The sequence below is a fragment of the Pseudomonas sp. GG8 genome (genome assembly GCF_052976945.1).
Genome location: NZ_JBRIIP010000001.1, coordinates 1304169 through 1359886 on the forward strand (window position 1 = coordinate 1304169; position 55718 = coordinate 1359886).

The window sequence follows — 55718 nt, forward strand, 5'->3', positions numbered from 1 at the left end:
GCTGACGACTTTACGTGCGCTGGAAGCCTCTGGCTGGGCACGAGATGTATTTGGCAGCAAGTTTCTGCAGGTCTATCTTGCCGTCAAACACGCCGAGTATCGGCAGTTCATGGGTGAAGTAGGTGAACAGGATTGGCGCTGGTATTTACATCAGGCTTAGGCAGGCAATGTAGCCAACAGGCATGGTGAAGGAAGGTTCTGGCCTGCCATGGTTTGTTTTCCTACAGGAAAAGAAACCATCCTGAACCCTTCGCTCGCATCCTTTTCACAAAAAATTGATGCTTGATTGATTAATATTTTTCACGTCGGAGGTGGCCAGTGATCAGGTTTGTTTCGGCGTATTTTTTATTTTGATCAAGCAGGCCTCATTCTGAACGTCAAAGCTGTACGCCCTGAGCTTGTCACCCTGATTGCCAGCTGTTTTTTGCTGTTCGGGTTCAACGTAACCCTGTGGCTGCACCTTTTTGCAATCACGGCTGCGGACTGGGAAGGCATCGCCATGCGCGTTGCCTTCGGCGTCATGGTGCTCTGCATTTTTAATATTGTATTGACGTTTTTGGCGTTCAAACGTGTATTAAAGCCCGTCTTGATATTCTTGTTTTTGGTCAGTTCCAGCGTGGCTTATTTCATGAGCCAGTACGGCGTCATGATCGACACTGGGATGCTGCGGAATTTTGCTGAAACCAATGCCACTGAAGTGCGTGACTTGCTCTCGGTGAAGATGGCTGTGTATATCGTATTGTTGGGTATCGTGCCTTCTTTGATACTCTGGAAAACCACGATCAACTACCGTCGCTGGCACCATGATCTGATCAGTAAAGCCTTGGTCACCGTGGCCTGCACCGGGCTAATCGGTGTGGTCGCGATGGCGAACTATCAGGGCTTGTCTTCCTTGTTTCGCAATCATCACGAACTGCGCTTGATGGTGGTGCCGAGCAATTATATCGGTGCATCGGTGGGGTACTTGCGTGAGCAGGTCGTTTCGGCACAACGCCCGTTCGTGAAAATTGGCGAAGATGCCAAACGGTCAACCGGCTGGGACCTGCACACCCGAAAATCATTGACAGTACTGGTGGTGGGGGAGAGTGCGCGAGCCGAGAATTTCGGGATCCTTGGCTACAACCGCGATACAACACCGCAGCTTCAGAAAGAGAAGGGTGTGATCGCTTTCAGCGACGTACATTCTTGCGGGACCGAGACAGCTGTGTCGGTGCCCTGCATGTTTTCCAACATGGCGCGCAAGGACTACAGCGCCAGCAAGGCCAAGAATCAAGAGGGCGTTCTTGATGTGCTCAAGCATGCAGGGCTGAACGTTGTCTGGCGCGACAACCAGTCAGGCTGCAAAGGTACCTGTGATCGAGTCACCGTCCAGGACGTGAGCAAGCTCCAGGACCCGGTGCTGTGTGCCAATAACGAATGCCGCGACGAAATCCTTCTGCAGGGGCTGCAGCATTTTATTGATAACCTGGATCAGGACACGGTCCTGGTGCTCCATCAAATGGGCAGTCACGGTCCCGAGTATTTCAAACGCTACCCTAAGGCGTTTGAAAAATTCACGCCGGTATGCGAAAGCAACGCCCTGAATAATTGCAGTCGTGAAAGCATCGTTAACGGTTACGACAACACCTTGTTGTACACCGACCATGTCTTGGCCAGCTTGATCGATACCCTGCGCAGCAATCAGGGCAAGGTGGATACCGCCATGCTGTATATGTCCGATCACGGCGAGTCATTGGGCGAGTACAACTTGTACCTGCACGGCACGCCCTATCTGCTGGCGCCGGACCAACAGAAACATGTGCCGATGGTGGCCTGGTTTTCTGAGGCGTATCAACACGCGTTTTCGCTCAATGCGAACTGTGTGCAGCAACAGCGAAATGCGCCCTTGAGTCAAGACAACCTGTTTCACTCCATGCTCGGCTTGTTGCAGGTCGACAGCACCGTCTACGACCCCAGCCTCGATATGTTCGCGGGCTGTCGTGGGGTGATGACAGACGGTGTGCTGGCCAGTCAGTAGCGTTGTAATGGATACCTTTGGTTTTGGCTTTTGGCCGTTTATCTGCTGATCATTTATAAAGAGTCTGCTGGCCATGTCTGCGCAACCACCCCCACCCATTGATCGTGAATTTTCCAGGCGGCGCGAGCATGAACTCGCTCGGCACTCTCTGAAAAAACATCCTCTTGGGTTTTCAGGACAACTTGGCCATTGGCGTGATGAGCAATTGGCCAGGCACGCCTTGAAGGTGGCTGGCGACCCTGGGTTGGTTCTGGCTCTGCCCACGGGTGCAGGCCGTTTCTGGCCGGTACTGACCGAACATACCAATCGGGTGGTCCTGGCAGCGGACCCCTCCTTGGAAATGCTTGCCGTTGCCGAGGCCAGTTTTCCAGCTGAAAAGCTTAAACGGATCAAGACCTTTCAGACATCGCCGCTCTCTATCGACCTGTCAGCCAATGCGGTGGACTGCATTTTCTGTATGCGTCTGTTTCATCATGTCGCTGATAGTGATCAGCGCTCGGCAATCCTGCGTGAATTCCACAGGGTGACCCGTGACACCGTCATTGTGTCCTTGTGGGTGGATGGCAACATTAAGGCCTGGCGGCGCAAGCGTTTAGAGCGCGGTCGCGCGAGCGCTGAACCGATAGCCTCGAAGATGAATCGCTTTGTCGTAAGCCGGGCCGCTATAGAAGCTGAATTCGAACAGGCTGGTTTCCAGATCCTCGGCCATCATGATGTTCTGCCCGGCTATGCGATGTGGCGGGTTTATGTGTTGCGTAAATCATAAGTTTCAACCCGGTCATCGGTCGGGTTTTCATCGCAGGATTGCAGGAAGTTATTCAAGACTTGCAGTGCAGATGCGCGGTAACCGGTGAGGGCGATATATACTGCGCGCCATTCTTCAAGGGAGAGCCGTGTGGCCATTGATATTCACTGGATTCGCGACGACGCCAGCCTCGCCCAACATTGCCGCGAATGGCAGTCACTGCCCTTTGTCGCCCTCGATACCGAATTCATGCGGGTCGATACTTTTTACCCGATTGCCGCGTTGCTGCAGATCGGTGATGGTGCTCGCGCCTACCTGATCGATCCGTTGCTGATCAACGACTGGCGGCCAATGTGCGCGCTGCTCGAAAACCCCTCCGTGATAAAAGTGGTCCACGCCTGCAGTGAAGACCTGGAAGTACTCCTGCGTCTGACCGGCAGTCTGCCTGCGCCGCTGTTCGACACGCAGTTGGCTGCTGCGTACTTGAATCTCGGGTTTTCCATGGGGTATTCACGCCTGGTTCAGGAAGTGCTGGGGATCGACTTGCCCAAGGGCGAAACCCGTTCCGACTGGTTGCAGCGTCCGTTGTCCGAGACTCAGATCAGCTACGCTGCGGAAGATGCAGTGCATCTGGCTGAGGTCTACAGCATCCTGCAGCCCAAGCTGTCCGAAGAGAAACACGCCTGGTTGCTTGATGACGGTGCGGAGTTGGTCGCCAATCTGCGCCGCGAAACCGATCCCGACGAGCTTTACCGCGAAGCCAAGCTGGCGTGGAAGTTGTCCCGCTCGCAGCTGGCGGTGTTGCGCGAGTTGTGTGCCTGGCGCGAACGTGAGGCGCGGGCCCGCAACTTGCCGCGCAATCGGGTTATCCGCGAGCACTCACTGTGGCCCTTGGCCAAAACGCAGCCGGACAACCTTTCTGCGCTGGCAAAAATTGAAGATATGCATCCCAAAACCGTGCGACAGGACGGTGAGTTTCTGATCGACCTGATCAAGAAATCCGCCAGCCTGCCTCCTGATCAGTGGCCTCAAGCGTTGCCTGAGCCATTGCCTATCGAAGCTGCAGCGGTTCTGAAGACGTTGCGTGTTATCGGCCAGCAACAAGCTGAGAGGCTGAACATGGCCCCTGAACTGATGCTGCGCAAAAAGACCCTGGAAGCGTTGCTGAAAAGTGGCTATCCCAATGGTCCCTATCAATTGCCTGATTCGCTGCGTGGCTGGCGCCGCGAACTGATGGGCCAAGCGCTGCTCGACAGCCTTGCCTCTGCTGGAGAACAGCCTTGAAACGTATTTGCTCCATTTATAGAAGCCCGCGTAAAAACGAGATGTACCTGTACGTGCTCAAAAGCGATGCGCTCAAAAAGGTGCCCGCAGACTTGCTGATCGCTTTCGGGCCGCCGACCCATACGTTCGATCTGGTGCTTAGCCCCGAGCGCAAGCTGTCCCGCGAGGACATCAATCAAGTGCTTGAGAATCTCGACAAGCAGGGCTATCACCTGCAAATGCCGCCAGCAGAAGACGAGTACATCGAGCACCTTCCCGAAGAGCTGCTGCGCCGTAACGATCCTCTGTAAAGAGCCCTCGTCCGACACGTCGGCGCAGTGGACTGCTTCTTGAGTGCGACTGATATCGATGGGGGCTGCCCCCGTCGATAGACGCATGTTTTGTTTTTAAAGGTTTTGAGCCATGCGCGTTCTGATTGCTGAACACGATTACCCCCTTTACACCCAATTGCTGGGCCAGATTGCACCCGACCTGGAAGTCATGAGCACCGGCGATTCGGCCGAGCTGTCTCGAATGGCCGCAGACTGCCCGGTCTGGCTGGGGCAACCGGACCTGCTGGCCACCCTGTTGCGCCAGGGGCATACCCCGCAGTGGCTGCAATCGACGTGGGCCGGGATCACCCCATTACTGGCTGAAGGTCTGCCCCGGGAATACCGGTTGACCCGTGCCGTGGGCGTCTTCGGCCAGGTCATGGCCGAGTTTGTGCTGACTTACATGCTGGGCCATGAGCGTGAAGTGCTGGCGCGGCTGGTTAGCCAGGTCGAGCGCAAATGGGATAACCGATTGAGCCAGAGCCTGGCCGGGCGCAAGGCGTTGATTGTCGGTGCTGGCGATATCGGCCAGAGCGTGGCGCAGTTCCTGCTGCCGTTCGGCGTAGAGCTGTATGGCATTGCCTCTGCACCGCGTACCCAGGCACCGTTCGTTGAAGTGGGCGCTCTGACGGATCTGGATCGCCTGGTCGGCGAAGTGGATTACGTCATCAACCTGCTGCCAAACACCCCGGAAACCCACGACCTGTTCGACGCGAAACTGTTCGCAAAATTCAAGCCGACGGGCGTGTTTATCAACGTCGGGCGGGGTGTGGCGGTGGTTGATGCGGACTTGGTCGAAGCGTTGAAGGAAGGACACTTGGCGGGCGCGGTGATCGATGTCTGTCGTCAGGAGCCATTGCCGCAACGTCATCCATTCTGGACGGCCTGGGGCCTGTTATTGACAGGACATAGCTCGGCGCCTACTTCGCCTGCGGCGATGGTCCAGCTGTTTGTCGATAACGTGCGGGCATTTCAGGCGGGAGAAGCGTTGCGCGGAGAAGTGGACTTTTCCAGAGGTTATTAGGGCGCTGCGCAATTGTGTGGGAGCGAATCTATTCGCTCTCACACAGCCTGCACGCATATGTGCAATCGGTTTACAGGCTGAAATCGCCTTCGGCTGTCAGTTCCGACAGCGGACGACGCGGGCTTGGTGTTTCCCGGGCTTGCAGGTATTCCGCCAGGGTCGATTTGTCGCCGAGTTTGCCAATCGCAACCGCTGCGTGCAGGGCATAACCCTCAGGGATTTTCAATTCTTTGCGGGTCAGTTCCTGATCGAAGCCGGCCATACCATGCGTGTGCCAGCCGCTCAGGCTGGCTTGCAGGGCGAGGTGGCCCCAGGCTGAACCGGTGTCGAAGGTGTGCCACAGGGCTGGGGTTTCTTCCGTGGCGCCGGGCGCAGTAAAGGTGGTTTTCGAGATCACAATCACCAGTGCCGATGCATGCTGTGCCCAACCGCGGTTGAATTCATTGAGCAAGCCGAGGAAGCGCTCCCAGTTAGGTGTGTCACGGCGAGCATACAAGAAGCGCCACGGCTGCGAGTTATAGGCCGACGGCGCCCAGCGTGCGGCTTCAAAAAAGCTCAGCAGGGTTTCCTCGGGAATGGCCTCGCCGGTAAAGGCGCGTGGCGACCAACGATCGGTAAATTGTGGGTCGATCGGGTAATCGGCGATGCGGGGATTAATGCTCATGAATATCCTGGCTAAATGACAAAGGAATAGACAACTCAGCAGAGCGTTCATCAGGCCTTGCCGGGCGTGGCGAGATGGGCCGTGGACGGCAGGCATCGTCGAAATCAGGCTGATAAAAGTACTTTGCCGGTCGACATCTGACAAGTCCGGCCTTACCGACAGTCGCCAACGCTTGGCCCGCGTCTCTTGTGCCACTAGACTGGCGGCCTTTCATTCTTTGATGCTGATTGCCCAAACCCATGGCCGCTAAAGTCGAACCTTTCTGGATACGCAAAACCCTCGAGCAACTCGATCAAGACGAGTGGGAGTCGCTGTGTGATGGCTGCGGTCTGTGCTGTCTGCAAAAACTCGAAGATGAAGAGGACAACAGCGTCTATTACACGCGCATCGCCTGCAAGTTGCTGGACCTGAAAACCTGCCAATGCACCGATTACAGCAACCGTCGTGCGTCAGTGCCGGACTGCATTCAATTGACGCCAGGCCAGGCCGATGAATTCAAATGGCTACCACCGACCTGCGGCTACCGCTTGGTCAGTGAAGGCAAGGATCTGCCGCTCTGGCACCATTTGGTGTGCGGTGATCGCGACGCGGTCCACCATGAGCGTATCTCTCAGTCCGGGCGCATGCTCAGCGAGAACAGCGTGTCCGAAGACGATTGGGAAGAACACCTGATTTTCCGTGCAGGCTGACGTCGTCATGTTCAACAAGGAGTCGTAAGCCTGTGCGTTATCCACTGCCGTTGTCCTTGCTGTTGTTGCTGACTTTGCTGATGAGCACGCCGTTGCTGGCGGCGAAGAATGTTGATCTGGATTACTACGTCAAACTACTGCCCCAGAGCGATCAGGCTGAAGTGCGCCTGACCCTGTCGAAGGGAGAGGCGGTGCGCAGTCTTGATTTCGATTTGGGTAACAAGGGTGACTACAGTGCTTTCAAGGCTGACGGCGAGTGGCGGCCCAATGCCGGGCAAACGGTGGGTAGTCAACGCGGGGTTTGGCGGCCGGCCATTGGCAAGGCAAGCCTGACTTATCGCGTGCGCATCAGCCATGCACACACGCCTGCAAGCCTGGCTTCAAGCAAGGTCGTGAGTTTCGACACACGGATGACCCCAGCCTGGGCGTTGATGCGCGGCGAGGATCTGGTGCCTCCGGCCCGACTTGATCAGCAGGACGGTACCCAGCTGGTCTCACGCCTTGAGTTCGAACTGCCTAGCGGCTGGGTCAGTGTGGAAACCGCTTGGCCACGCATTGGCAAAAATCGCTTTCGGATCGACAATATTTCGCGGCTGTTTGATCGCCCCACAGGATGGATGTTGGCCGGTACCCTTGGCAGCCGTCGCACCCGCTTGGGCGAAACCGATGTCACGGTGACCGCCCCGCAGGGCCAAGGCATGCGCCGAATGGACGTATTGACGATGCTGACATTCGTGTGGCCGCAGCTGCAAGCGGTGTTTCCGCGTAATCCGCTCAAGCTGTTAGTGGTGGGAGCTGCTGACCCGATGTGGCGCGGGGCGACGGCGGGTAATAACTCCATTTACCTCAACAGCGCCCGGCCGGTGGTCAGCGAAAGCGGGACCAGCCCGTTGGTGCGCGAATTGGTTCATGTGTTTAGCCGAATCAATGGCAACCCGCGCAGCGAATGGATCGGCGATGGCTTGGCCGAGTATTACGCCATTGAGTTGATGCGCCGAGCCGGGGGCATGAGCGAAGAGCGGTATCAAACCGTACAAGCGAATATGACCAAGGTCAGCCGCAAGGTGACGACCCTGCGCGGTGAGCGGATCAGCGCGGCGGCTGTTGCTCGGGCCGTGTTGCTATTGCAGGAACTGGACCGCGAAATTCGCCAGCAGACCCGCAACGAGAAGTCGCTGGATAACGTCAGTCAGGGCTTGATGCGCCTCGATACCGTGAGTACCAAAGAATTCATCCAGCTCAGTGAAAGCGTGATCGGTGGGCCATCCACGGTGTTGGCGAGCGGGTTGTTGCAGTAGACGCATTGCGCGCTCTTCGCACATAAACTCGCTCCACCAGAGCAGGCGCTCCGAGGGAGCGAATTCATTCGCGAAAGCGGCAAGTCCGGCGCAGCAAGGGTTGAATCAGACCCCGGCTTTCGAACGCTTCAACGAATCATTGCCGGTCACCGCCGCCGCTTCAGTCGCAACCTCAGCATTGGTTTTCAGCTGGCTCAGCTTTGCGCCGACGCGTTCGATACGTGAACGGGCCTTGTTCATGTCGCTGCGGCTCTGTTCGATCAGGCTTTTTGCCGCGCAGTGCCCGGTGATCCCGCGCGCCAGCACCGCGCCGCCAACGGCCAACTGGACCAGACCCAAAAAGCCGCCACGGCGCAGACCTTTACCCATCATCAGTACGCCACCCGCCAAAGAGGCCGCGCGCTCCCAGCCTTGCACGTTTTGCTGGGGCTGAGTCTCGAAAGGAGCGGAGTCAATGCGTTCGCTGCCTGGGATATCGCTCATGATCGTTCTCCATGATGAGATGAGGTGAGTTCATTAAAGCTGACTGCCCCCGGACACAACTGTTCAATCGGGAGGGGCGTCATCGGTCGCCGGGTGGATTCAGAACTTGGGGCCGGACCGGGTGTTGTTGCCTTTGGCCATGCGGTCATACAGCACGACATTGACGGTGGCAGCCAGGTTCATGCAGCCTGTGGTGGGGATGTACACGACGTCTTCGCACCAGTCACGGATGCTTTTATCCAGCGTCCCGTCTTCAGGGCCGAAGATGTAGATAGCGCGATCCGGGTGCGTGTATTCAGGCAGCGAGCGGGCACCCTCGACCAGTTCCACGGCGACCGGCACGCAGCCTAGAGGCAGGATTTTCTTCAGATCGTCGATGCCGATCAGCGGAATGTCTTGATGGACTTTTTTGGTGTCGGTGATGAAATCACGGGCACGCTCATAGCGTTTGCCGGTGTAGAACACCGAAGCCACGCCGTAGCAACCAGCCGCACGCATCACCGAACCGACGTTTTCCGGGGATTTTGGGTTATACAAACCAATGCAGCTGTACCGTTTATTCGCCACGTGCCGGTGCTCTTGAAGGAAAGCTGGCGATTATACGGCATAGATGATCGTTCCCACGCAGAGGGTAGGGCACGATCATCGTTTACAGGCTACTCGTCTTTCTTCATCAACCCCGCCAAGGCGGCGAAGGGGTTGTGGGTGGCTTTGGCAATCTTCGGACTGCTGGTCGAGCCTTCGGAGAAATACTGCTGATCGGTGTACCGCGAGTGTTCATTGTCGTGGCAGTACAGGCACAGCAGCTCCCAGTTGGAGCCATCCTGGGGGTTGTTGTCGTGGTTGTGATCGCGGTGGTGCACGGTCAATTCGCTCAGGCGCTTGCCTGCGAATTCACGAGCACAACGTCCGCAAACATGGGGGTACATCTTTAACGCTTTGTCGCGATAACCCATCTCACGGTCGCGCTGGTTATCGGCCAGAATGCGGTCCAGCTTGGCGGTGTGGGAGGGTGGGTTGGCCGAACTCATGGGTTTCACCTGTTTTACTGATCGGTAATGGATGCAAGTCTAGCGCTTTGCTGCGTGATCAGCCTTTGAGTTTTTCCGCGATCCAGATAGTGTGCCGGGTGCCCTTGTTACCGTGGGCGAACACCTGCACCTCTTCAGCCTTGAAACCGGCTTTACGCAGCTTGTCGGAAAACTTCTGGTCGGCGCTGGCCGACCAGACCGCCAGGATGCCTTTAGGCCTTAGCGCCTGGGCGCAGGCGCTAAGGCCGCCAGACGAATAGAGCCAGCTGTTGGACTTCTGCGTCAGCCCTTCAGGGCCGTTATCAACGTCGAGCATGATTGCGTCGAAGCCCTGGGGCTCGCTTTTGAGTACCTGAGCGACATCCTGAACGACAATTTTGGCCCGTGGATCGAGCAATGGATTGCCCGACTTTTCGCCCAGCGGCCCACGATTCCACTCGACCACGCCAGGCACCAGCTCGGCGACCACGACTTCAGCGTTTTTGCCCAGGTGCTTGAGCGCAGAGGCCAAGGTGAAACCCATGCCCAATCCGCCAATCAATACCCGTGGAAGCACACGATGGGTGACTTTTTTACAGGGGATTTCGGCGAGCGCGTCTTCGGAGCCGTGCATGCGCGTGTTCATCAACTGGCCGCCATCGCCGCCCTGAATTTTTATCACGAAATCTTCACCGTACTCGAACAGGCACAGGGCACCGCCGTTATCGGGAATCGGAGTGGTGTCGAGCAGAACGAAACGTTTCATTGAGAACTCATTGAAAGACAGCTTTTTGAGAGGGCAACTTTGTCGCGCAAGGAGTAGCCTGAGCCTGACGAAAATTGCTTGGCATCGGAGGCCATTGATGAAGCGCTCTATTCTAACGGCGATTGTCCTGGCGACGCTCTCGGTAACTGCCGTTTGTGCAGACAATCTGCAACCTGTTCCCACGACACCGGCCCCCGGTTCGCCGGGTACAGCAACGCCGACGCCCTATCCGCAGGTGATGCCGCCCAGCATCCCCCGAGCAGGTGGGAACGACGGCAATGCGCCGTTGCTGCCAAAAATAGAAATGCCGCGCCCGCCCAAGGACCAGCCGCTGCCGGGTCTTGAGCAAAACGGCAAGCACCCGGAAGACTCGTCGCAAAAAGACAGCACTCAAAAAAGTTTGTAGCGATCAGACCTGCTGCGCAAGCAGTTGTCCGTCGACCATGCGCAGGCGTTTGGACAATGCGACGGCAATCGCGCGAATGATTTTTGCGGCAATTTTGGGTGCGTCGTTGAGCATTTTATCCAGCGAGTCCTTGCCCATATTCAGCAAGCAGCAAGGGGTGGCCGCGAAGCAACTGGCTGAGCGGCGCTCACCGTCAAGCACCGCCATTTCGCCGAACGCGCGACCTTTACGCAGGTTGGCGATCTCGATCGATTGCCCATCACTGTTGAGTTTGCGCACCGAGACCCTGCCGGAATGGATGATGCACATGAAACTGCCAGCATCGCCTTCCTTAAATATATCCTGACCTTGCTCGATGGTGCTGATACTGAAATAGCCCGCTGCCGCCTGAAAGTCGGCAGGTAGCAAGGTATTGAACAGACCGCAGTCCATCAGCATGTCGCGGATTTCATTGTTCAGGGAGGTGGGTTCTGACATGGCTCGACAGTCTTTTTTTTGGTTGGAGAAGGGGGGCGATGGAAAGGGCCTGCGACGCAGACCCACTTCTAAGACCCATCAAACGCTGGGAGTTCCCTCGGTCAAGTGCAGTACTTTTAAAACAAACGCGTATTCCAGCGCCACGTCGCGAAGCCCTTGATAACGACCGCTCATACCTCCGTGTCCTGCACCCAGTTCGGTCCTGAGCAGCAACAGGTTGTCGTCGGTCTTGTTGGCGCGCAATTTTGCCACCCACTTGGCCGCTTCCCAATATTGCACGCGGGTGTCGTTGTAACCGGCAATCACCAGGGTCGCCGGGTAAGGTTGGGCGCTGACATTTTCATACGGCGCGTAACCCTTGATGCGCTCATACACGTCTGCTTGCTCCGGGTTACCCCATTCGTCGTATTCCGTGACGGTCAGCGGCAAGTCTGGATCGAGCATGGTGTTCAGCACATCGACAAACGGTACTTCGGCAATCGCCACCTTGAACAACTCCGGGCGCTGATTAAGCACTGCGCCGATCAACAAACCACCCGCGCTGCCGCCACTGATGATTAATTGCCCGGCTGTGGTCAGGCCGTTGTCGATCAAATGTTCGGCGCAGGCAATGAAGTCGCCGAAGGTGTTTTGCTTGTGTTCTTGCTTGCCGTCGCGATACCAGGCTTCGCCCAATTCGCCGCCACCGCGCACGTGGGCAATGGCGAACGCGATGCCGCGATCAAGCAGGCTCAAGCGCGCATGGGAGAACCACGGATCCAGGCTTTCGCCATAAGCGCCGTATCCATAGAGGTACAGGGGCGTCGAGCTGCCCTGAAGTTCTCGCTTGACCACCAGGCTGATCGGCACCTGCGTGCCATCGGCCGCAGTTGCCCACAGGCGTTGGCTGACGTAGGCGTCGGGGTCGAACGGGCCTAACACCGGGGTTTCCTTGAGCACCACCTGCTCACCCGTGGCCAGCGTCAATTGGCGCACCTGCGACGGGCGATTGAGCGATTGATAACGCAGGCGAATCGTTTCGCTCTTGAACTCCAGCGTGTCCTGCACATACAGGCTGTACGCGGCATCGGGCAATTGCACGCGATAAGACGGAAGACCTTGGGGATGCACTTCAATGATCGGCAGACCGCCTTCGCGCAAACTCAGGCTCATGCCTTTGGCATTGAGGCTCAACCCTTCAAGCATCACCGTGTCGCGATGAGCGATCAGGGTTTGCCAGTCTTCACGGGAGGGTGCGCCGCTGGCTTTTTCAGCCGCCTGATACAGGGCGAAGTTGATACCGCTTTGGTTGCTGCGGATCAGCCAGCTCCATGCACCATCGATTTGGCCGTGGTCCGGGAAGTACTCATGACCTTCGACGCGCGGCGCCAGGCAGATAAACGCCTGATCGGGCTTTTCCGCGTCCAGCACCCAGGCCTCGCTGGTGGTTTTGCTGCTGAGTAACAGTACCAACTGCCGCTCGGAACTGGTGCGGTAGCAATTGAGGAAAAAGCGCCCGTCCGGTTCGTTGAAAACCAGGTCCGCCGAGTCCTTGCCCAGGTGATGGCGATAGAGTTTGTGCGGGCGATGGGTATCATCCAGTTCGCCAAAGAACAGTGTCTGGCTGTCGTTGGCCCAGGTCATGCTGCCATCGCAATCCTCGAAGGGAAGATGGGTGACCTGGCCGCTGCTCAGTTCTTTGACGTAGAGCTGATAGACCTCTTCGCCGTTGGTGTCGAGGCTGTAGGCCAGGCGCTGATGGTCGGGGCTGATGCTGAACGCGCCCATCGAGAAAAAACCGCCAGCGGCCAGCACGTTGGGGTCAAGTAACAATTGTTGTTGCTGTTCATCAATAAACAGAGAGTCGTCCGTCGGACGCGGGCAGCGGTAGTGCCGTGCGTATTCGTCGCCCTCGGTGGTGCGCGTGTAATACAAAAACGGTCCCCATGGAGAGGGCAGCGACAGATCGGTTTCGAGAATGCGGCCCTTGATCTCCTGGAACAGGGTTTCGCGCAGGGCATCCTGGTCGGCCAATTGCGCGTGCAGGTAATCGTTCTCGGCTTTGAGGTAGTCCAGAACCTCTTCGGCGTCGCGGTTGTGCAACCACGCATAAGGGTCGGAACCCGTGTCTTTACGAGCGATCGGCGCGGTGGGGCGGGTGGCGGATGAAGGCATGCGGGGCTCTCTATAAAAATAATCGGGCCGTGAAAGACCTTGATTCAGCCGAGGATTGCCGCTGGGTGGCAACCGATTACTGACACCAGGGAGGCCGGGTCAGCGAAAAGCCGTTATCATAAGCGCCTCTTTGCCTGGCTTACCACGAACGTCATGACCGAGAACGATTATCTAACTGCTTGGGGCCTTTACGCTTTTGCTGCGCTGGGCTGCCTGTGGGTGTGGTTCAAGCTGACTGGGTGGATGTGGCGCTGGCTGCGCGAGCCGCTGCGGGTCCTGGGTGCGGTTTTGCTGTTCAGTCCGACCATCATCGACCCGGTGAAGGAAAAATTCGCCCCGGCAGTCGCAATCACCGCGCTGGATCTGGCCTTCAAGGTTGGCAACAACGTCTGGCGAGCGGTGTCGGATCTGGCCATGTACGCCATGATTGCCTTTGGCCTTTACCTTCTTTTTGTGCTGGTGCGCTGGCCGCTGGAAAAGCGCCGCACAGCCCGTCAGCCTCAGGCCGGGACCGAGCCGTCAACGCCTGCGCAGAGCGACGATGACGAACCCTTTGCTCCGGTTGACGGTGATCGTTATGGACGTAAACCCGCAGCGGCTCCCGGCAGCAGCGCCAGCAGCCGTATACGGGTTGAACCGCGCCTGTAGAACTTCCGCTTCGTTGGCAAATGCGCCTCGCCTTGAGGCCGGCGCGACCTGTATTGCTGAACGTATTGAAGCGAGAGTTTAAGCATGTGTGAATTACTGGGCATGAGCGCCAACGTACCGACCGATATCGTGTTCAGCTTCACCGGGCTGATACAACGGGGTGGACGTACAGGTCCGCATCGGGATGGCTGGGGCATCGCCTTTTACGAAGGCCGTGGCCTGCGCCTGTTCCAGGACCCGGCCGCGAGCAGTGAGTCGGAAGTCGCGCTGTTGGTGCAGCGCTACCCCATCAAAAGCGAAGTGGTCATTGGTCATATCCGTCAGGCCAATGTCGGCAAGGTCTGCTTGTCCAACACCCATCCCTTTGTCCGTGAATTGTGGGGCCGTAACTGGTGCTTCGCCCATAACGGTCAGTTGGCGCAATTCAATCCACGCGCAACGTTCTACCGGCCGGTAGGTGATACCGACAGCGAGTCGGCCTTCTGTGATCTGCTCAACCGGGTCCGTGAAGCCTTTCCCGAGCCGGTCGAGATCGAGCAGCTGCTGCCTTCGTTGGTCGAAGCGTGTGCCGAGTATCGCAGTAAAGGCGTATTCAATTGCCTGCTGAGTGATGGCGACTGGCTGTTCTGTTTCTGTTCGAGCAAGCTGGCGCACATCACTCGGCGTGCGCCGTTCGGCCCGGCTCGCCTGAAAGATGTCGATGTGATCGTCGATTTTCAGGCAGAAACCACCCCCAATGACGTGGTGACGGTGATTGCCACCGAGCCGTTGACCGAAAACGAGACCTGGACGCGTTACGAGCCAGGGGAATGGAGCCTTTGGCGCCGCGGCGAGTGCGTAATCCAGGGCCGAACCTGAAAGAGAGGGACCTATGCTGCGAAGCTATCTGCGATTGGTATTGTTCACGGTGGGTCTGTTGCTCGGTGTGCAAATTCCGGGATTCATCAGCGATTACAGCAAGCGCGTGGAAGCGCACTTGATCGAGGCGCAGCAAAGCCTCAAAGGCTACTCCGACACTGCCGAACGCTTCTTCAAGGGCGATTTACAGGCGTTGGTCGCGCATTACCGTAGCAGTGAAGACCCGGTGTTTCGCAGTGATGCCGACAGCCTCAACCTATTGCTGACCCGCAATCAGTTGCTCGACCGCGAGTGGCAGGCCTTGCAGGGCCCTTGGTATGCCAAGGCCTGGCATGTGGTCTCTGCCGCCAATCCGGACATTCGTCGGGAAACCTTCAATGCCTACACGTACCAAGTCCTGCTGGTCCCGGAGGTCATCGCCTGGGGTATCGTCTGCGCCTTGCTGCTGGCGCTGGTGGTGGAGAGCTTCTTCCTGCTGATCGGCTGGGTGATCAATGGCGGACGACGCAAGCCGTTACTGAATCGGGATCTGCGCTAAACCCTTCTGCGTCATCGGCTTGTCAGGCAGCGAAGGCCTGCCTGACAAGCTCCATCACTTTTTCTTATCCCTGCACCTTGGTTTTATTCGTTGGACGCCCTGTCCGATTACACTCAAAAATGTGCTCTACAGAGGCCAGTTCCTCAAAACTTCAACGCACACAGGACATTCCCTATGGGCCGCCTGTTATTGAATTGCGATATGGGTGAGAGCTACGGCGCGTGGACCATGGGTCTCGACGCTGAAGTGATGCCGTTTATTGATTGCGCCAATATCGCCTGCGGCTTCCATGCCGGAGACCCTGGGATCATGCGAAAAACGGTGAGCCTGGCCTTGGCCCATGACGTCATGATCGGTGCCCACCCGGCGTACCCGGATCTGGTGGGCTTTGGTCGGCGCTCAATGGTCTGTACCCCGGCTGAAATCCAGGACTTGCTGCACTATCAGATCGGTGCGCTGGACGGCATTTGCCGGGTACAAGGTGGCCGCGTTCGCTACGTCAAACCTCATGGTGCGATGTACAACGACATGATGGCCAGCCCCGAGCAGTTGCGTGCCGTGATCCAGGCCATCGCCCGCTACGACGCGCAATTACCGCTGATGCTGATGGCCACTCGCGACAACAGTGCTGCGCAAGCGCTGGGTGATGAATTCGGCGTGCAGTTGTGGTTCGAAGCCTTTGCCGACCGCGCCTACGACAGCGCCGGGCGCCTGGTGTCACGGCAACTACCGGGCGCCGTGCACCATGACCCTGAAGTCATCATCGGCCAGGCCCTCACGCTGTCCCGTGGTGACCCCTTGCGTGCCAGCGATGGCAGCGAACTGCACTTGAAGGCCGATACCCTGTGTGTGCATGGCGATAACGTCAGTTCGGTGAGTGCCGTACAGCGCATCCGCGGGGCGTTGGGTGAGCAATCAGCGTCATGACGTTGCGCATAGAAGTGGTGGCCATCGATTGTTTGATGGTGCGTCTGTTCGATGCCATCGACGAAGCGAATATGCCGTGGATGCTGGCTGCCAGTGCACGTTTGCGTGAACGCTTCGCCAGCCACTTGATTGATCTGGTGCCGTCCTACACCACCTTGATGGTCCATTACGACCTGACCCGGTTGAGTCCGGATCAGGCTCGGGAATTGATTCATCAGGCGCTGGCCGATCTGGCGCCTGATCCGCAGGCCATCGGCAAACGCCATGTGTTACCGGTCTGGTATGACCTGAGCGTCGGCCCGGAACTGACGTTGTTGGCCAGGCGCAGCGGTTTGAGCATCAGCGAGGTCATTGCGCATCACAGTGAGCGCGACTATCAGGTGTTTGCCCTGGGGTTCGCGCCTGGGTTCGCGTTTATGGGGCTGGTCGAAGAAATCCTTGCCGCGCCACGCCTGAACACACCGCGTAAGCGTGTGGCTGCCGGTAGCGTGGGCATCGCCGAGCGTCAGACCGCCGCTTACCCCGTGGTGTCGCCGGGTGGCTGGAACCTGATCGGCCGTACTCCCAGCAAATTGTTCGACCGCCAACGCGAGGGTTACAGCTTGATGCAACCGGGTGACCGAGTGCGCTTTACCCCCGTCGATCATGCCGAATTCGTGCGCCTGGGCGGCGATGACACGCCGTTGGAGGTGCAGGCATGAGCGCCTTATTGATCGAAGCCAGCACCCCGTTGTGCCTGCTGCAGGATGCCGGACGCTTTGGTGTTCGTCATTTGGGCGTGACCCAAGGCGGGGCGGCGGATTGGGTCTCGATGTCCTGGGCGAACAACCTGCTGGGCAATCAGCTGGACGCGGCGGTGATCGAGGTGACGCTGGGCGGCTTGACCCTGCTCGCCGAACAGGATTGCTGCCTGGCGCTGGCGGGTGCCGATCTCGGCGCGTTGCTGGGCAGTCGGCCGCTGGCACCCTGGCGCAGTTTTTTCATGCGCAAGGGTGAGCGTTTACGCTTTACCCAACCGATCCTGGGTGCGCGGGCTTATCTCGCGGCTCCCGGAGGCTTCGATGCGCCATCGGTGCTCGGCAGTTGCGCTACGGTCGTGCGTGAAGAACTGGGCGGGCTGGATGGAATGGGCAAAGCACTGGCCAAAGGGGATCACCTGTCTTACGCCGGTTCGGCGTTCGTCCTGCATGCTCTGCCGGATCATTTGACCCCCGATCTCAACCTGAACAGTTCATTGGACGTTGTGCTCGGCGCACAAATTGGCCAGTTCAGCGGCTTGAGCCTGTTCGATGCCTTCAACAGCGAGTGGATCCTCGACAGCCGTGCCGACAGGATGGGCATTCGTTTATTGGGACCGGAACTGGTTTATCAGGGCGCGCCGCTGATCTCCGAAGGCATCCCGCTGGGCGCGATTCAGGTGCCGCCGGACGGGCAACCGATTGTGCTGCTCAATGACCGGCAAACCATTGGCGGGTACCCAAGACTTGGGGCGTTGACCCCGTTGGCATTGGCCCGACTGGCCCAATGCCTGCCGGGCGCACCTGTCAGTCTCAAGCCGATTGTGCAGACAGCAGCGCATCAGCAGCATATGGAGTATGTGCAGCGTTTTCAGGGTTGAGGGTGAAACTAATGGCCTCTTCGCGAAGAGGCCATGGATCAGGCAGCTATTTCGCCAAAAACCGCATCCCTTCTTCCAGCCCACGCAAGGTTAGCGGAAACATCTGATCGTCAATCAGATCGCGCACGATGTTGGTCGAGGCGGTGTAGTTCCAGGTGTCTTTGGGGTAGGGGTTGATCCAGATGAGCTTCTTGTATTTTTCCTTGAAGCGCTGCATCCACCGATAACCCGGCTCTTCGTTCCAGTGCTCTACGCTGCCACCCGCCTGGGTGATTTCGTAGGGCGCCATGGCCGCGTCGCCGATAAAGATCACTTTGTAATCGGCACCGTATTTGTTCAGCAAGTCCTGGGTGGCAGTGCGCTCCGCGCCACGGCGCAGGTTGTTCTTCCACACCGATTCATAAATGAAGTTGTGGAAGTAGAAATACTCCAGGTGTTTGAACTCGGTCTTGCACGCCGAGAACAACTCTTCGCAGGTTTTGACGTGAGCATCCATCGAGCCACCGATGTCGAACAGCAGCAACAACTTGATGGTGTTGCGCCGTTCCGGGCGCATCTGAATGTTCAGCAGGCCCGCATCACGGGCGGTGTGGTCGATTGTGCCGTCGATGTCGAGCTCTTCAGCGGCGCCTTGACGGGCGAATTTACGCAAACGGCGCAGCGCAATCTTGATGTTGCGCGTGCCCAACTCGACCTGATCGTCGAGGTTCCGGTACTCGCGCTGGTCCCAGACCTTGACCGCTTTGCCTTGACGCTTGCCGGCATCACCTACGCGGATACCTTCCGGGTTGAAACCGCCTGAGCCAAATGGGCTGGTGCCGCCAGTGCCAATCCACTTGTTGCCGCCCGCGTGGCGTTCTTTTTGCTCTTCGAGGCGTTTCTTGAATTCTTCGATCAGCTTGTCCAAGCCACCCAGGGTCTGGATCTGCGCGCGTTCTTCGTCGGTCAAGGAGCGTTCGAACTCCTTGCGCAGCCAGTCTTCAGGGATCAGTGCCTGGAGATGATCATCGAGCTTTTCCAAGCCGTTGAAGTAGGCGCCGAACGCCCGGTCGAACTTGTCGAAGTGGCGTTCATCCTTGACCAGAATAGTGCGGGCGAGAAAGTAGAACTCGTCCATGTCAGCGAAGGTCACCCGCTGTTTCAGCGCATTGATCAGATCGAGCAGCTCGCGCACAGACACCGGCACCTTGGCTGCACGCATTTCATTGAACAGGTTGAGCAGCATGGCGATCGCCCTTATTCGTGCTTAGCGGTTGCCGCGACGGCTCATGAACGCCAAGCGCTCAAGCAATTGCACGTCCTGCTCGTTCTTGACCAGGGCTCCGGCCAGCGGCGGGATGGCCTTGGTGGGATCGCGTTCGCGCAGCACCGCTTCGCCGATGTTGTCGGCCATCAGCAGTTTCAGCCAGTCGACCAGTTCCGATGTGGACGGTTTTTTCTTCAGTCCGGGGACTTTACGCACGTCGAAGAACACATCGAGGGCTTCGCTGACCAGATCCTTTTTGATGTTCGGGTAATGCACATCGACAATCTTTTGCAGGGTGACGCGGTCCGGGAAGGCGATGTAGTGAAAGAAGCAACGACGCAGGAAGGCGTCAGGCAGTTCTTTTTCGTTGTTCGATGTAATGATGATGATCGGGCGTACTTTCGCTTTGATCGTTTCATCTATCTCGTAAACATAGAACTCCATCTTGTCGAGTTCTTGCAACAGGTCGTTAGGGAACTCGATGTCGGCCTTGTCGATCTCATCGATCAGCAGGATGACCCGCTCTTCGGCCTCGAAGGCTTCCCATAGCTTGCCCTTCTTCAGGTAGTTACGTACGTCGTGGACTTTATCCACACCCAACTGCGAATCACGCAAACGGCTGACGGCGTCGTACTCGTACAGGCCCTGATGCGCTTTGGTGGTGGATTTGATGTGCCAGGTAATCAACCGGGCGCCGAAGGATTCGGCCAGTTGTTCGGCCAACATGGTTTTGCCGGTGCCAGGCTCGCCTTTGACCAGCAGTGGCCGCTCCAGAGTGATAGCAGCGTTGACCGCGAGCTTCAGGTCGTCAGTGGCGACGTATGCGCTGGTGCCTTCGAACTTCATCTAAAAATCCTCGAACGGTATCGCCTGAAACGGCGCAAAAAAAGGTACTTAATGTGCCGACTATACCGCGCAGGCCGGGCGACTGTGAACGCAGAGGCGCCATTCAGTCTCTGAATGGCGCGTCACGATTTGACTGGGTCAAGATTAGATCAGCCATTGTTTAAGTCCTGTCCCCGTTGAAAAAGCACTAATCCACCTTGGCTACTGTGTTTTGCTGTTGTCATAGCGGGTGTTGAACGCCTGAATGAAGGCGTTGCGCAGGATCTGCAGGAATGCCTGAAAGCCGCTGATGTCTTGTTGGTGCACGCTGCCACTGAGTTCTACGCGGGTGGCGAATTGGTTTTTGCTTTGGTTCTTCAAGACGGTTTCGCTGGTGCCGACCACTGCCTCCCAGATCGAGCGGAAGAAGCTTTTGTTCTGGTTCTCGACATCCTGCTGCCAGTTGAACACCTCGACATCGCGCAGCAGCGGTTTGATATAACCGCTGAGCTTGCCCTTGTTGGCCTGGGCTTCGATCACCACGTCACCGCTGCCGGCATTGAAGTCGAATTTGCCGTAGGCCGAAGCGAAGTCGTTGAGGCTTTTAAGTTCTATCCCGATCGAACGGAGGCGGAAGTCGAAGTCTTCAAAGTTACTGAATGGATCGAATGTGGCCGAGGTTTCCAGCGGTGCGTTCCCGGGTAACAGGGCTTTGCCCTCAAATCGGGCTTCGTGCATGCCTTTTTCGTCGGCGATATTGGTCAGGTTGAACAGGCTGGCGTTCACGTGATCGGCTTCGATCTTCACGTTCGGCGTCGAGTTGAAATTATTGAAGGTGATGCGCCCGTCATCTATACGTACTTCGTTGAGAGTGATAGGCAACAGCTTGTTCAATTGGGCGCGCCAGTCGGTGCCTTGACCGGTCTGCGAAGCCTGTTTGTTGGTGCCGCCGTCGACGAAGTTCAGCTCGGGTTTGATGAAGACCACCTGGGCCACCACGGCACGGTCATACCATAACGAATGCCAGCTCACCGCCAGGTCGATGACCGGCGCATTGACGAATGGCACGGGCACCTTGCCTTGCACCTTGACGATACTCAGCCCATTGATTCGATACGCTCCACGCCACAGGGCCAGATCGACGTCGGTGACCTGGCCACGGTAGTCGCCCATATTGGCGAGCTTGTCGTTCAAATAGTGACGCACCAGATAGGGCAGGGCGATGTCTGCGGCAATCAGCACGACCACGATTCCCGCAACGGTCCAAAGTGGCCAGCTATAGCGACGTTTCATGTTGAGGGTGTCCTGTTCAGTAGAGCTGTTGACTGTCTGGCACGGCATCCGTTCGCTACGACTGGACGCACCCCTGCTGGCGGCATACGCTTTGATTTTTTCAAGCACGTGCAAAGGATACCGCCATGAGCCGCATCTACGCTGACAATGCCCATTCCATCGGTAATACGCCATTGGTGCAGATCAACCGTATCGCACCGCGCGGGGTCACTATCCTGGCCAAGATTGAAGGGCGCAACCCCGGATATTCGGTGAAATGCCGAATCGGCGCCAGCATGATCTGGGACGCTGAAAGCAGCGGTAAGCTCAAGCCGGGCATGACCATCGTCGAGCCGACTTCAGGCAATACCGGGATCGGTTTGGCTTTTGTGGCGGCGGCCCGGGGTTACAAGCTGGTGTTGACCATGCCTGCGTCGATGAGCATCGAACGGCGCAAGGTGCTTAAGGCATTGGGCGCCGAGTTGGTGCTGACCGAACCTGCCAAGGGTATGAAAGGCGCCATCGAAAAAGCCGAAGAACTGGTCGCCAGCAATCCGGCCCTCCATTTCATGCCCTCACAGTTCGATAACCCGGCCAACCCGGCGATCCATGAGAAGACCACGGGTCCGGAGATCTGGAACGATACCGACGGTGCCATTGATGTGCTAGTGGCGGGTGTGGGTACCGGTGGCACGATTACCGGGATTTCGCGTTATATCAAACACACGGCGGGCAAGCCGATTCTGTCGGTGGCGGTCGAGCCCATAGGTTCGCCGATCATCACCCAGACGCTGGCTGGTGAAGAAATCAAACCTGCTCCGCACAAGATTCAGGGGATCGGTGCCGGTTTCATACCCAGGAATCTCGACTTGTCGATCATTGATCGGGTCGAACTGGTCAGCGATGAAGAGTCCAAGGCCATGGCGTTGCGCCTGATGCGCGAAGAGGGGATTTTGTGTGGTATTTCATGCGGTGCAGCGATGGCCGCAGCGGTACGCATGGCCGAAACCCCGGAAATGCAGGGTAAAACCATTGTCGTGATCCTGCCCGACTCCGGTGAGCGTTACCTGTCGAGCATGTTGTTCAGTGATCTGTTTACTGATCAGGAAAATCAGCAGTAGCCCATTTTGGTCTTAGGTCGCTTTGTACCCGGCCCGTGAAGGCTTATGATGGCCGGCTTCCAACCCGCTGTGCGCGCATTTTGCAAAGACGGAATGCGTGAGCGGTTGTTCCCCGAACAGCCGCTTTCAGTATCAGATAATTAAAACAGTGCCGCGGCGTGCAATTAGTTGTCCATTTTCAAGGAGAGTTTCATGACCTTTTCTTTCGCCGCCAAAGCCTCGATTTTGATGCTTTTCGTAGGAAGCACGTTGTATGTGCATCTGCGGGGTAAAGCGCGACTGCCATTGCTCCGCCAGTTCGTCAACCATTCCGCGTTGTTTGCCCCCTATAACGCCTTGATGTATCTGTTCTCCGGCGTGCCTTCGAAGCCTTATCTGGACCGCACCAAATTTCCTGAGATGGACGTGCTCAAGGACAACTGGCAAGTCATTCGCGAAGAAGCCATGCACTTGTTCGACGAGGGATATATCCGCGCTGCCGAGAAGGACAACGACGCCGGTTTCGGTTCGTTCTTCAAAAAAGGCTGGAAGCGCTTCTACCTCAAGTGGTACGACACCGCTTTGCCGTCGGCTGTGCTGTTGTGCCCCAAGACCGTCGAACTGGTGAATAGCATTCCCAACGTGAAGGGCGCGATGTTCGCGCTCTTGCCAGGTGATAGCCACCTCAATCCCCATCGCGACCCGTTTGCCGGCTCGCTGCGTTATCACTTGGGGCTGTCGACGCCAAACTCGGATGATTGCCGCATTTACGTCGATGGACAGGCGTATGCCTGGCGCGATGGCGAAGATGTGATGTTCGATGAAACCTACGTGCATTGGGTCAAGAACCAGACCGAAACCACCCGTGTGATTCTGTTCTGTGATGTCGAACGCCCTCTGCGCTCTCGGCTCATGACCCGCATCAATCGTTGGGTCAGCAGAGTCTTGGGGCATGCCACGGCGCCGCAGAACACAGATGATGAACGTGTCGGCGGGATTAACCAGGCGTATGCCTACAGCAAGCGTTTTAGCAATGGCATGAGCTCCAGCGTCAAACAGTTCAAGCGTCGTCACCCCAAGGCCTACCGTGTCATGCGTCCGGTATTGGCGGTGATCGTTCTGACCTTGCTCGGCTATTGGCTGTTCGGCTGATACAACGTCGGACGGGTGTTTGTGTTTCGCACGCCTGACGCAGGTTAATGCTCACCTGCTGAAGCCTTCGCCATTGCGACAGGCTTCAGCACCAGCCACAGCGCTACCGCAATCAATACGCCGCCATACAGATGAGCCCACGACAGCGGTTCATCGAGAAACAGTGCGCCCCACAGTACGCCGAAGGGCGGGATCATGAAGGTCACGGTCATCGAACTGAGCGGGCCAATGTCGCTAAGCAGCCGAAAGAACAGGATGTAGGCGAACGCGGTGCACACCAGTCCCAGTCCGAGTAACGACAGCCACACGCTGCTCCCGCCCCAACTGGCGGGTGGATGGCTGATGACGCTGTAGCCGAATAGCGGCAGCAATAACAGCGTGGCGCCGAGCATGCTGCCGACGGTGGCGAGCCTTGGGTCGAGCCCACCTTGCTGATCGAGCCAGCGGTGAGCGAGGAAGCCGGCGAAGCCGTAGCTTGTCGTTGCCAGCAAACAGGCCAGAGCGCCGGTCAGCAGCTCCCGATTGAAAGCCACGGGCCCCGCACGGGTCAGGATGCCGACACCGAACAAGCCGAGAAACACCCCCGCGATTTTCACCGGGGACAGTTTTTGGCTGAAGAACAACCCACCAATCAATACGCCCATCAGCGGCGTCGTTGCGTTGAAAATCGATGAATAACCGGCGGGTAATACTTGAGCGGCTAATGAATACAAGGTCGCGGGCAGCCCGGAGTTGATCATCCCCAGCAGTAGGCAGATTTTGAATTTGCCGCGAAAATCCCAATCAATCCGCATCAGCCAGAGGATCACCAGCAAGCCGCCAGCGGCAATGGATACGCGAAAAAACGCCGTCGGTACGGTGCCGAGCACGGGTGCGATGATCCGCATGAACAGGAAGCTGGCGCCCCAGATGGCGGCGAGTGCTAATAAACGCAGGGTGTCGGCGGGTCTCAAATCCAGCTCCAGGCCGGTGGTCGGGGCGAGAGTGTCGCTGGGGCGGCGGGCTGAGCGCAACCGAGAGCGGAAAAATACGCTTCTCCTATGCCTGTCCACTGGCTAAGCTCGGGCTTCCGAATTCCTGACGAGATCTGTTTATGCCGCAGCAATGGCCAGCCGCCGATATCGCCCAAATGATTCTTGACGGTTTTGATGATTATCGAGAGCATTTTCGGCAGATTGCCGATGGTGCTCAGGCGCGCTTCGAACAAGCGTTATGGCAGGAAGCTCAGCGAGCATCGGCAGCGCGGATCAACCTATACGAAGAGAAAGTCAGCGAAGTGACCGAGCGTTTGCACGGTACGTTCGACGCCCAGGGCCTGTTGGATGTGAGCTGCTGGCCGCTGGTCAAAAACGCGTATATCAACCTGATCGATGTACGGTTTGACGATGAGCTGGCGGAAACCTGGTTCAACTCGATTTTCTGTGGCCTGTTCAGTCATGACCTGATCAGCGACGGCTGCATGTTCGTCCACACCACGCGTCCGTCTTTGCGCCGCCACGACAAGGCGGCTCAAACCCGCGTTTATCGGCCCCAGGGCGAGCTGTCGAGCATGCTCAAGCAGATTTTTGCCGAGTATAAGTTCGATGTGCCGTTTGCCGATTTGCCGGGTGATCTGCAACGGCTTGAAGGGCAATTGCGGGAAAACCTGCCCGATTGGGTGTGCAAGGACCCGGCGCTCAGCGTGGAGCTGTTCTCGTCGATTCTGTACCGCAACAAAGGGGCGTATCTGGTCGGGCGCATTTTTACCCAAGACGAGCAATGGCCGCTGGTAATACCCCTGCTGCACCGTGAAGGCCGAGGTATCCAGATTGATGCGCTGATTACCGATGAAGCTGATGTGTCGATCATCTTCTCGTTCACACGCTCGTACTTCATGGTCGACGTGCCGGTGCCCGCAGAGTTTATCGGCTTTCTCAAGCGTATTTTGCCTGGCAAGCACATCGCCGAGCTGTACACCTCGATCGGGTTTTACAAACATGGCAAGTCCGAGTTCTACCGCGCCCTGATCAACCATCTGGCCACTACCGACGACCGCTTTATCATGGCGCCCGGTGTGCGCGGCATGGTCATGAGCGTGTTTACCCTGCCGGGTTTCAATACGGTGTTCAAGATCATCAAGGACCGCTTCGCGCCGTCGAAAAACGTCGACCGTGCCACGGTAATCGAAAAATACCGTCTGGTAAAAAGTGTCGACCGGGTAGGGCGCATGGCCGATACCCAGGAGTTCGCCGATTTCCGTTTTCCGTTGAGCAAGTTTGATCCTGAGTGCCTCGCCGAACTGCTGGATGTGGCGGCGTCGACCGTTGAAGTCGAAGGCGACACCGTCCTGATCCGTCACTGCTGGACCGAGCGGCGTATGACGCCGTTGAACCTCTATCTGGAAAACGCCAACGAAGCCCAGGTGCGCGAAGCACTGGACGATTATGGGTTGGCGATCAAGCAGTTGGCTGCGTCGAATATTTTCCCCGGCGATATGCTGCTGAAGAACTTTGGCGTGACCCGTCACGGCCGGGTGGTGTTCTACGATTACGACGAAATTTGTTACCTCACCGAAGCCAATTTCCGCCACATCCCGGCGCCCCGTACGCCCGAAGATGAAATGTCCTCGGAGCCTTGGTATTCCATTGCTCCGCTGGATATTTTCCCTGAGGAGTTTCCACCGTTTCTGTTTGCCGACATGGGCCAGCGTCGGCTGTTCAATGAGCTCCACGGTGAGTTGTATGACGCTGATTACTGGAAAAGCCTGCAAGACGCGATTCGGGCGGGCAAGGTCATTGATGTCTTTCCCTACCGGCGCAAAGGGCGCATGGATGAGACGCTGGCCTGAGTTTTCAGCGCGGCAGTGCGCTGACTGCGTCGACATGAGCCGTCAGCGCCCGTCGCATGAAGATTGATGGCTAGTCAGCAGGGCACTGACGCCAGTCATCCCGTGTTTATATCTTTCCCCGAATCAACGCCCTCAACGCGAAACGGTTGGGATGGCAGGCTTCGGCAATGCTACGGGGCAACGGCAGGGGTTCGTTGTCCAGCCAGGCCGCGAGCAATTCGCCTGACAGTGGCGCGGTGATCAGCCCACGAGAGCCGTGACCACTGTTGATGTACAGGCCGTCGAGCCAAGGGCAAACGGTATCCGGCACTTGTCGGGCGTCTTTGCCCAGCGCCGCGTAAGCTTCCAGAAAACGCTGCTTATCCGCCAGCGGGCCGACGATGGGCAGGTAGTCCGGGCTGGTGCAACGGAATGCGGCTCGCCCTTGCAGGTACTCAGGTTCCAACGCGTCTGCGCCCAGCCGCTTGAGCAAGTCTTCGGAGATTTCTTGCAAGAGTTCGAGATTGCTCTGGTGCTCGGCAGCGGTCGGCGTCAGGTCATCGCTTTTGAAGTCGAAGCTCGCCCCTAACGTGTGTTCGCCCAGCCGGGCGGGCGCCACATAACCTTCGGCGCAGACCACGGTGCTCAAGGCTTCGCTTGCCGGGGTCTGGGCAAGCCGGGTGATCTGCCCACGAATACGCTTGAGGGGTAATTCAGCGCTGGCCGGGAAGCGCTTGACCTCTGCAGCGCCGGCCAATATCACCACCGGAGCCTCGTCGAGCAATCGCTCTCCATCCCAGGCCTGCCACTGTTCGCCGCTACGACGCAGTTCCAGTACGTCATGATGTGCCAACAGCTGAATATTGGGGTGCGTGGCCTGAAACTGGCACAGCGCGGGCGGATGTACCCAGCCTCCCTCGGGGAAAAACAAACCACCGCAAGACAGTGCAATACCGGCTCGGGCTTCGGCGGTTGGCTGATCCAGTACGTGTAAGAGTTCGGGGGGGAACGCGTGCGCCAACTGCGTCTGGCGCTCGGCTTCCTTGTCATTGAAGGCCAGTTGCAACACGCCGCAGCCGTCCCAGTCGGTGCCCCGTTGCAGGTATTCCAGGTGGCGGCGGGTGTAACCAAAGCCGCTCAAAATCAGCTGCGACAACGCCGTGCCGTGGGCAGAAAGCTTCAAGTACAGCACCCCTTGCGGGTTGCCCGAAGCTTCCTGCGCCAGATCGCCGTGGCGTTCCATCAGGCTGACCTGCCAACCCCGCGCAGCGAGGCTGGCAGCTGTTGCGCAACCGGCCAGGCCAGCGCCGATTACCAACGCTTTGCGCTGAGTGGTGATCGGTGCCGGGCGGGCAAACCAGGGCTTGACGACTGCAGGCCTGGGCACGTCTTCCGGCCAACCGACAAACGCCCCGCGCAGCACCTCCCATTTATGCCCGATACCCGGCGTGCGGCGCATTTTGAAGCCTGCGGCGTTCAGCGCGCGACGTACCCATCCGGTACTGGTGAAGGTGCTGATGGTCGAACCCGGCGCCGCTAGCCGTGCCAGTTCGGCGAACAGTTCGGGCGTCCACATTTCCGGATTTTTTGCTGGAGCAAAACCGTCGAGGAACCACGCATCAATCTGCCCATCCAGCTGCGGCAACATGTCTAAAGCGTCGCCGATCAACAGGGTCAAGGTCACGCGACCGCCGTCGAACACCAAGCGCTGAAAACCGTCATGCACGGCGATGTACTGATCGAGCAGTTGCCCGGCACAGGTGGCCAGCTCCGGCCACAAGGCGAGGGCACGTTGCAGGTCGCAGCGGCTCAGTGGAAACTTCTCGACGCTAACGAAATGCAGGCGAGCGCCGGCAACAGCATGCTCGGCAAACAGCTGCCAGGCGCAAAGAAAATTCAAACCGGTGCCGAAGCCGGTTTCCCCGATAACCAGGCGCTCGCCTGCCGCCAGCGCTGCAAACCGGTTTGTCAGATCGTTCTGTTTCAGAAAGACATGGCGTGTTTCGTCTAGACCGGATTGGGTGGAGAAATAGACATCCGAAAATTCCCGCGAATGAGGATTTCCCTGTTCGTCCCAGTCGATCTGGGCGTGGGATGTGAAGGTCATGGTCGGCTCGGCGGCAGCAGGAGCGCGGGATATTAACGCAATCAGCGAACCGGTGAGGGCGCAAAGGGGTAGAAGCGGGTCCCTGAAGCCTGTTCAATTGACCCATCGCAACGAATGGCTGTCTTACCCAGCATTGATTGATGCGATCCGTTAGTCTTGACGATCTTGAAGGGGAGCTGTGCATGTTCGAATCCGCCGAAATCGGTCACGCCATTGACAAAGAAACTTACGACGCCGAGGTGCCGGCGCTGCGTGAGGCGTTGCTCGACGCGCAATTCGAACTCAAGCAGCAGGCGCGTTTTCCGGTGATTGTATTGATCAACGGCGTCGAAGGCGCGGGCAAGGGCGAGACGATTAAGCTGCTCAATGAATGGATGGACCCACGGCTGATCGAGGTGCGTACGTTCGATCAGCAGACTGACGAAGAACTGGCCCGACCACCCGCGTGGCGCTATTGGCGGCATTTGCCGGCGAAGGGGCGTATGGGGATTTTCTTTGGCAATTGGTACAGCCAGATGATTCAGGGGCGGGTGCATGGCCACTTCAAGGATGCCGTGCTCGATCAGGCAATCAATGGGGCTGAACGTCTGGAGAGAATGCTCTGTGATGAGGGCGCACTGATTTTCAAGTTCTGGTTTCACCTGTCCAAGAAGCAGATGAAGGCTCGGCTCAAGTTGCTTGTGGATGACCCTTTGCACAGCTGGCGCATTAGTCCGCTGGACTGGCAACAATCGAAAACCTACGACAAATTTGTTCGCTACGGTGAGCGTGTGCTGCGTCGTACCAGCCATGATTATGCCCCTTGGCATGTCATCGAAGGCGTGGATCCGCATTATCGCAGCCTGACCGTCGGGCGCCTGTTGCTCGAAGGGCTACAGGCCGCCTTGGCCAATAAAAGACCCGCTCAAGGTCCGCTGACCATTGGCCCACTGCCGACCAATATTGATGACCTCAGCCTGCTGAACAGTCTCGACATGACTCAGCATCTGGAAAAAGAAGATTACGAAGAACAATTGATTACCGAGCAGGCGCGCCTGGCGGGCAACGTGCGTGATAAACGTATGAAGCGGCACTCGCTGGTAGCGGTATTCGAAGGCAATGATGCCGCAGGCAAAGGCGGCGCCATCCGGCGGGTCGCGGCGGCGCTGGACCCGCGTCAGTACAATATTGTGCCGATTGCCGCGCCCACCGAGGACGAGCGTGCACAGCCTTATCTCTGGCGCTTCTGGCGGCACATGCCGCCACGTGGCAAATTTACCGTGTTCGATAGGTCATGGTATGGCCGGGTGCTGGTAGAGCGCGTTGAGGGTTTTTGCAGCTCGGCAGATTGGCTCCGGGCGTACAGCGAGATCAACGATTTCGAAGAACAGCTGACCGATGCCGGCACTGTGGTAGTCAAGTTCTGGCTGGCCATTGATGAGCTGACTCAACTGGAGCGTTTTGAGGCGCGGGAACAGATTCCGTTCAAACGCTTCAAAATCACCGAGGACGACTGGCGCAACCGTCAGAGATGGCCGGACTATCGCGCGGCTGTGGGCGACATGGTTGATCGTACCAGTACTGAAATCGCGCCGTGGACCCTGGTTGAGGCCAATGACAAACGCTGGGCGCGGGTGAAGGTGTTACGCACGATCAATAACGCGCTGGAAGCCGCTTTTGAAAAGGACACAAAGTCTAAGTAACCACCATGATTTTCCATACAGCCAGTGAATGATCATCGCGGACAAGGATTATCTGGCCCTATGCTCAATGCCTTCTCATCAACAATAAGAGTGGAGGTGTGTCATGCGTGAAGTGGTGATTGTCGATAGCGTGCGGACGGGATTGGCCAAGTCGTTTCGCGGCAAGTTCAACCAGACCCGTCCCGATGACATGGCAGCCCATTGCGTCAACGCACTGTTGACGCGCAATGGCCTGGCCCCGGCGTTGGTCGAGGACTGCATCGTCGGTGCCGGCTCCAACGAAGGCGCGCAGGGCTACAACATCGGGCGCAATGTGGCGGTGCTGTCCAAGCTGGGTATCCAGGTCCCTGGCATGACCCTCAACCGCTACTGCTCATCGGGCTTGCAGGCCATTGCAATCGCAGCCAACCAGATCGCCTCCGGTTGCAGCGAGATCATTGTTGCCGGTGGTGTCGAATCGATCAGCCTGACGATGAAAAGCATCAACACCGACAACCTGATCAATCCATTGCTTAAGGAACAGGTGCCGGGGATTTACTTTCCCATGGGTCAGACTGCCGAAATCGTCGCGCGCCGCTACCATGTCAGCCGCGAGCAGCAAGATCTCTACGCCTTGCAAAGTCAGCACCGCACCGCAGCCGCCCAAGCTGCTGGGCTGTTCGACGATGAAATCGTGCCGATGGCCGTGACCTACCGCGTCGAGGACAAAAATACCGGTGCGATTAGCCTGGTTGAAGGCATCGTTGATCGTGACGACTGCAATCGTCCGGACACCACGCTGGAAAGCCTGGCGGGCCTGAAGCCGGTGTTCGCAGAAGACGGTTCGGTAACCGCTGGCAACTCGTCGCAGTTGTCCGACGGGGCTTCGATGACGTTGGTGATGAGCCTGGAAAAAGCCCTGGAACTGGGCCTCGAACCGCGTGCGTTTTTCCGTGGTTTCACGGTGGCGGGTTGCGAGCCGGACGAGATGGGGATTGGCCCGGTGTTCTCGGTGCCCAAATTGCTCAAGGCTAAAGGCTTGCAAGTGGCCGACATCGACCTTTGGGAACTCAATGAAGCCTTTGCGTCGCAGTGTCTGTATGCGCGTGATCGTCTGGGAATCGACAACGCCAAATACAACCTCAGCGGCGGTTCGATCTCCATCGGCCACCCGTTCGGCATGACCGGCTCGCGCCAGGTCGGCCATTTGGTCCGTGAACTGCAACGGCGCAATCTGCGCTACGGCATCGTGACCATGTGTGTCGGAGGTGGGATGGGGGCGACTGGGTTGTTTGAAACGTTCAAATAGAGCGCTGGCGGATAGATCGTCTTCGCGAGTGAATGTGCACCCACAGGGTATTTGCGACCTTTGTGGGTGCATCATCTCTGATGGAACGCCTAAAGCCTGTGCCGCAGGACATGGGCCGTCATCAGCGCCACACTAGCCAGCCAGCCAGAGTCTTGAAGTGCGCGACGCACAAGCAGTGTTTGCTTGTGCGTCTCGGGCCTTGTGCCGTAGGCGTGGACTCAGTGGTGGCGAGGCTTGAGAATCGCTGGCTTCTCGTCTGGCGCCTGCAGGAGCAGGTACAGCGCGGTCAGTGCTTCCGGGATCTGCACAATCATGTCATCCATCAGATTGGCGTCCTGAGCGATGTCGGCAAATTCTGGTTGTTCGTCGAACAGACCCGAACCGACCATGATCGGCAGGAGCATTTCGCTGACTTCGTCTTCGGCGCTTTCGAACCATGCGTTTTCGCGCAGGAACACGCCTTCCATGAAGCCGATGCACCAGCCGCGGAGGTCGGAGTCATCCGGCTCGTCACCGAGGTCCAGATCACACGGCAATTCGAACTCTTCGTCGGATGCCAGTTGGCGGGCGATGTGCGCCTGCAGCTGGATCAGCGTGGCTTCGATTTCTTCGCGCTGGGCATCACTGGTGTAATGCGGCGGCTCAGAGAACAGCGTATCGATCCACTCACGCTCAGGGACCGTTTCGGCACAGATCGACAGCGCGGTCAGGTAGCCGTGGGCGGCCACATAGTCCAGCGCTTCGTCATGCAGCTCATCGGCATCGAGGAAGGCTTGCAGGCGGTGTAGTTGCTCAGCGAAGGACATTGACGGGCTACCTTGGGAATAAACAATGCTGAATTCTAGGCTGTGTAAGGCCTGCGCGCCAGTACAGAGGCGCTTAGAAGCTGTTATGTCTTTTATATCGACCGCCGGTATCGCCTTTGTGCTTTGCCTGGAACCCCTCGGGTATAATGCCGCGCTTTGCGATGCCAATAGCGATTGCGACAGGCTGTAGCAGGGTCGCTTCTGCAATATTTTGGGGTTTTTATGCTCGAACAGGCTCAACGCGTACTTAAAGACATCTTTGGTTACGACAGCTTTCGTGGTCGCCAAGGTGCCATTATTGAGCGTGTTGCCAATGGCGGCGATGCCTTGGTGTTGATGCCCACCGGTGGCGGCAAGTCCTTGTGCTTCCAGGTCCCGGGCCTGCTGCGCGAAGGCTTGGCAGTGGTAGTTTCACCGCTGATTGCCTTGATGGACGATCAGGTTGCGACCCTGGAAGAACTGGGTGTGTCGGCGGCCGCGTTGAACTCCACACTGAGCGCAGAGCAACAGCGGGATCTGGCAAACCGAATTCGGTTGGGCGAGATCAAGATGCTCTATCTGGCGCCCGAGCGCCTGGTTCAGCCACGGATGCTGGCCTTCCTGCAGAACCTGAAAATCGCCCTGTTTGCCATCGACGAAGCGCACTGCGTGTCACAGTGGGGGCATGATTTCCGTCCTGAATACTTGAAACTGGGGCAACTTGCCGAGTTGTTCCCCGATGTGCCGCGTATCGCCCTGACCGCCACGGCCGATAAACGCACCCGTGAAGAGATCGTCGAGCGCCTGCATCTACAGAACGCCGAGCGCTTCCTCTCCAGTTTCGACCGCCCCAACATCTTTTATCGCATCGTGCCCAAGGAGCAGCCGCGCAAACAGCTGCTGGCATTCCTTTCCGAGCGGCGCAGCGATGCAGGCATTGTTTATTGTCTGTCCCGCAAAAAGGTCGATGAAGTCGCCGCTTTTCTGTGTGACAACGGCTATCCGGCTTTGCCATACCACGCCGGGCTGCCTAACGAGACACGTGCCTTCAACCAGAAGCGCTTCCTCAATGAGGAAGGCCTGATCATGGTCGCGACCATCGCTTTCGGTATGGGCATCGACAAACCCAACGTGCGGTTCGTCGCCCATATGGACTTGCCCAAGTCGTTGGAGGCGTACTACCAGGAGACGGGGCGCTCCGGCCGTGATGGCCTGCCCGCCGATGCCTGGATGGCCTACGGGCTGCAAGACGTATTGATGCTCAAGCAGATGCTGCAAAACTCCGAAGGCGACGAGCGACACAAGCGCCTTGAGCAACACAAACTCGACGCCATGTTGTCGCTTTGTGAAGAGACCCGCTGCCGTCGACAGACGCTGCTGGCCTACTTCGACGAAGACATGCCTAACCCGTGCGGTCATTGCGACAACTGTGTCGACGGCGTGCAGACCTGGGACGCCACCGAGCCTGCGCGTCAGGCACTGTCGGCGATTTATCGCACCGGCCAGCGTTATGGCGTCGGCCATCTGGTGGATGTGCTGCTGGGTCGCGACAACGATAAAGTGAAGAGCTTTGGCCACCAACATCTGGCGGTTTTCGGCGTCGGCAAGGCGCGTACCGAAGGCGAGTGGCGCTCGCTGTTCCGCCAGTTGGTGGCGCGCGGCCTGGCTGATATCGACTTGGAAGGCTACGGCGGCCTGCGGTTGAGTGATACCTGCCGGCCCCTCTTGCGCGGCGAAGTCACGCTTGAGCTACGTCGTGATTTGAAACCGCAAACGACCCCGAAAAGCGGTTCGGGCAGCCCGGCCAGTCAATTGGTCCGTGGCGAAGAGCGCGAACAGTGGGAGGCCTTGCGCGCCCTGCGGCGCAAATTGGCCGAAGAGCATGGGGTGCCGCCTTATGTCATTTTTCCCGACTCGACCCTGCTCGAGATGTTGCGCAGCAAGCCCGGATCGTTGCCGGAAATGGCCCAGGTCAGTGGCGTCGGTGCGCGCAAGCTGGAGCGTTATGGTGAGGCGTTCCTCGAGGTTCTCGGCGGTACAGCCGAGGCGCCAAGGGTTGTGGCTGACGTGCGTCACGAATTGATCAGCCTGGCCCGCGCCGGGATGACGCCGGCGCAGATCGCCGGTCAGTTGCAGTGCACCGAAAAGAATGTCTACACGATGCTCGCGGAGGCCATCGGCAAGCAGCAATTATCACTGGAGCAAGCGCTGGATTTGCCTGAAGACGTGCTCAGTGAAATTCAGGATGCGTTCCTTGATGGCGAAGGAGAGTTGCCCGCGGTTGCAGCCGTTGCCGCACAATTCGCCGGTCGCGTGCCAGACGGCGTGCTGTATTGCGTGCGCGCGGCGCTGCAGTCCGAGTTCGAGGTCTGATTTTCCTGAGGTTTTATACCCCCCTGCGACGATTGGTTACAGTGGGTGACACTTGCCTCGGTGCGGGCATCATGGTTAGCTGACTAATAATTAGTACAAGCCTTTAATCATGAGTTTCCTATGCCTTTAACTGATCAACACCGCTTCGGCATGCAATTGGCGCAGATGTCACGTGGCTGGCGAGCCGAGTTGGACCGGCGCCTCGCTGACCTGGGCCTGTCGCAGGCGCGCTGGCTGGTGCTGTTGCACCTTGCGCGCTTCGAAGAAGCACCGACGCAACGTGAGTTGGCGCAGAGTGTTGGCGTCGAAGGGCCGACCCTTGCGCGTTTGCTCGACAGTCTGGAAGCTCAGGGGCTGGTTCTGCGTCAGGCGGTGGTTGAAGATCGGCGGGCTAAAAAAATCGTTCTATGTGCAACGGCGCGGCCGCTGATCGACAAAATCGAGACAATCGCCACCGCGCTGCGTCATGAACTTTTCGTCGGCATCGACGAGGACGAGCTGAGAATCTGCATGCGGGTACACGCACGGATCCTGGCGAACCTGGAAAAATCCTGAACACCCGGTATTCAGTGGCTCAAGCGCTTTTACCCCTTTAAGCATTGGTGAAAGCGTGCGAGCATCAGGCCCGATTTGCCCCCATACTTGCGCTATCTGCGTGTGACAGCGAATGTGCTGAGAAGCCTGCTTTGGTTTTTATAAGGATTTTCATGCTGAAGAGTTCTCAGGCCGCGTTAACGCGCGCCGATCGCCCGTTGCGGCAGGTCGTTCGTCAATGGTGTGTGGCTGCGGCCGCAACATCACTGTTTTATTCGGCACTGGCCCCAGCGTTGGGGCTTGGAGAGATCACCCTGCATTCGGCGTTGAATCAGCCGTTCAATGCCGATATCGAATTGGTAGAAACCGCAGGCCTGAGCGCGGATGACATTGTGGCGAGTCTTGCTTCGCCGGAAGCCTTCAGCCGGGCTGGCATCGAACGTCTGTTCTTTTTTAACGATCTGCACTTTACTCCCATCGTCCATGGCAATCATGGCGTGGTGCATGTGGAGTCGAGAAGGGCAGTCACTGAGCCTTACCTTAACTTTCTGGTGCGTCTGGTTCGCCCTAATGGCGACGTGCTGCATGCTTATACGGTGTTGCTCGATCCGCCTGACTCGGCGATAGGTGCAGCCGCGTCGCGCTCCAGGCGGGCCGATCCTTCTTTACAGAGCGGTGGTGAATCACGTATGCCTGTCGCGCCGCCGCAAGCGGTGCAGGGTAATCGCTACACAGTTGCCAGCGGCGATAACCTCGGAACGATTGCCAGGCGTCTGCAAGGGCCGGGCAGCAAAACTTCCGCCAGTGAGCTGGCCCGAGGTATCGAGGCGCTCAATCCCCAGGCGTTTCCCAACGGTAACAGCACTCGGTTGAACGTCGGACAGAGCCTGCTGCTGCCAGACAGTGCGGTCCTGCCGCGTTCGACGGTGGCGCCTTCGGTCGCGGCGGCCACTCAAACTACGCCACCCCCTTCGGCGGCAAGTGAAGCAGCAGCTTCTGCGAATGGGTTGCAGCAAAACGCTGAGCAACTGGCCAGCACCGTTATCGAGAACCAGCAACTGACCAAAACCGTGGGCGACCTGAAAGGGCAGATGCAAGCGCTTGAGGGGCAGATTTCGGGTAAAGACAAGCAACTCACCGAACTGAATGCCGCCCTGGCTGAACTAAAGTTATCCACAACCAAAACGGTCACCCCCGTTGTGCCAGCTGTTGCCGTGACGCCAACGGCGGTGCCCGCCCCGCCAGTAACCGAGGCGCCAGCGGAGGAATCATCCGGCAACATGCTGCTGTTGTCGGGTGCAGTGTTGGTGCTGCTGTTATTGCTGGTACTGGCTTATTCCGTACGGCGCAAACGGTTGATAAACGCCCTGCCGGTGCAGAATATCGTCGACACGCCTGCGCCGAGACCCACGATGACGGCCGCTGTGCCCATGGTTGAAAAGTCTTCTGTGGTCGTTCCACCTACAGCGCCGGTGGTTGCGGTTCCGGCGCCTGGTACCCAACGGTTGGCTGGTACTGCCACCGATGCCATGGACGGTGCGAGCATTTATATCGCTTACGGCCGGATCAGTGAGGCGCTGGGTATTTTGCGTGACGCACTGCAGACACAGCCGCAGCGCACGGATCTGCGCCTGAGAATTCTTGAGTTACTGGCCCAGCAGGGCGACGCCGACGGTTTTGCCCGCGAGGAGCAAGCGGCGCTCGAGCAGGGGCTTAGTGCGGACAAATTGCAGGAAATACGCGCGCAGCATCCCCAGTTGTTCGCGACACCGTCACCCGCGTTGGTGACCATCCCGCTGCCTTCGTCAGAGCCGGTGCTGCCTGAAGTTGTCGTCAATGAACCTGTTGCCTCTTCCTTGAGCACGCAGCCTGCCGATGAATTCCAATTGAACCTGGAAGATCTGTCAATGGACGCCGATTGGGATTTGGTCGACCCCTTCGAAACTACGCCAGCCGCACGCAGCAAAGGCCAGCCGGAACAACCGCTGACGGCGGACCTGGATTTCGCGTCCAACCTCACAGAGTTGCCGGAAGTCTTCGAAATGCCTGATGAGCAGTTCCTCAGCGACTTCTCAGAGCCGGAGCCTATTCTTCAGGCCAACAGCGACAGTCTGGATGATGCGTTTCTTGAAGGCTTCATGGATGATTCGGCGGGCTTCGATATGCTCGACCTGACCGAGGAGCCTCTGAGTAAAATCAACCAGGCTCAAGTGTTGATTGATGACGGTGATCTGCAGAGTGCACGTGAGCTGCTGCTGGAAGTGATCAACGAAACCGACGATAACCAGCAGCAGACTGCTCGGGATTTGTTGGCGGGAATAAGCTGATTGAGGGGGTGGTTGCGGGCAGATTGGTCCCATACTCAGATAAAGCGCCTTTTAACGCCAACCCTTGAGGAATGAGAGTCAGGATATGTCTGCCGTCAAACCCGAAATCGTCATCACCTATTGCACCCAATGCCAATGGCTTCTGCGGGCCGCGTGGCTCGCTCAAGAGTTGCTCAGCACGTTTTCCGACGATCTGGGCAAGGTCTCGCTGGAGCCTGCGACCGGTGGGGCGTTTCGAATCACGTGCAATGGTGTGCAGATCTGGGAGCGCAAGGCTGATGGCGGGTTTCCTGAAGCCAAGGTACTCAAGCAGCGAGTGCGTGACCAGATCGACCCGCAGCGCGACCTGGGGCATAACGATCATCCGCAGGCGTAAGCATTCAGTGGGCTGAAGCGGCGTCGGCTTTGTGCTCGATTGTTTTAGATCCCAGCCGGCTCGAGACCACGATCGCGACGATGATCAGTGCGCCACCCAACAACATTCGCACCGTGGGCTGCTCGGCGAACAGCAACCAGGCGAAGGTGATGCCGTATACCGGCTCAAGGGCAAAGACCATCGCGGCGGTGCGCGCTTTTATTACCGCCAGGCTGGCGACGAACAAGCTATGCGCCACACCTGTACAGAACACCCCAAGCAGACTTATCCACAGCCAGTCGAGGGGCGTGACGCTGCTCAGCCCCGGTGCCGCGGCAGGCAACAGGCACGCCGCGACCACCAGATTTTGACACAGCGCCGCCTGTACGGCCGGAATTCGCCCGGAGCTGGCGCGGTTGGTCAGAGACAACAGTGAGAACAGTAAACCGGACAATACGGACCACAGCAGGCCGAGAGTGGCCTGACTGGCGAGGTCGAAATCCGGGGTGACCAACACCAGCCCGATGCTGACCAGTAGTACCAGGATGATTTCATTGCTGCGAATCCGCTCGCGGAAAATCAGCCCTTCGAGGATCACGGTAAAGGCCGGGAAGCTGGCAAAGCCCAGTGTCGCGATGGCCACGCCGGCAACTTTCACGGAGATGAAAAAGCTCACCCAATGCCCGGCCAGCAGTAACCCACCCAGAACCAGTCGACGCCAATCACTGCCGCGCAGTGATTGCCAGGCGGTATTGCTGGCGAAACGGGCGAAAAAGCCCAGGGCGATCACTGCAAAAGCTGCGCGGCCGAACACGATGATCGAGGGCGAGGCGGCGGCCAGTTTGCCGAATACCCCGGTCAGGCCGAACATCAGGGCGCCAATATGCAGGGCGCCAAGCGCAGAACGGTGATTCATTGCAGTCCTTATCAGTCAGCTTTTACGGTGCGGGGATGACCGCTAAGTGTAGAGCGCATGCCTGACCGTTGTCTGTTGCCGTTTTTGGGTCATTTGTCATCCAATCGCCACGCCAATGTCATCTCCGATTAACCAGCGCCGGGCAAGCTCGCTAAAACCCTGCCGGAGGTTGTCCATGAGCAGTGCTCAGCTCGCTAAACCCAGTCGCAAGCAACGGGTGAGAACCTTGTGGATCTCAGATGTACACCTCGGCACACGTGATTGCCAGGCTGAGCATCTGTCGAACTTTCTCAAGCAGTATCACGCTGACAAGGTGTACCTGGTCGGCGACATCATCGATGGCTGGAAGCTGCGCGGTGGCATGTATTGGCCTCAGGCGCACACCAATGTGATTCGCCGTCTATTGACCATGAGCAAGCGCGGCACCGAAGTGATTTATGTCACCGGCAACCACGACGAATTCCTGCGGCGTTACTCGACGCTGATCCTGGGCAATATCCGATTGGTGGACGAGGCCGAGCACGTCACGGCTGATGGTCGTCGTCTGCTGGTGGTGCATGGCGATCAGTTCGACGTGATTACGCGCTACCACCGCTGGTTGGCCTTTCTCGGTGATTCGGCCTATGAATTGACCTTGACCCTTAATCGCTGGCTGAACCACTGGCGTGCGCGTTATGGCTACGGCTATTGGTCGCTGTCGGCGTACCTCAAGCACAAGGTCAAAACGGCGGTCAGTTTCATCAGTGACTTCGAAGAAGCCATCGCTCACGAGTGCGTAAAGCGTGGCTTTGACGGGGTGGTCTGCGGGCATATTCATCACGCTGAAATCCGCAACGTCGGCGAGGTGGAGTACCTCAATTGTGGCGATTGGGTCGAATCCTGCACTGCGCTGATTGAGCATTTAGACGGCTCTATCGAATTGTTCCGGCTGGCCGATGCTCATCTGCGCGAGGCGCGGGTTCCAGTCCGGCAGAAGCGGGTCGAGGAAGACGAGGGACGGGTCAGCGAACCGGTTGTTTAAAGCCAGCCTGGCCATCAGGACGATGAAAGATCTTGTTCTATGGCCGATTGATAGATCGAGCGTTTCGGGTGGGTAAAAACCCGTTCCAACATGGGCTCGAAGAAGCTCAATGGCAACGTGTTGTATGCAGGGTCGAACGCTGCGGCATCGTATTTTGCGCAGAATTCGATGGTTTGCTGATACTGCGGATGCGCCCGGAATTGCTCGCGCAGCATGCGGTCCATGCCCAGGTGATGAAAAAAGTAGTAGCCCTGGAATATCCCGTGTTTTTCCACCATCCACAGGTTTTCCTCGCTGACGAAAGGCTTGAGAATGGCCGCTGCGATGTCCGCGTGGTTATAGGACCCCAGTGTGTCGCCGATATCGTGGAGCAGGGCGCAGACGATGTACTCCTCGTCGCGACCGTCGTGACAGGCACGTGTGGCGGTTTGTAGGGAATGGGTCAGGCGATCAACGGGAAAGCCACCGAAGTCACCGTCGAGCAGCCGAAGATGGGTCAGAATTCGCCCCGGCAACTGCTTGGCATAGGCGCTGAAGTCCTGGGCAATGATCGCCCAATCCTCCTGAGTACCTTCCTTCATATGGGTAAAGCGGGCCTGAGTGTTCATCGACGGTCCTGTCTTTGTTATGGGTAAACAAAGACCCAGTCTATGCTGCGTGGGGATTTCGGCAGTGACCGTGAAAGACGCATTGCTGGCCCTGCGCGCCGAGTGCCATTCAGGGTGAAGTTTTCTAGAAAGGCACTTTGCCCATCACCATATCGCGGTACATGACGAAGTCGCCCAACAGGCTATAAAACGGATGCTTGAACGTGGCGGGGCGATTCTTTTCGAAAAAGAAATGCCCGACCCAGGCAAAGCTGTAACCCGCAATGGGTACTGCCCATAACAACTGCCAGCGGGCGCTGCCCATCGCGAAGGCTGCGATAAAAATCACCAGCGTGGTGCCGATGAAGTGCAGTCGGCGACAGGTGCTGTTGCTGTGCTCCGACAAGTAGTAGGGGTAGAAATCAGCGAAACGTGTGAACGACTGGGTGGTTGTCACGACGTGTACCTTCGGTTCTTGTTTTAGGGGCTGAGTGTAAAGTGGCTGATTCATCCGGCCAGTGACATTAAGCACCAGAATAGTATCCTTGTGCCAGTAGCCGCAGGACGTGGCTTATCTTGAAAGAAACTGCCATGAGCGAAAGAACGACTTCTGCAAGTTGGGCGATGGGTATCGTCAAGTCATTGGAACTGGATGGTCTCGATTGTCGTTTGCTCTTTAAGGAACTGGGGCTTGATTATGCCGATCTGGACAATCCCGATGCGCGCTTCCCTCAGGACTCCATGACACGGCTGTGGCAGCGAGCAGTGGAGCTTTCAGGCAACCCGGCGATTGGTTTGAACATGGCCAAAGTCGTGCGTCCGGCGTCCTTCAACGTTGCCGGCTATGCGTTGATGTCCAGCCAGACCCTCAAGGAGGGCTTTATGCGGTTGGTGCGTTATCAGCGGATTATCGCTGAAAGTGCCGACTTGAGCTTTCGTCTGCTGCCCGAAGGTTACGCACTGATCCTGACCGTGCATGGCGATCATCTGCCACCGACCCGGCAAAGCGCCGAAGCATCACTGGCCTCGGCCTTGACCTTCTGTGGTTGGTTGACCGGCAGGACGTTGCAGCCGCGCGAGGTGTTGATTCAGGGCGATCAGCCCAAGGACCTGGAGCCCTATAAAAAAGCCTTTCATGCGCCGATGACGTTCAACGCGCCCTATGACGCCCTGGTGTTCGAGCGCGCGGATATGGAAGCGCCGCTGCCGACCGCCAATGAAGCCATGGCGCAGTTGCATGATCGTTTTGCCGGGGAATACCTGGCGCGCTTCTCGGAAAGCCGCGTCACCCATCAGGCCCGTCAGGTGCTGTGCCGGTTATTGCCTCAGGGCGAGCCAAAGCGTGAGACGGTCGCGCAAACCCTGCACCTGTCCCAGCGCACGTTGCAGCGTCGCTTGCAGGAAGAGGGCACCAGTTTTCAGGTTTTGCTCGACGTCACCCGCCGTGAGTTGGCCGAGCAATACCTGACGCAGCCGAACATGACCTTGCTGGAAATCGCCTACCTGTTGGGGTTTGCCGACCCCAGCAATTTCTTCCGCGCCTTCCGTCGTTGGTTTGATGAGACTCCGGGGGAATATCGCGCGCGGATGTGATCTCAGTGCCGCCAGAACGCTGGAACGCAGAGGACCAGCACGGTGATGATTTCCAGTCGGCCGAGCAGCATGCCCAGCGATAGAATCCATTTGGCCGCATCCGGCAGCCCGGCGAAGTTACCCGCCGGGCCAATGATTTCGCCCAGCCCCGGACCAACGCCGGAGACCGTACTGGCCGCACCGGTCAGGGCGGTCATCCAGTCCACGCCCAACAGCGACAGGAGCAGCGCAATCACGCAAATGGTGATTGCGAAGAAGAACGAAAAGGTCAGGATCGAGCGGACAATTTCTTCGTCCAGGCGGTGGCCGTTGTACTTCTGCTTGATCACCGCACGGGGGTGGATCAATTGATTGAGGTTGGCTCTGAGCAGGATATAAGCGACCTGAAAACGGAAAATCTTGATCCCGCCCGCCGTCGACCCTGAACAACCCCCCACGAAACCCAGATAGAAAAACAGCATCAATGCGAAGTTGCCCCACAGGCTGTAATCGCCCAGGGCGAACCCAGTGGTGGTCATGACCGATGTCACGTTCAACGCCACATGACGCAGGGCATCCAGCCAATGCATGCTGGTGGTTGCCCAATACCAGGTGCCGAGCACCAGCCAGGTCACCAGCAGAAAACCGAGCAGCCCGCGCACTTGTTCGTCCTTGAACAATGCCCGTCGATTGCCGCGCAAGGTCGCCACGTACAGGGCAAAGGGCAAGCTGCCGAGGATCATCACTACAATCGCGACCCAATGCACGGCGGGTTGTTGCCATTTCGCCAGTGATTGATCGGAGGTGGAGAAGCCGCCGGTGGAGATCGCTGACATGGCATGGTTGATCGCATCGAACAGGCTCATGCCTGCCGCCCAGAAGGCCAGGCTGCCCAGGCTAGTGATGCCGACATAGGTCAGCAGAATGTACTTGGCCACCATATGAGAGCGCGGCATGACCTTCTCCGAGCGGTCGGAGGATTCCGTCTGGAACAGGCGCATGCCCCCGATGCGCAACAGTGGCAGGATCGCCACCGCCATGCCGATAAAACCGATACCGCCGAGCCAGTGCAGTAGCGAGCGCCAGATCAGAATCCCTGGCGACATGCTGTCCAGCCCGCTCATTACGGTGGACCCGGTGGCGGTAATCCCGGACATGCTTTCGAAAAACGAATCGGTATAGCTCATGTGCTGGGACAGCAAAAACGGCAGCGCCGCGAAAATGCAGACGACAACCCAGCTGGACACCGTCAGCAGGTACATGTCCCGTGGGCGCAGATGAATGTGCTCGGGACGCCCAGGGATGACCAATGCCAGGCCTACAACGAACGTAATCAGACTCGCCCAGAGAAAGGAGCGGATATCGCTGGTGTGGTCGAAAATCACCAGTGTCAGCATGGGGACAGCCATGGCGATAGCCAGGGTGATCAGGAAAATGCCGATAATGAAACCGATAATACGAAGGGTCGGCAACGCCATGCAGTGGTTCTGACTTGGGAGTGGAAAGGCGCCATTCTACCTGCGGTCGAGGCTTTATAAGTCGATACGCTTTTGTTACCAGTTGTAAGTGCTGATTGTAATTAAAGGGTCGGCGCGCTCGTTATTGAGGGTGAACACATCCTAGAATGGCCCATCATTTTTAAAAGGAGACAGCTCAATGGAGGCGCTCGACGCTTTGCTCAATCGTGTATCGGTACCCCGGTTGATCGACCCGGCACCGGACGCGGCACAACGGGAGATATTGTTCAGCGCTGCCCTGCGTGCACCTGATCACGGTCAGCTGCGGCCATTCCGCTTCCTGATGGTCGAAGGTAAAGCGCGCGAGCAGATGGGCGAGTTGCTGGTGCAAGCGTTGCAACAGAGCGATGCCGAGGCGACACCGCAAGCATTGGACAAGGTGCGTCAGGGGCCTATGCGTGCGCCGTTGGTGGTGGTGGTGATTGCCAAACTGCAGGATCACCTCAAAGTGCCCAAGCAAGAACAACGGATCACCGCTGGTTGCGCCGCCCACGCGGTATTGCTTGCGGCATTTGCGCTGGGCGTCGGTGCCGTGTGGCGTACAGGGGAGTTGTCGTATTCGGCCCAGGTCGCCAAGGGTTTGGGGTTGGAGGCGGACGAGGAGGTTGTTGCGTTCCTTTACCTGGGCACCCCACAACATCCCCCCCGCACCGCACCGAAGCTGGACACGGCTGACTTTGTCAGTGAGTGGCAGGGCTGAGCCGGCCTAAAACTCGGCAGGGTGAAGACAGTTGCTTTTGCAGTAGATCGAAGCCAGAGGCGGCTCAGCCGCCTGCACTGCCCAACGCCCCTTTCACTTGATCCAGCAACCCCATCTTCGACTCGTCAGGCAACGTGTCGAGCAGGTCCTTAACCTTCGCCAAAGCCTTCGCCGTTTCCGTGGCCTTGAGCAGTTTTTGCAACTCAGGCGTGGTCGCGGTTTCTGCGCTGAGGGGCGGCGGTGTGGGCAAGGCTTTCACCATTTTCAGCATATCGCCAGGGTCTTTGCTGAACGCCCGAATGTTGTCGAGATTGTCCAGCATCGGCAGGGCGATGCCCGTGACAGAATCAAACGCGCTGACTTGCGGAAAGCCCACCTTGCCGCGAAACACGGGGATGCCCAGCGATGGAATCAGCAGACCCACCAGATAACGCGGGTCGTGGCGCTTGATGCTTAAACCGACACTGGCCACCGCAATACCCACCCCAATCACTTGCCCGGCCCTCGCCACCGGCGACAGGGACTTGTTGGATTCGGTGTCGAAAAAGATGCAGCGGTAGCGGAAGTAATCACTGAACACTTCGCGCTCGCCCAAGGCCGTTGAGTTCATGAACCAGGCGCGTGAATCGTGGACCTGTTCGTCGAAAAAGTCGGTGAGCGTGCGAGCGGTGTCGGTCAGGGGCTCGGCGGTTTTTAAGTCATAGAGCGCCAGGTAAGCCTGGTTACCAGAGGTGCGCAGGTCACGGTATTCCTGGGCTTCATCCTGCTCGTTGGTCAGGTATATCAACCCCCCGAACAGCAGATGGGGAATGGTCGCCCAACTGATGGCGTCACCGGCCAACGCCAGCGACCAGTTGCTCGGGTCATAGTCGCGACCGAACTCGGTCATGGCCCTGTCCATCTGGCGCTGATCGAGCGTGGGTTCAAAGGCTTTATGGGTATTAAAGTCGATGGGTTGTGCCGCGCCGACGCGTTGTTCATAACCCTGTTTGAGCGCCCGATATTCCTGATGCGTTGCCAGCGTGCTGCCTGACAACTCCTTGAGCGGTTGGCCCTCATGGTTGGCCTTGTTCTCGGCCAGCTGTCGCTCATGCAGCGCTTTAAGGGCATCCCATTCCTCCTGGGTCATGTCCTTGCCGTTGACATGCTGGTAGGCGGAGGTTGTCCTGAAGTGATAGCTGCCATAACGATTGATCCGCCACCCCGTCAGCAGCGCCTGCTCACCGGCCAAGGCGCCTTCCAGCGGGCCGGTTTTGTGGTGGGCGAGCCAGGTGTTGAAGCGGAGGGTGAGGGTTTCGGAGATGGCGAAGGCTTTGAATGTTTTAGCGTCCATTTCCAGCCAAGGCCATTTCGCTTTTTGCTCGTCGCTGAGTGCAATCGATGGCGCCTGCAACGGAGCGCCGACTGCGTAGGCTTCAGCGTACATATGCTGCAACGGAAGTTGCGACATCACGTCCTGAGGACCGCCCAGCGACTTGCCCTGATCGCCCGGCGGATATCCACCACCGACATCGGAGTGCATGCCGGGGTACAGGTATTCGACCGTATTGGCGCGGTAGGTCGAAGGGCCACTCGGGTCATCGGGGGTGTTCTTGCGCCGGATCGAGTCCACCGGGAAACAGGTGCGTTGCTCATGGGCGGCGACCAGATGCACGCAGCGCTCCAGAAACGTCTCCGAGTCCGACAGGCGCATGGTGTCATCGGCCCACCCCATATGGCCCTCGGCGAACGGCATCGCATAGGCCATGCCGGTGGAGGCCACGGTGTCGAACAGGCCCAGGAAGGCAATGCAGATCGGTAGGCCGGCAAACAGGTAACAGGTTTCACCCTCGACCTCGACCTGGGTCAGGCTCTCCAGCCAGGTGGCAAAGGCCCGGGCTTCGGCGGCGCCCCGGGAAAAGCCGTATACGTACAGGCGCAGGCCGATGATTCTGGGTTGGGTCTTGCGCGCATGCACGTAGTCGACCTTTTTTTGCAATGCCAGCAATGGCACTTGCAGGGCCTCTCGCCGACGGCTGTCACCGCTCTTGAGCAACGTCGCGCCGAGCATCTCTTCAGTGAACGAGGTGCCCATTTTTTGTACCAGCTCGTAGGCTGCATCTACGGTCAGCGGGTCTTCTCCGCAAGCCCGACCCACCGCATCCAGCAGGCGCGTGATGCCCCAATTGATCCGGTTCTCGCCGCCGACCGCGCCGATCAGCCCTAGATCTCGTGGTTCGAACTCACCGATTTCCTTGAACTCGGTGCCGACCCCTTGCATGTAATAACGATAGAAGCCCATGTCGTTCGCCCGGCTCTGCTCTGTGCCCTGGTTGGCACCGACGCTGGCGTGGTAAAGCCGTGCCACGTTGCTGGTGCTCGGGGGCTGACCGAGTTTGTCCGAGGGTTCGTGGTTGTTGGTGCCGTCGAAACACAGGGTAATGTTCAGCACATTGATGCACGGCGGGCCGGTATAGGTTTCACCCGCCGCCTCGGCGGCGCGTTCAGCCGCATAGGCTGCCAGCAGTTTGGGCCGAAATTGTGTGCGGTAGTTAAGCGCCACATCCTCGGACGTGCGCGGCAGCAGCCCCTCTTTAGGGAACGGCTGGGTCGGCGTTAAAGGCGCCGGGGCCGGGCGTTGAGAACCTGAATTCAAGGTAATGGACATACGGCAGGGACTTCCATTTTGAGGGGATAGTTGTAGGGATGATTGGGGCGACCGTGGTAGCTGGGACTGGCGGCGACCTTGACTTGATCGCAAGGCAGAAAATGCACATTGACCAGCCCGAGTTGCTCATACGGCGCCACCTCCACGACGGCGCGATGGCGGGTGTTGTTGAGCTTCTCTTTCTTCATTCGGACGTGCCATGCATCAGAAAACATGGGTTCAGGCCATTTGCCGTAGGCGTGCGGCGTCGGATCCTTCTCCCACTCCACCACCACGGTCAGGCCGGGATGCCACTTGCGCGGCAGGCTCACGCAGCAGTTCTGGCTGCCACCCCCGCCGTAAGGCCCGATGTTCGGCCCGCCGCCGCCGTTGACGATGAAGTAATTGATCGCCGCCGAGGTATGGCTGTACCCCTCGATGGGAATACCGAGGCGCTCGGGCAGAGATTTGCTGCAGGCTTGCAGCGCAAGGCAGGCGAGCGCCGCCGCCACCCAAAGCGCTGGCCTTCGGCGTGAGGCGCCAGGTTTTAGGGTGCGGGACATACGGCAGGCTCTTCCATTCTGGACGGGTAGTTGAAGGGATAACCGGCTTGGCCGGGAGTCACCGCAACAGCTGAAACGGCAACCTGGTTGCAGGGCAGGAAATGAACATCGATGACGCCGAGTTCTTCATACGGTGCCACCTCCACGATGGCGCGATGGCGGGTGTTGTTGAGCTTCTCTTTCTTCATTCGGGCGTGCCATGCATCAGAAAACATGGGTTCAGGCCATTTGCCGTAGGCGTGCGGCGTCGGATCCTTCTCCCACTCGACCACCACGGTCAGGCCGGGGTGCCACTTGCGGGGCAGGCTCACGCAGCAGTTCTGCTTGCCGCCCCCGCCGTAAGGGCCGATGTTCGGCCCGCCATTGCCGTTGACCATGAAGTAGTTGATCGCCGCCGAGGTGTGGCTGTACCCCTCGATAGGCGCACCCAGTCGGTCGGGCAGTGATTGGCTGCAGGCTTGCAGCGCAAGGCAGGCGAGCGCAGCCGCCCAAAGCGCTGGCCTTCGGCGTGGGGCGCCAGCTTTTAAGGTGCGGGACATACGGCAGGCTCTTCCATTTTGGAGGGGTAGTTGAAGGGATAACCGGCTTGACCGGGAGTAACGGCGACAGCCGAAACGGCAACTTTGTTGCAGGGTAAGAAATGAACATCGATGACGCCGAGTTCTTCATACGGCGCCACCTTCACAACAGCTCGATGGCGGGTGTATTTAGTGCGGTGCTCTTTCATCCGCTCTCGCCAAGCATTAGATGAAAAGGATTCCGTCCAAGCCTGGCGGTGGTCAGGCTAAAGCTTGGCTGATGAGCTAACGCTGGCATTCCGACGTCCTGCCTTTTGTAAGGAGAGTTGTCCAAGGTATGTTCGGCGAAAGGTTTTTTAGCGTCTGTAGGCCAAATCCGTGTTGTGTTGCGGGAAAGGTCTGAAATGTTGACTCATAAAAAAACCGCCGTTCGTGAGAACGGCGGTTTTGGGGGGAGCGGGGCCTTAGTGTGAATGAAATGGAAACAATACAATGTGCCCTGGCATCCGATATCGACCCTGGCTTGTCGCAGCCTTCGGCAGCACCTACAGTGAATCGGTATTCAGCCCAAGACCTGCGAACTTACTCGAAGGCATGCGCTCAGGCACCAGGGATAACGGGCTCCAACGGTAGGTCCAAAGTGGCAACGAACCCGCCTTGGGGATGATTGGTCAGGGTCAGGTAGCCACCGTGCCGTTCGGCTGCACGCTTGGCGATAGCCAGCCCCAGGCCGTGGCCCGGCGCAGTTTGGCCGGGTGCGCGGAAGAACGGTTCACCTAGCTGAGACAGGTGTTCCGATGCCACTCCGGGGCCATGGTCACGTACGCTGATCAGCAATCGCCCTCCCTCGCACTGGGCTTTCAAGTCAATGGCTTGGCCTGCCGGGTTGAAGCGCAGGGCATTGCGCAACAGATTATCCAGCGCCCGTTCGAGCATGTCGGGCCAGCCTTGCAACTCAACACCGTCTTGTACCCAAACCCGCACCTCCTGTTCGGGGGCGTTGAGCCGGGTATCGCTTTGTAAGTGGTGCAGCATCGCGTCCAGATCGACGGGCTCGGCGGTGCCAAAATCCGCGTCCAGGCGTGCCAGCACGAGAATCTCGCTGATCAATGCTTCCAGCCGATCACATTCGCGGGCCAGACGCGGCCAGAGCTTCTCGCGCTCAGCCGGTTCGGCACGTTCGGCCAGCGCCAATGCGATGCGCAGCCGTGCGAGCGGTGAGCGCAGTTCGTGGGACACATCGCGCAGTAACTGACGCTGGCTGCTGATCAGGCTCTGCAGGCGCGCGCCCATGCGGTTGAAGTCGGTGGCCAGCACGCCGAACTCGTCACGGCGATTGGCCAACTGCGCCAGGCTGTTCTGTTGATAGGTGGTTTGCCCCAAGTCATCCACGGCACTGCGCAGACGGCTGAGTGGGCGGGTGATGGACAGCGTCACCAGCAGGCTGAACAACGTCAGCACCACCAAAGCAATGCCCAGGGCGCTGAGAGGCCAAAGCAGGCTTTCGCGGTGCCAGGCGTCAAGTTCCGGGTGCGGAATCCGGTAGATCAGCAAATACGTTTCAGCCGTTTTCGGGCTGGTGTATTCGGTGGTCAGGCGACGCCACGGTAATTGGCGGGGATCGTTGTGTTGGCGCGCTTCAAATGCCGCCGCACGGGGTGGAAACGTCCCGCGTACCAGGGGCTCACCGCTTTCGTTGAGGACCTGAACGTCAATGTGATAGCGCCGTTTACTCTGTTGCAGGTAGTCCTGTGCGGCGTCTTCACCCTGGTTTTCGTAGAGTTCGGTCCAGTTCTGCGCCAGGTTGGCGAGGCCCGGATGGCGACTGAGGATCCATGCATCTTGATTGAGCATATGCCCGAGCAAAATAGACAGGCCTGCAACCAAGGCGATGGCTAACCAGAAACTGGCCAGGATTCGCCAGAACAATGAACGCACGTGAATACCTCAAACGATAAAAGCCCGACACGCGTGAGCGTATCGGGCGGGTAAGGAGTCGGTTCGCCGTTATTGGGCTTGCTGAGCTTTCTGGGCTTTCCAGGTCTGGAACTCGGCATGCTCGGCACGACGTTGAGCTTCTTTTTGCTGTATCACGTCGAATTGTTTTTGCTGATCAGGTTTCAGCAGTGCGCGGACGTCGCTTTGGGCCTTTGTATGCTTGGCGTCTATCTCATCCTGCATGCTTTTCTGCTGTGCTGGCGGCAGCATTTGCAGATAACGCTGGGTGATTTCATCACGGCTACGTTTTTGCTCAAACATGATTCGGCCGATCTGTTGGCGCTGGTCCGGGGTCAGGTTCAGCTCGCTGTACGGGCTGTGACCATGCATGCCAGGGCCGCCATGACCCATGCCGCCTTCTGGCGGCGCGGCCATCGCGATAGCAGGCAATGAAGCGGCGAACAGCAGGGCGATTAAAGTCTTGCGCATGGTGTATCTCCTTGTCTCTAATCCGGCTCGTTGCCGGTTGAGGCCAGTGTAGGGAGATCAAGGTCAGCGGCGGTCAACACTCGGTAAAGCTTGAGTAAAGAGCTTCTGGCCTGAAACTGACAGAAGCAGGCCCTAGACGCTGTAGTAATAACCGCGACTGCGCAGCGCAACGATCCGTGGACGGCCGTCGGCATGAGGCCCGATCTTTTTGCGCAGGTTGCTGATGTGCATGTCCAGGCTTCGATCATAAAGCGTCAATTTGCGACCCAGTGCCAGTTGCGCCAGCTCTTGCTTGTCCAGCGGTTCGCCGGGTTGGCGCAGGAGGGCCTCGAGCAGACGGCTTTCGGAGACGGTCAGCGTGAACTCATGCTCATCGATAATCACTACGCCGCGCACGGGGCTGAAGCATAAGTCGCCGAGTTCGAGCTGGCTGGACACTGCCGGTGGATGGCTACGGCGCAAAACAGCGCGCAGGCGTGCCGTCAACTCCCGAGGATCGCAGGGTTTGGCCAGGTAATCGTCGGCGCCCAGTTCCAGGCCGAGGATTCGGTCCAGCGGTTCACCCCGGGCCGACAGCATCAGCACGGGCAAGTCGGGGTGATCGTTACGCAGTTGCTTGAGCAGTTCCAGGCCGCTGCCATCGGGCAACATCACATCCAGCACGACGGCTGCGGGTTGCGATTGAGCCAATGCGCGTCTGGCGGTATGGCCGTCGTGGCAAGCCTGCACCTGAAAGCCTTCCTGACTCAGCCAACTGCTCAGAAGCTCGCAGAGCTCCTGATCATCATCAATTAATAACAGTTCGCTCATGATTCACTCAATTCAGCCACTGGCGACGCTGTCTACGCCAGCCACTGGCAAAGATACCGCAGAGTAGGGCAATCATCGCAACTCCACCCCCGGCGACGAACCATTGTTGCTCATCCGTAAATATGCGTGGAGGCAAGACGGACTGTGCTTCTTTGAGTTGCAACTTGAGGCGTTGGTTCTCCACGCGCAAGCGACTGAGTTGCGGGCTTTCGCGTTCGGTGTCGACACTCTGTATTTGCTTACTCAACTCTTCGCGCTGGTGCTCGCTTTCTTTTAGACGCTGTTGCAACTCGGTAACCTGGCTGCTGGCGCTCGGCAATAGAAGCTTGGCACTGTTGTTGGCACCGGATAACTCGTCAGCCTGGGCCGTAACCCCAAGGGTTAGCACGGTCAACAGCAGACACAACGGACCTGAACGCATCTGAACTCCTATATTTTTGTTGAGTGTTCAGCAGGTTGTCGGCAGGTTATCGAGAATAGTGAACAGGCGAAAAGGGTAACCGGCAAGCGCCGCGATGATTGCGCGCGGCGCCTGCGCAAGCCTGTTACGGCAGGGTTTGTCTGAACGGCTTGACCAGTACGTTGGCGTATACACCGGCTGCAACGAACGGATCGGCGTCGGCCCAGGCCTGTGCGGCGCTCAGGGATTCAAACTCGGCGACGATCAGGCTGCCGGTGAAACCCGCAGCGCCGGGGTCGTTGCTGTCGATGGCCGGGTTCGGACCTGCCAACACCATTCGACCTTCATCCTTGAGCGCGACGAGCCGCGCCAGGTGATCAGGCCGCGCAGCCAGGCGTTTTTCGAGCGAATTGGCGACGTCTGTAGCAATGATGGCGTAAAGCATGGTCAGTCCTTGGTTTTAGGAGTGGAAGGGTCCGCGTCGTGCATGTGGCGGGCCAGGAATATCCCTTGGCCAACCAGAAACAGCAAGGTCATGCCCAGGCTGCCGAAGACTTTGAAATCTACCCAGAACTCCTGATAGGTGAAGGCCACATACAGATTGGCCGCACCGCAGAACAGGAAGAAGAAGACCCAGGCGATGTTCAGTCGGGTCCAGATCGGCTGGGGCAGAGTCAATGCATGGCCCATGATGCGCTGGATCAATGGGCGGTCACCGATGAAGTGACTGCCTGCGAATGCCAGGGCGAACAGCCAGTTGACCACTGGCGCCTTCCATTTAAGAACGGCTTCGCTATGGAAAGCCAAGGTCAGGCTGCCGAACACCAGGCAGGCGATCAGGGTCAGCCATTGGCTTTTTTCCAGTTTGCGCTGGGTGATGAACAAAATACCGTAGACCACGAGCGAGCTGATGATCAGCATCGCGGTAGCGCTGAAAATTCCGCCTACCATGAAGCTGTGGTCCAGAATGTCGACGGCGCGGGGTTCGATCTTGTAGACGATGAAAAACAGGAGCAGCGGGATGAAGTCGATGAATTGTTTCACAATGGCAGCCAGAAGCAGGATGTGGCGGCATAATAACAAACATCAATGACAGCGAAAGCGCCTCCTATGAATGTTGACCTGCACTGCCACAGCACCGCTTCCGATGGCGCCCTCGCGCCCGCGGTCCTGGTTGCGCGTGCTTATGAAAACGGAGTGCGGGTCCTGGCCCTTACTGATCACGATACCCTTGAAGGCCTCGAAGAGGCCCGTGCTGCGGCGCTTGCGTTGGATATGCAGCTGGTCAACGGGGTGGAATTATCTTGTACCTGGGGTGGGGCAACTGTCCACATTCTGGGCTACGGTTTTGATATGAAAGCCCCTGCATTGGTCGATGCCATTGACCGTTTACACCATGGACGCTGGTTGCGTGCCGAAGAAATAAGCCGAAAATTAGCGATCAAAGGTATGCCAGGGGCCCTGGAAGGTGCTCGTGCGATCCAGCAAGCGCTGGGTGACAGCGGTAATGCTCCGGCTCGACCACACTTCGCTGACTTCATGGTGAGTGCCGGTTTTGTCAAAGATCGCGCTGAGGCATTTCGCAAATGGTTGGGCGCTGGCAAGCTGGGCGACGTCAAACAGCATTGGCCAACCCTGGAAGAAACCGTCGCGACCTTACGCGAGTCCGGGGCCTGGGTCAGTCTGGCGCACCCTTGGCATTATGATTTCACCCGCAGTAAACGTCGTAAGCTGATCGCCGCCTACATTGAGGCTGGCGGCCACGCTATCGAGGTGGTTAATGGTCTGCAACCTGCGGAGCAGGTGGGTAGTCTGGCCATTCTGGCTCGTGAGTTCGGTCTGCTGGTAACTGCCGGCAGTGATTTTCATGCTCCTGGCGCTTGGTCCGAAATTGGCGTTTATCGCCCGTTACCGGAGGATCTTCCGCCACTTTGGTGTCGATTCAAACATGACCAGCCTACTGCCGTCTGAACAGGAAGATACCGTGAGTCAATTTTTCCAGGTCCATCCGGAAAACCCGCAGGCACGTCTGATAAAACAGGCTGTGGAGATTATCAAGGCCGGTGGCCTGGTGGTGTATCCGACGGATTCGTCCTACGCCTTGGGTTGCCAGATCGGTGACAAAAACGCCATTGAGCGCATCCGCCGCTTGCGTCAACTGGACGACAAACACAACTTCACCCTGTTGTGTTGCGATCTGTCTCAACTGGGGACCTACGCCAAGGTCGACACTGCGGCGTTCCGCGCGCTCCGGAACCACACGCCCGGGCCTTACACCTTTATTCTCAACGCCACGCGTGAAGTCCCGCGGTTGATCCTGCACCCCAAGCGCCGGACCATCGGCCTGCGCGTGCCAAACCACCCCATTGCTCAGGCGCTGCTTGAGGAACTGGGCGAGCCGCTGATGAGCGTGAGCCTGATCATGCCGGGCGAAACCGTGCCCTTGAGTGATCCGTATGAGATGCGTCAGGTATTAGAGCATCAGGTCGATCTGATCATTGATGGCGGCATCGGCGGTATTTCGGCTTCCACTGTGATCAATCTGGCTGATGGCGAGCCGCAAGTGATACGGGTGGGCTGTGGCGATCCGCGACCGTTTGGGGGTCAGCCTTAGATGACAGTGGCCGAGGCGGTTGATAGCCAGGCGGATGCCCAGCAGGAGCTGCCGTTCGCCATGGTCTATGGTCAAGCGGTCATGCACATGCCGCTGGACCTGTACATCCCGCCGGATGCGCTGGAAGTCTTTCTCGACGCGTTCGAAGGTCCGCTGGACTTGTTGCTGTACCTGATTCGTAAACAGAACATCAATATCCTCGATATTCCCGTGGCGGAAATCACTCGTCAGTACATGGGTTATGTCGAATTGATGAAAACCGTGCGCCTGGAGCTGGCGGCCGAGTATCTGGTGATGGCCGCCATGCTCGCCGAAATCAAATCGCGGATGCTGTTACCGCGCTCGGCTGAGATTGAACAGGAAGAAGACGACCCACGCGCTGAGTTGATCCGTCGTCTGCAAGAGTACGAGCGTTTCAAAGCCGCCGCCGAAGGTATCGATGGCTTGAGCCGGGTAGGGCGTGATGTGGTAGTGCCCAGGCTGGATGCTCCCGAAGCGCGTGCGCGCCGGTTGCTGCCGGATGTCAGTCTGGAAGAACTGTTGATGTCCATGGCTGAAGTCCTGCACCGGGGCGACATGTTTGAAAGCCACCAAGTCAGTCGCGAAACGCTGTCGACCCGGGAGCGCATGAGCGATGTGCTTGAACGCCTCAAGGGCGGCGGGTTTGTACCGTTCTCCGAGCTGTTTACGGCCGAAGAGGGGCGCTTGGGCGTTGTGGTGACTTTTATGGCGGTTCTGGAACTGGTCAAGGAGTCCTTGGTCGAGTTGGTGCAGAACGAACCCTTTGCGGCGATCCATGTCCGGGCGAGAGTCGAATAGCGGTTTAGCTGAATAGCTGAATAAATAAAAGACGCGCACGACTGAAGCGCGGCGAGCCTGATAAAGAGCCAAACGATGAATTTGAACGAACCGCGCGAGCTGGCCCCCCTGCTCGAAGCTTTTCTGCTGGCCTCCGGTAAACCTGTGTCGCTGGAACGCCTGTTCGAGCTGTTCGAGGAGGGCGAGCGTCCCGAGCCTCCGGTATTCAAGAAAGCCCTGCAATTGCTGGGAAAATCTTGCGAAGGCCGGGCTTTCGAGCTCAAGGAAGTGGCTTCTGGGTATCGCTTGCAGATCCGTGAGCGGTTTTCGCCATGGGTCGGACGGCTCTGGGAAGAGCGGCCGCAGCGTTATTCCCGGGCGATGCTGGAAACCATGGCGCTGATTGCCTATCGCCAACCTATCACGCGGGGCGAGATCGAAGATGTGCGTGGGGTGGCGGTCAACAGCCATATCGTCAAAACCCTGCTGGAGCGCGAGTGGATCAGAATCGTCGGCTACCGTGACGTGCCAGGGAAACCGGCGATGTTCGCCACTACCAAAGCGTTTCTTGATCACTTCAACCTGAAAAACCTCGACGACCTGCCGCCACTGGCCGATCTGCGGGAACTGGAGCCTGAGCCGATTCTCGATTTCGATGACGCCCCGGTTCCGGCCAGCCTGCAAGCCCTGGCCGATGCCAGCCTTGACCCCGACGCCGAGCCAGAGCCACCGCGTGATGAAACCAGCTTCCGCAGCTTGCTGGTCGAGCTCGACTCGATGGAGCTGGGTCTCAAGACCGACTTTGATGATTTGTTGCGTGAGGAGGTTGAGCCTGAGGCAGATGAGCGTGATGTGCCTGAAGATAAATAATTATCCTCGT

General features: G+C 58.1%; 57 protein-coding genes and 1 pseudogene (1 of these 58 only partly in view). 31 read left to right on the plus strand and 27 right to left on the minus strand.

Annotated features, from left to right (window positions below):
• From ACVBEG_RS06380 to ACVBEG_RS06405, 6 genes are all read left to right on the plus strand, one after another.
• Positions 1–160 carry the 3' portion of a glutamine synthetase family protein gene (locus ACVBEG_RS06380; RefSeq protein ID WP_322180324.1) on the plus strand. It extends 1208 nt beyond the left edge of the window, so 160 of the gene's 1368 nt are visible here — the last part of the coding sequence; the start codon falls outside the window, past its left edge; the stop codon is at positions 158–160.
• A gap of 207 nt (positions 161–367) precedes the next feature.
• Positions 368–2017 (plus strand): phosphoethanolamine transferase, encoded by a 1650-nt coding sequence (locus ACVBEG_RS06385; RefSeq protein ID WP_322182766.1) that lies wholly within the window; start codon positions 368–370, stop codon positions 2015–2017.
• Between the two features lie 73 nt (positions 2018–2090).
• Positions 2091–2783 (plus strand): class I SAM-dependent methyltransferase, encoded by a 693-nt coding sequence (locus ACVBEG_RS06390; protein ID WP_322180322.1) that lies wholly within the window; start codon positions 2091–2093, stop codon positions 2781–2783.
• Positions 2784–2912: 129 nt separating this feature from the next.
• Positions 2913–4046: a ribonuclease D gene (gene rnd / locus ACVBEG_RS06395; RefSeq protein WP_322180320.1), complete on the plus strand. Its 1134-nt coding sequence runs from the start codon at positions 2913–2915 to the stop codon at positions 4044–4046.
• The gene (locus ACVBEG_RS06400) at positions 4043–4336 is read left to right on the plus strand and encodes a YcgL domain-containing protein (RefSeq protein ID WP_219064233.1); all 294 of its coding nucleotides are present in this window, start codon (positions 4043–4045) and stop codon (positions 4334–4336) included. The genes rnd and ACVBEG_RS06400 overlap by 4 nt, the downstream gene beginning before the upstream one ends.
• Positions 4337–4448: 112 nt before the next feature.
• The gene (locus tag ACVBEG_RS06405; RefSeq protein ID WP_322180317.1) at positions 4449–5381 is read left to right on the plus strand and encodes a D-2-hydroxyacid dehydrogenase; all 933 of its coding nucleotides are present in this window, start codon (positions 4449–4451) and stop codon (positions 5379–5381) included.
• A gap of 70 nt (positions 5382–5451) precedes the next feature.
• Here ACVBEG_RS06405 and ACVBEG_RS06410 read toward each other — a convergent pair whose 3' ends face one another.
• Positions 5452–6045: a nitroreductase family protein gene (locus ACVBEG_RS06410; RefSeq protein WP_322180315.1), complete on the minus strand. Its 594-nt coding sequence runs from the start codon at positions 6043–6045 to the stop codon at positions 5452–5454.
• A gap of 239 nt (positions 6046–6284) precedes the next feature.
• Here ACVBEG_RS06410 and ACVBEG_RS06415 point away from each other — a divergent pair, with 239 nt between their 5' ends.
• Entirely contained in the window at positions 6285–6734 is a 450-nt protein-coding gene (locus tag ACVBEG_RS06415) for a YcgN family cysteine cluster protein (protein WP_219064230.1), read from the plus strand.
• A gap of 80 nt (positions 6735–6814) precedes the next feature.
• Positions 6815–8032 carry a hypothetical protein gene (locus ACVBEG_RS06420; protein ID WP_447108447.1) on the plus strand — a complete coding sequence of 406 codons (1218 nt, stop codon included), beginning with the start codon at positions 6815–6817 and terminating at the stop codon, positions 8030–8032.
• 105 nt (positions 8033–8137) lie between these two features.
• On the opposite strand, the gene ACVBEG_RS06425 is transcribed toward ACVBEG_RS06420, so the two are convergent.
• The 4 genes from ACVBEG_RS06425 to ACVBEG_RS06440 all read right to left on the minus strand — a co-directional run bounded on the left by ACVBEG_RS06425 (position 8138) and on the right by ACVBEG_RS06440 (position 10291).
• Positions 8138–8515: a YgaP family membrane protein gene (locus ACVBEG_RS06425; protein WP_322215347.1), complete on the minus strand. Its 378-nt coding sequence runs from the start codon at positions 8513–8515 to the stop codon at positions 8138–8140.
• A gap of 99 nt (positions 8516–8614) precedes the next feature.
• Positions 8615–9082 carry an RNA methyltransferase gene (locus tag ACVBEG_RS06430; protein ID WP_219064228.1) on the minus strand — a complete coding sequence of 156 codons (468 nt, stop codon included), beginning with the start codon at positions 9080–9082 and terminating at the stop codon, positions 8615–8617.
• Between the two features lie 89 nt (positions 9083–9171).
• The gene (locus ACVBEG_RS06435; RefSeq protein WP_219064227.1) at positions 9172–9546 is read right to left on the minus strand and encodes a YajD family HNH nuclease; all 375 of its coding nucleotides are present in this window, start codon (positions 9544–9546) and stop codon (positions 9172–9174) included.
• Between the two features lie 58 nt (positions 9547–9604).
• Complete coding sequence (locus ACVBEG_RS06440; protein ID WP_219064226.1) at positions 9605–10291, minus strand: spermidine synthase; 687 nt, start codon at positions 10289–10291, stop codon at positions 9605–9607.
• A 97-nt stretch (positions 10292–10388) separates the two neighbouring features.
• Here ACVBEG_RS06440 and ACVBEG_RS06445 point away from each other — a divergent pair, with 97 nt between their 5' ends.
• Positions 10389–10697: a hypothetical protein gene (locus ACVBEG_RS06445; protein ID WP_322215349.1), complete on the plus strand. Its 309-nt coding sequence runs from the start codon at positions 10389–10391 to the stop codon at positions 10695–10697.
• A 3-nt stretch (positions 10698–10700) separates the two neighbouring features.
• On the opposite strand, the gene ACVBEG_RS06450 is transcribed toward ACVBEG_RS06445, so the two are convergent.
• Positions 10701–11174 carry a cyclic nucleotide-binding domain-containing protein gene (locus tag ACVBEG_RS06450; RefSeq protein ID WP_322180308.1) on the minus strand — a complete coding sequence of 158 codons (474 nt, stop codon included), beginning with the start codon at positions 11172–11174 and terminating at the stop codon, positions 10701–10703.
• A 78-nt stretch (positions 11175–11252) separates the two neighbouring features.
• Positions 11253–13328, minus strand: coding sequence for a S9 family peptidase (locus ACVBEG_RS06455; RefSeq protein ID WP_447107499.1), 2076 nt, complete (start codon positions 13326–13328; stop codon positions 11253–11255).
• A 153-nt stretch (positions 13329–13481) separates the two neighbouring features.
• Here ACVBEG_RS06455 and ACVBEG_RS06460 point away from each other — a divergent pair, with 153 nt between their 5' ends.
• The 6 genes from ACVBEG_RS06460 (at position 13482) to ACVBEG_RS06485 (ending at position 17917) form a co-directional block, all read left to right on the plus strand.
• Entirely contained in the window at positions 13482–13976 is a 495-nt protein-coding gene (locus tag ACVBEG_RS06460) for an MFS transporter (protein ID WP_322180305.1), read from the plus strand.
• An 84-nt stretch (positions 13977–14060) separates the two neighbouring features.
• Positions 14061–14834: a class II glutamine amidotransferase gene (locus tag ACVBEG_RS06465; protein ID WP_323566265.1), complete on the plus strand. Its 774-nt coding sequence runs from the start codon at positions 14061–14063 to the stop codon at positions 14832–14834.
• Positions 14835–14847: 13 nt separating this feature from the next.
• Positions 14848–15372 carry a DUF2937 family protein gene (locus ACVBEG_RS06470; protein ID WP_322180301.1) on the plus strand — a complete coding sequence of 175 codons (525 nt, stop codon included), beginning with the start codon at positions 14848–14850 and terminating at the stop codon, positions 15370–15372.
• 174 nt (positions 15373–15546) lie between these two features.
• Complete coding sequence (locus ACVBEG_RS06475; RefSeq protein ID WP_447107500.1) at positions 15547–16299, plus strand: 5-oxoprolinase subunit PxpA; 753 nt, start codon at positions 15547–15549, stop codon at positions 16297–16299.
• Positions 16296–17000 (plus strand): 5-oxoprolinase subunit PxpB, encoded by a 705-nt coding sequence (pxpB, locus tag ACVBEG_RS06480; protein WP_447107501.1) that lies wholly within the window; start codon positions 16296–16298, stop codon positions 16998–17000. The genes ACVBEG_RS06475 and pxpB overlap by 4 nt, the downstream gene beginning before the upstream one ends.
• The gene (locus tag ACVBEG_RS06485; RefSeq protein WP_323566267.1) at positions 16997–17917 is read left to right on the plus strand and encodes a 5-oxoprolinase subunit C family protein; all 921 of its coding nucleotides are present in this window, start codon (positions 16997–16999) and stop codon (positions 17915–17917) included. Before pxpB ends, ACVBEG_RS06485 begins: the two co-directional genes overlap by 4 nt.
• A 46-nt stretch (positions 17918–17963) precedes the next feature.
• Here the strand turns inward: ACVBEG_RS06485 and ACVBEG_RS06490 are convergent, their stop codons facing one another.
• From ACVBEG_RS06490 to ACVBEG_RS06500, 3 genes are all read right to left on the minus strand, one after another.
• A complete protein-coding gene (locus ACVBEG_RS06490) occupies positions 17964–19142 on the minus strand; it encodes a vWA domain-containing protein (RefSeq protein ID WP_330201100.1) in 1179 nt (392 codons plus the stop codon).
• A gap of 21 nt (positions 19143–19163) precedes the next feature.
• On the minus strand, positions 19164–20009 hold the full coding sequence (locus ACVBEG_RS06495) for an AAA family ATPase (RefSeq protein ID WP_219064215.1): 846 nt from the start codon (positions 20007–20009) through the stop codon (positions 19164–19166).
• Positions 20010–20210: 201 nt separating this feature from the next.
• Complete coding sequence (locus ACVBEG_RS06500) at positions 20211–21281, minus strand: DUF748 domain-containing protein (protein WP_322180290.1); 1071 nt, start codon at positions 21279–21281, stop codon at positions 20211–20213.
• Between the two features lie 125 nt (positions 21282–21406).
• Here ACVBEG_RS06500 and cysK point away from each other — a divergent pair, with 125 nt between their 5' ends.
• On the plus strand, positions 21407–22381 hold the full coding sequence (cysK, locus tag ACVBEG_RS06505; protein WP_322180288.1) for a cysteine synthase A: 975 nt from the start codon (positions 21407–21409) through the stop codon (positions 22379–22381).
• A 192-nt stretch (positions 22382–22573) separates the two neighbouring features.
• Positions 22574–23512 carry an aspartyl/asparaginyl beta-hydroxylase domain-containing protein gene (locus ACVBEG_RS06510; protein WP_322180285.1) on the plus strand — a complete coding sequence of 313 codons (939 nt, stop codon included), beginning with the start codon at positions 22574–22576 and terminating at the stop codon, positions 23510–23512.
• Positions 23513–23556: 44 nt separating this feature from the next.
• On the opposite strand, the gene ACVBEG_RS06515 is transcribed toward ACVBEG_RS06510, so the two are convergent.
• Positions 23557–24465, minus strand: a complete 909-nt coding sequence (locus ACVBEG_RS06515) for a DMT family transporter (RefSeq protein ID WP_322180283.1) — start codon at positions 24463–24465, stop codon at positions 23557–23559.
• Positions 24466–24605: 140 nt separating this feature from the next.
• Between ACVBEG_RS06515 and aceK the strand changes: the two genes are divergently transcribed.
• The gene (gene aceK / locus ACVBEG_RS06520) at positions 24606–26339 is read left to right on the plus strand and encodes a bifunctional isocitrate dehydrogenase kinase/phosphatase (RefSeq protein ID WP_322180281.1); all 1734 of its coding nucleotides are present in this window, start codon (positions 24606–24608) and stop codon (positions 26337–26339) included.
• A 106-nt stretch (positions 26340–26445) separates the two neighbouring features.
• Here aceK and mnmC read toward each other — a convergent pair whose 3' ends face one another.
• Positions 26446–28425 (minus strand): bifunctional tRNA (5-methylaminomethyl-2-thiouridine)(34)-methyltransferase MnmD/FAD-dependent 5-carboxymethylaminomethyl-2-thiouridine(34) oxidoreductase MnmC, encoded by a 1980-nt coding sequence (mnmC, locus tag ACVBEG_RS06525; protein ID WP_322180279.1) that lies wholly within the window; start codon positions 28423–28425, stop codon positions 26446–26448.
• Positions 28426–28607: 182 nt separating this feature from the next.
• On the opposite strand from mnmC, the gene pap reads away from it, so the two are divergent.
• Both pap and ACVBEG_RS06535 read left to right on the plus strand, forming a co-directional pair.
• Complete coding sequence (gene pap / locus ACVBEG_RS06530; protein ID WP_322180277.1) at positions 28608–30107, plus strand: polyphosphate:AMP phosphotransferase; 1500 nt, start codon at positions 28608–28610, stop codon at positions 30105–30107.
• Positions 30108–30210: 103 nt separating this feature from the next.
• The gene (locus ACVBEG_RS06535; protein ID WP_322180275.1) at positions 30211–31395 is read left to right on the plus strand and encodes a thiolase family protein; all 1185 of its coding nucleotides are present in this window, start codon (positions 30211–30213) and stop codon (positions 31393–31395) included.
• A 218-nt stretch (positions 31396–31613) separates the two neighbouring features.
• Here the strand turns inward: ACVBEG_RS06535 and ACVBEG_RS06540 are convergent, their stop codons facing one another.
• On the minus strand, positions 31614–32201 hold the full coding sequence (locus ACVBEG_RS06540; RefSeq protein WP_219064205.1) for a UPF0149 family protein: 588 nt from the start codon (positions 32199–32201) through the stop codon (positions 31614–31616).
• 222 nt (positions 32202–32423) lie between these two features.
• Here ACVBEG_RS06540 and recQ point away from each other — a divergent pair, with 222 nt between their 5' ends.
• The 4 genes from recQ (at position 32424) to ACVBEG_RS06560 (ending at position 37790) form a co-directional block, all read left to right on the plus strand.
• On the plus strand, positions 32424–34553 hold the full coding sequence (gene recQ, locus ACVBEG_RS06545; protein ID WP_322180272.1) for a DNA helicase RecQ: 2130 nt from the start codon (positions 32424–32426) through the stop codon (positions 34551–34553).
• A 120-nt stretch (positions 34554–34673) separates the two neighbouring features.
• Entirely contained in the window at positions 34674–35108 is a 435-nt protein-coding gene (locus ACVBEG_RS06550) for a MarR family transcriptional regulator (RefSeq protein WP_322180270.1), read from the plus strand.
• A 152-nt stretch (positions 35109–35260) separates the two neighbouring features.
• The gene (locus ACVBEG_RS06555; protein ID WP_322180268.1) at positions 35261–37414 is read left to right on the plus strand and encodes a FimV/HubP family polar landmark protein; all 2154 of its coding nucleotides are present in this window, start codon (positions 35261–35263) and stop codon (positions 37412–37414) included.
• Positions 37415–37499: 85 nt separating this feature from the next.
• Complete coding sequence (locus tag ACVBEG_RS06560) at positions 37500–37790, plus strand: SelT/SelW/SelH family protein (RefSeq protein WP_322215379.1); 291 nt, start codon at positions 37500–37502, stop codon at positions 37788–37790.
• A gap of 4 nt (positions 37791–37794) precedes the next feature.
• On the opposite strand, the gene ACVBEG_RS06565 is transcribed toward ACVBEG_RS06560, so the two are convergent.
• Positions 37795–38685, minus strand: a complete 891-nt coding sequence (locus ACVBEG_RS06565; RefSeq protein ID WP_322180264.1) for a DMT family transporter — start codon at positions 38683–38685, stop codon at positions 37795–37797.
• Between the two features lie 175 nt (positions 38686–38860).
• Here ACVBEG_RS06565 and ACVBEG_RS06570 point away from each other — a divergent pair, with 175 nt between their 5' ends.
• Positions 38861–39706 carry a UDP-2,3-diacylglucosamine diphosphatase gene (locus ACVBEG_RS06570; protein ID WP_322215382.1) on the plus strand — a complete coding sequence of 282 codons (846 nt, stop codon included), beginning with the start codon at positions 38861–38863 and terminating at the stop codon, positions 39704–39706.
• Between the two features lie 14 nt (positions 39707–39720).
• Here the strand turns inward: ACVBEG_RS06570 and ACVBEG_RS06575 are convergent, their stop codons facing one another.
• On the minus strand, positions 39721–40314 hold the full coding sequence (locus ACVBEG_RS06575; RefSeq protein ID WP_322180260.1) for an HD domain-containing protein: 594 nt from the start codon (positions 40312–40314) through the stop codon (positions 39721–39723).
• Positions 40315–40438: 124 nt separating this feature from the next.
• Positions 40439–40750 (minus strand): DUF962 domain-containing protein, encoded by a 312-nt coding sequence (locus ACVBEG_RS06580; protein WP_322215384.1) that lies wholly within the window; start codon positions 40748–40750, stop codon positions 40439–40441.
• Positions 40751–40884: 134 nt separating this feature from the next.
• On the opposite strand from ACVBEG_RS06580, the gene ACVBEG_RS06585 reads away from it, so the two are divergent.
• Positions 40885–41886 (plus strand): AraC family transcriptional regulator, encoded by a 1002-nt coding sequence (locus ACVBEG_RS06585; protein ID WP_322180256.1) that lies wholly within the window; start codon positions 40885–40887, stop codon positions 41884–41886.
• Between the two features lie 2 nt (positions 41887–41888).
• Here ACVBEG_RS06585 and ACVBEG_RS06590 read toward each other — a convergent pair whose 3' ends face one another.
• The gene (locus ACVBEG_RS06590) at positions 41889–43343 is read right to left on the minus strand and encodes a TrkH family potassium uptake protein (protein ID WP_330201095.1); all 1455 of its coding nucleotides are present in this window, start codon (positions 43341–43343) and stop codon (positions 41889–41891) included.
• A gap of 178 nt (positions 43344–43521) precedes the next feature.
• Between ACVBEG_RS06590 and ACVBEG_RS06595 the strand changes: the two genes are divergently transcribed.
• Complete coding sequence (locus ACVBEG_RS06595) at positions 43522–44082, plus strand: nitroreductase family protein (protein WP_447107502.1); 561 nt, start codon at positions 43522–43524, stop codon at positions 44080–44082.
• A 64-nt stretch (positions 44083–44146) separates the two neighbouring features.
• Here the strand turns inward: ACVBEG_RS06595 and ACVBEG_RS06600 are convergent, their stop codons facing one another.
• From ACVBEG_RS06600 to ACVBEG_RS06645, 10 genes and pseudogenes are all read right to left on the minus strand, one after another.
• A complete protein-coding gene (locus ACVBEG_RS06600) occupies positions 44147–46729 on the minus strand; it encodes a T6SS phospholipase effector Tle1-like catalytic domain-containing protein (protein WP_447107503.1) in 2583 nt (860 codons plus the stop codon).
• Positions 46714–47271 carry a DUF3304 domain-containing protein gene (locus ACVBEG_RS06605; RefSeq protein ID WP_447107504.1) on the minus strand — a complete coding sequence of 186 codons (558 nt, stop codon included), beginning with the start codon at positions 47269–47271 and terminating at the stop codon, positions 46714–46716. Before ACVBEG_RS06605 ends, ACVBEG_RS06600 begins: the two co-directional genes overlap by 16 nt.
• Positions 47256–47810 (minus strand): DUF3304 domain-containing protein, encoded by a 555-nt coding sequence (locus ACVBEG_RS06610; protein WP_323566331.1) that lies wholly within the window; start codon positions 47808–47810, stop codon positions 47256–47258. Before ACVBEG_RS06610 ends, ACVBEG_RS06605 begins: the two co-directional genes overlap by 16 nt.
• Positions 47795–48025 (minus strand): annotated as a pseudogene (locus tag ACVBEG_RS06615) (DUF3304 domain-containing protein); the annotation flags it as partial. The pseudogene ACVBEG_RS06615 and the gene ACVBEG_RS06610, both read right to left, overlap by 16 nt.
• 364 nt (positions 48026–48389) lie before the next feature.
• Complete coding sequence (locus ACVBEG_RS06620; RefSeq protein WP_322180241.1) at positions 48390–49727, minus strand: sensor histidine kinase; 1338 nt, start codon at positions 49725–49727, stop codon at positions 48390–48392.
• 69 nt (positions 49728–49796) lie between these two features.
• Complete coding sequence (locus tag ACVBEG_RS06625; RefSeq protein ID WP_219064539.1) at positions 49797–50216, minus strand: LTXXQ domain protein; 420 nt, start codon at positions 50214–50216, stop codon at positions 49797–49799.
• A gap of 132 nt (positions 50217–50348) precedes the next feature.
• On the minus strand, positions 50349–51026 hold the full coding sequence (locus ACVBEG_RS06630; RefSeq protein ID WP_322180238.1) for a response regulator transcription factor: 678 nt from the start codon (positions 51024–51026) through the stop codon (positions 50349–50351).
• A 7-nt stretch (positions 51027–51033) separates the two neighbouring features.
• A complete protein-coding gene (locus tag ACVBEG_RS06635) occupies positions 51034–51447 on the minus strand; it encodes a translation initiation factor 2 (protein ID WP_322180236.1) in 414 nt (137 codons plus the stop codon).
• A gap of 124 nt (positions 51448–51571) precedes the next feature.
• Positions 51572–51871, minus strand: a complete 300-nt coding sequence (locus ACVBEG_RS06640; protein WP_219064536.1) for a YciI family protein — start codon at positions 51869–51871, stop codon at positions 51572–51574.
• A gap of 2 nt (positions 51872–51873) precedes the next feature.
• A complete protein-coding gene (locus ACVBEG_RS06645; RefSeq protein ID WP_322180234.1) occupies positions 51874–52470 on the minus strand; it encodes a septation protein A in 597 nt (198 codons plus the stop codon).
• A gap of 66 nt (positions 52471–52536) precedes the next feature.
• Here ACVBEG_RS06645 and ACVBEG_RS06650 point away from each other — a divergent pair, with 66 nt between their 5' ends.
• From ACVBEG_RS06650 to scpB, 4 genes are all read left to right on the plus strand, one after another.
• Complete coding sequence (locus ACVBEG_RS06650; RefSeq protein WP_322180232.1) at positions 52537–53397, plus strand: PHP domain-containing protein; 861 nt, start codon at positions 52537–52539, stop codon at positions 53395–53397.
• 13 nt (positions 53398–53410) lie between these two features.
• The gene (locus ACVBEG_RS06655; RefSeq protein WP_322180230.1) at positions 53411–54040 is read left to right on the plus strand and encodes an L-threonylcarbamoyladenylate synthase; all 630 of its coding nucleotides are present in this window, start codon (positions 53411–53413) and stop codon (positions 54038–54040) included.
• A 120-nt stretch (positions 54041–54160) separates the two neighbouring features.
• Complete coding sequence (locus ACVBEG_RS06660) at positions 54161–54859, plus strand: segregation and condensation protein A (RefSeq protein ID WP_322182762.1); 699 nt, start codon at positions 54161–54163, stop codon at positions 54857–54859.
• A 75-nt stretch (positions 54860–54934) separates the two neighbouring features.
• Positions 54935–55708: an SMC-Scp complex subunit ScpB gene (gene scpB / locus ACVBEG_RS06665; RefSeq protein WP_322180228.1), complete on the plus strand. Its 774-nt coding sequence runs from the start codon at positions 54935–54937 to the stop codon at positions 55706–55708.
• The last annotated feature ends 10 nt before the right edge of the window (positions 55709–55718 follow it).

Coding starts and splice junctions, on each gene's coding strand:
- ACVBEG_RS06485 (WP_323566267.1), top strand. CDS start 16,997: ATGAGCGCCTTATTGATCGAAGCCAGCACCCCGTTGTGCCTGCTGCAG.
- recQ (WP_322180272.1), top strand. CDS start 32,424: ATGCTCGAACAGGCTCAACGCGTACTTAAAGACATCTTTGGTTACGAC.
- ACVBEG_RS06560 (WP_322215379.1), top strand. CDS start 37,500: ATGTCTGCCGTCAAACCCGAAATCGTCATCACCTATTGCACCCAATGC.
- ACVBEG_RS06585 (WP_322180256.1), top strand. CDS start 40,885: ATGAGCGAAAGAACGACTTCTGCAAGTTGGGCGATGGGTATCGTCAAG.
- ACVBEG_RS06635 (WP_322180236.1), bottom strand. CDS start 51,447: ATGCGTTCAGGTCCGTTGTGTCTGCTGTTGACCGTGCTAACCCTTGGG.
- ACVBEG_RS06565 (WP_322180264.1), bottom strand. CDS start 38,685: ATGAATCACCGTTCTGCGCTTGGCGCCCTGCATATTGGCGCCCTGATG.
- ACVBEG_RS06470 (WP_322180301.1), top strand. CDS start 14,848: ATGCTGCGAAGCTATCTGCGATTGGTATTGTTCACGGTGGGTCTGTTG.
- ACVBEG_RS06490 (WP_330201100.1), bottom strand. CDS start 19,142: ATGCTGCTCAACCTGTTCAATGAAATGCGTGCAGCCAAGGTGCCGGTG.
- ACVBEG_RS06460 (WP_322180305.1), top strand. CDS start 13,482: ATGACCGAGAACGATTATCTAACTGCTTGGGGCCTTTACGCTTTTGCT.
- ACVBEG_RS06420 (WP_447108447.1), top strand. CDS start 6,815: ATGAGCACGCCGTTGCTGGCGGCGAAGAATGTTGATCTGGATTACTAC.
- ACVBEG_RS06405 (WP_322180317.1), top strand. CDS start 4,449: ATGCGCGTTCTGATTGCTGAACACGATTACCCCCTTTACACCCAATTG.
- ACVBEG_RS06455 (WP_447107499.1), bottom strand. CDS start 13,328: ATGCCTTCATCCGCCACCCGCCCCACCGCGCCGATCGCTCGTAAAGAC.
- ACVBEG_RS06535 (WP_322180275.1), top strand. CDS start 30,211: ATGCGTGAAGTGGTGATTGTCGATAGCGTGCGGACGGGATTGGCCAAG.
- aceK (WP_322180281.1), top strand. CDS start 24,606: ATGCCGCAGCAATGGCCAGCCGCCGATATCGCCCAAATGATTCTTGAC.
- ACVBEG_RS06555 (WP_322180268.1), top strand. CDS start 35,261: ATGCTGAAGAGTTCTCAGGCCGCGTTAACGCGCGCCGATCGCCCGTTG.
- ACVBEG_RS06445 (WP_322215349.1), top strand. CDS start 10,389: ATGAAGCGCTCTATTCTAACGGCGATTGTCCTGGCGACGCTCTCGGTA.
- ACVBEG_RS06590 (WP_330201095.1), bottom strand. CDS start 43,343: ATGGCGTTGCCGACCCTTCGTATTATCGGTTTCATTATCGGCATTTTC.
- ACVBEG_RS06495 (WP_219064215.1), bottom strand. CDS start 20,009: ATGAAGTTCGAAGGCACCAGCGCATACGTCGCCACTGACGACCTGAAG.
- pap (WP_322180277.1), top strand. CDS start 28,608: ATGTTCGAATCCGCCGAAATCGGTCACGCCATTGACAAAGAAACTTAC.
- ACVBEG_RS06410 (WP_322180315.1), bottom strand. CDS start 6,045: ATGAGCATTAATCCCCGCATCGCCGATTACCCGATCGACCCACAATTT.
- ACVBEG_RS06630 (WP_322180238.1), bottom strand. CDS start 51,026: ATGAGCGAACTGTTATTAATTGATGATGATCAGGAGCTCTGCGAGCTT.
- ACVBEG_RS06640 (WP_219064536.1), bottom strand. CDS start 51,871: ATGCTTTACGCCATCATTGCTACAGACGTCGCCAATTCGCTCGAAAAA.
- ACVBEG_RS06465 (WP_323566265.1), top strand. CDS start 14,061: ATGTGTGAATTACTGGGCATGAGCGCCAACGTACCGACCGATATCGTG.
- ACVBEG_RS06575 (WP_322180260.1), bottom strand. CDS start 40,314: ATGAACACTCAGGCCCGCTTTACCCATATGAAGGAAGGTACTCAGGAG.
- ACVBEG_RS06450 (WP_322180308.1), bottom strand. CDS start 11,174: ATGTCAGAACCCACCTCCCTGAACAATGAAATCCGCGACATGCTGATG.
- ACVBEG_RS06390 (WP_322180322.1), top strand. CDS start 2,091: ATGTCTGCGCAACCACCCCCACCCATTGATCGTGAATTTTCCAGGCGG.
- ACVBEG_RS06415 (WP_219064230.1), top strand. CDS start 6,285: ATGGCCGCTAAAGTCGAACCTTTCTGGATACGCAAAACCCTCGAGCAA.
- ACVBEG_RS06595 (WP_447107502.1), top strand. CDS start 43,522: ATGGAGGCGCTCGACGCTTTGCTCAATCGTGTATCGGTACCCCGGTTG.
- ACVBEG_RS06500 (WP_322180290.1), bottom strand. CDS start 21,281: ATGAAACGTCGCTATAGCTGGCCACTTTGGACCGTTGCGGGAATCGTG.
- ACVBEG_RS06550 (WP_322180270.1), top strand. CDS start 34,674: ATGCCTTTAACTGATCAACACCGCTTCGGCATGCAATTGGCGCAGATG.
- mnmC (WP_322180279.1), bottom strand. CDS start 28,425: ATGACCTTCACATCCCACGCCCAGATCGACTGGGACGAACAGGGAAAT.
- ACVBEG_RS06570 (WP_322215382.1), top strand. CDS start 38,861: ATGAGCAGTGCTCAGCTCGCTAAACCCAGTCGCAAGCAACGGGTGAGA.
- ACVBEG_RS06475 (WP_447107500.1), top strand. CDS start 15,547: ATGGGCCGCCTGTTATTGAATTGCGATATGGGTGAGAGCTACGGCGCG.
- scpB (WP_322180228.1), top strand. CDS start 54,935: ATGAATTTGAACGAACCGCGCGAGCTGGCCCCCCTGCTCGAAGCTTTT.
- ACVBEG_RS06540 (WP_219064205.1), bottom strand. CDS start 32,201: ATGTCCTTCGCTGAGCAACTACACCGCCTGCAAGCCTTCCTCGATGCC.
- ACVBEG_RS06440 (WP_219064226.1), bottom strand. CDS start 10,291: ATGAAACGTTTCGTTCTGCTCGACACCACTCCGATTCCCGATAACGGC.
- cysK (WP_322180288.1), top strand. CDS start 21,407: ATGAGCCGCATCTACGCTGACAATGCCCATTCCATCGGTAATACGCCA.
- ACVBEG_RS06435 (WP_219064227.1), bottom strand. CDS start 9,546: ATGAGTTCGGCCAACCCACCCTCCCACACCGCCAAGCTGGACCGCATT.
- ACVBEG_RS06650 (WP_322180232.1), top strand. CDS start 52,537: ATGAATGTTGACCTGCACTGCCACAGCACCGCTTCCGATGGCGCCCTC.
- pxpB (WP_447107501.1), top strand. CDS start 16,296: ATGACGTTGCGCATAGAAGTGGTGGCCATCGATTGTTTGATGGTGCGT.
- ACVBEG_RS06605 (WP_447107504.1), bottom strand. CDS start 47,271: ATGTCCCGCACCCTAAAACCTGGCGCCTCACGCCGAAGGCCAGCGCTT.
- ACVBEG_RS06510 (WP_322180285.1), top strand. CDS start 22,574: ATGACCTTTTCTTTCGCCGCCAAAGCCTCGATTTTGATGCTTTTCGTA.
- ACVBEG_RS06600 (WP_447107503.1), bottom strand. CDS start 46,729: ATGTCCATTACCTTGAATTCAGGTTCTCAACGCCCGGCCCCGGCGCCT.
- ACVBEG_RS06425 (WP_322215347.1), bottom strand. CDS start 8,515: ATGAGCGATATCCCAGGCAGCGAACGCATTGACTCCGCTCCTTTCGAG.
- ACVBEG_RS06625 (WP_219064539.1), bottom strand. CDS start 50,216: ATGCGCAAGACTTTAATCGCCCTGCTGTTCGCCGCTTCATTGCCTGCT.
- ACVBEG_RS06610 (WP_323566331.1), bottom strand. CDS start 47,810: ATGTCCCGCACCTTAAAAGCTGGCGCCCCACGCCGAAGGCCAGCGCTT.